Annotated in this window: 51 protein-coding genes (2 of these 51 only partly in view); 25 read left to right on the forward strand and 26 right to left on the reverse strand. The window is 54.8% G+C overall.

Annotation, left to right across the window (positions count from 1 at the left end; genetic code table 11):
* Nucleotides 1-180, forward strand: partial view of a GNAT family N-acetyltransferase gene (locus ACQG22_RS21055; RefSeq protein ID WP_023619941.1) — the final stretch only. It extends 324 nt beyond the left edge of the window; the window shows 180 of its 504 coding nt (coding positions 325-504); the start codon falls outside the window, past its left edge; the stop codon is at nucleotides 178-180.
* A gap of 83 nt (nucleotides 181-263) precedes the next feature.
* A complete protein-coding gene (gene ahr / locus ACQG22_RS21060; RefSeq protein ID WP_013098954.1) occupies nucleotides 264-1,283 on the forward strand; it encodes an NADPH-dependent aldehyde reductase Ahr in 1,020 nt (339 codons plus the stop codon).
* Between the two features lie 58 nt (nucleotides 1,284-1,341).
* Here the strand turns inward: ahr and ACQG22_RS21065 are convergent, their stop codons facing one another.
* Nucleotides 1,342-2,988, reverse strand: a complete 1,647-nt coding sequence (locus tag ACQG22_RS21065; RefSeq protein ID WP_246932434.1) for a dihydroxyacetone kinase subunit DhaK — start codon at nucleotides 2,986-2,988, stop codon at nucleotides 1,342-1,344.
* A gap of 137 nt (nucleotides 2,989-3,125) precedes the next feature.
* Between ACQG22_RS21065 and ACQG22_RS21070 the strand changes: the two genes are divergently transcribed.
* Entirely contained in the window at nucleotides 3,126-4,628 is a 1,503-nt protein-coding gene (locus ACQG22_RS21070) for a helicase HerA-like C-terminal domain-containing protein (RefSeq protein WP_013098956.1), read from the forward strand.
* On the opposite strand, the gene ACQG22_RS21075 is transcribed toward ACQG22_RS21070, so the two are convergent.
* Nucleotides 4,608-5,549, reverse strand: a complete 942-nt coding sequence (locus ACQG22_RS21075) for a TIGR01212 family radical SAM protein (RefSeq protein WP_095908469.1) — start codon at nucleotides 5,547-5,549, stop codon at nucleotides 4,608-4,610. The two genes, ACQG22_RS21070 and ACQG22_RS21075, sit on opposite strands and share 21 nt — an antisense overlap.
* A gap of 681 nt (nucleotides 5,550-6,230) precedes the next feature.
* Between ACQG22_RS21075 and gltB the strand changes: the two genes are divergently transcribed.
* Nucleotides 6,231-10,691, forward strand: a complete 4,461-nt coding sequence (gltB, locus tag ACQG22_RS21080; RefSeq protein WP_013098958.1) for a glutamate synthase large subunit — start codon at nucleotides 6,231-6,233, stop codon at nucleotides 10,689-10,691.
* Between the two features lie 9 nt (nucleotides 10,692-10,700).
* Complete coding sequence (gene gltD, locus ACQG22_RS21085; RefSeq protein ID WP_045293557.1) at nucleotides 10,701-12,119, forward strand: glutamate synthase subunit GltD; 1,419 nt, start codon at nucleotides 10,701-10,703, stop codon at nucleotides 12,117-12,119.
* A gap of 30 nt (nucleotides 12,120-12,149) precedes the next feature.
* Here the strand turns inward: gltD and ACQG22_RS21090 are convergent, their stop codons facing one another.
* From ACQG22_RS21090 to zapE, 9 genes are all read right to left on the reverse strand, one after another.
* A complete protein-coding gene (locus ACQG22_RS21090) occupies nucleotides 12,150-12,701 on the reverse strand; it encodes a membrane protein (RefSeq protein ID WP_013098960.1) in 552 nt (183 codons plus the stop codon).
* Complete coding sequence (locus tag ACQG22_RS21095; RefSeq protein WP_013098961.1) at nucleotides 12,698-15,124, reverse strand: fimbrial biogenesis outer membrane usher protein; 2,427 nt, start codon at nucleotides 15,122-15,124, stop codon at nucleotides 12,698-12,700. Before ACQG22_RS21095 ends, ACQG22_RS21090 begins: the two co-directional genes overlap by 4 nt.
* A 6-nt stretch (nucleotides 15,125-15,130) precedes the next feature.
* Nucleotides 15,131-15,838, reverse strand: a complete 708-nt coding sequence (locus ACQG22_RS21100) for a fimbria/pilus chaperone family protein (protein ID WP_013098962.1) — start codon at nucleotides 15,836-15,838, stop codon at nucleotides 15,131-15,133.
* A 110-nt stretch (nucleotides 15,839-15,948) separates the two neighbouring features.
* Complete coding sequence (locus ACQG22_RS21105; RefSeq protein ID WP_045293553.1) at nucleotides 15,949-16,620, reverse strand: DUF1120 domain-containing protein; 672 nt, start codon at nucleotides 16,618-16,620, stop codon at nucleotides 15,949-15,951.
* A 420-nt stretch (nucleotides 16,621-17,040) separates the two neighbouring features.
* Nucleotides 17,041-17,538: a ClpXP protease specificity-enhancing factor gene (gene sspB / locus ACQG22_RS21110; RefSeq protein ID WP_013098964.1), complete on the reverse strand. Its 498-nt coding sequence runs from the start codon at nucleotides 17,536-17,538 to the stop codon at nucleotides 17,041-17,043.
* Nucleotides 17,539-17,543: 5 nt separating this feature from the next.
* Entirely contained in the window at nucleotides 17,544-18,182 is a 639-nt protein-coding gene (gene sspA / locus ACQG22_RS21115; protein WP_013098965.1) for a stringent starvation protein SspA, read from the reverse strand.
* Between the two features lie 308 nt (nucleotides 18,183-18,490).
* Nucleotides 18,491-18,883 (reverse strand): 30S ribosomal protein S9, encoded by a 393-nt coding sequence (rpsI, locus tag ACQG22_RS21120; protein ID WP_000829818.1) that lies wholly within the window; start codon nucleotides 18,881-18,883, stop codon nucleotides 18,491-18,493.
* A gap of 15 nt (nucleotides 18,884-18,898) precedes the next feature.
* Nucleotides 18,899-19,327 carry a 50S ribosomal protein L13 gene (rplM, locus tag ACQG22_RS21125; protein WP_013098967.1) on the reverse strand — a complete coding sequence of 143 codons (429 nt, stop codon included), beginning with the start codon at nucleotides 19,325-19,327 and terminating at the stop codon, nucleotides 18,899-18,901.
* A gap of 289 nt (nucleotides 19,328-19,616) precedes the next feature.
* Entirely contained in the window at nucleotides 19,617-20,741 is a 1,125-nt protein-coding gene (gene zapE / locus ACQG22_RS21130; RefSeq protein ID WP_047351794.1) for a cell division protein ZapE, read from the reverse strand.
* Between the two features lie 189 nt (nucleotides 20,742-20,930).
* On the opposite strand from zapE, the gene zapG reads away from it, so the two are divergent.
* The 3 genes from zapG to degS all read left to right on the forward strand — a co-directional run bounded on the left by zapG (nucleotide 20,931) and on the right by degS (nucleotide 24,030).
* Nucleotides 20,931-21,329, forward strand: a complete 399-nt coding sequence (gene zapG / locus ACQG22_RS21135) for a Z-ring associated protein ZapG (RefSeq protein WP_008502832.1) — start codon at nucleotides 20,931-20,933, stop codon at nucleotides 21,327-21,329.
* A gap of 172 nt (nucleotides 21,330-21,501) precedes the next feature.
* Nucleotides 21,502-22,869 carry a serine endoprotease DegQ gene (gene degQ, locus ACQG22_RS21140; protein ID WP_013098969.1) on the forward strand — a complete coding sequence of 456 codons (1,368 nt, stop codon included), beginning with the start codon at nucleotides 21,502-21,504 and terminating at the stop codon, nucleotides 22,867-22,869.
* Between the two features lie 93 nt (nucleotides 22,870-22,962).
* Nucleotides 22,963-24,030, forward strand: a complete 1,068-nt coding sequence (degS, locus tag ACQG22_RS21145; protein ID WP_013098970.1) for an outer membrane-stress sensor serine endopeptidase DegS — start codon at nucleotides 22,963-22,965, stop codon at nucleotides 24,028-24,030.
* Between the two features lie 51 nt (nucleotides 24,031-24,081).
* Here the strand turns inward: degS and mdh are convergent, their stop codons facing one another.
* Entirely contained in the window at nucleotides 24,082-25,020 is a 939-nt protein-coding gene (mdh, locus tag ACQG22_RS21150) for a malate dehydrogenase (protein WP_020687375.1), read from the reverse strand.
* A gap of 397 nt (nucleotides 25,021-25,417) precedes the next feature.
* On the opposite strand from mdh, the gene argR reads away from it, so the two are divergent.
* The 3 genes from argR (at nucleotide 25,418) to yhcN (ACQG22_RS21165) (ending at nucleotide 26,903) form a co-directional block, all read left to right on the forward strand.
* A complete protein-coding gene (argR, locus tag ACQG22_RS21155) occupies nucleotides 25,418-25,888 on the forward strand; it encodes a transcriptional regulator ArgR (RefSeq protein WP_013098972.1) in 471 nt (156 codons plus the stop codon).
* 375 nt (nucleotides 25,889-26,263) lie between these two features.
* Nucleotides 26,264-26,527, forward strand: coding sequence for a peroxide/acid stress response protein YhcN (yhcN, locus tag ACQG22_RS21160; protein WP_013098973.1), 264 nt, complete (start codon nucleotides 26,264-26,266; stop codon nucleotides 26,525-26,527).
* A 109-nt stretch (nucleotides 26,528-26,636) separates the two neighbouring features.
* Complete coding sequence (gene yhcN / locus ACQG22_RS21165; protein WP_013098974.1) at nucleotides 26,637-26,903, forward strand: peroxide/acid stress response protein YhcN; 267 nt, start codon at nucleotides 26,637-26,639, stop codon at nucleotides 26,901-26,903.
* Nucleotides 26,904-26,969: 66 nt separating this feature from the next.
* Here yhcN (ACQG22_RS21165) and ACQG22_RS21170 read toward each other — a convergent pair whose 3' ends face one another.
* The 5 genes from ACQG22_RS21170 to aaeX all read right to left on the reverse strand — a co-directional run bounded on the left by ACQG22_RS21170 (nucleotide 26,970) and on the right by aaeX (nucleotide 31,946).
* Entirely contained in the window at nucleotides 26,970-27,242 is a 273-nt protein-coding gene (locus ACQG22_RS21170; protein WP_013098975.1) for a barstar family protein, read from the reverse strand.
* A 44-nt stretch (nucleotides 27,243-27,286) separates the two neighbouring features.
* Nucleotides 27,287-28,741 (reverse strand): NAD-dependent succinate-semialdehyde dehydrogenase, encoded by a 1,455-nt coding sequence (locus tag ACQG22_RS21175; protein WP_013098976.1) that lies wholly within the window; start codon nucleotides 28,739-28,741, stop codon nucleotides 27,287-27,289.
* 88 nt (nucleotides 28,742-28,829) lie between these two features.
* Nucleotides 28,830-30,797: a p-hydroxybenzoic acid efflux pump subunit AaeB gene (gene aaeB / locus ACQG22_RS21180; RefSeq protein WP_047023148.1), complete on the reverse strand. Its 1,968-nt coding sequence runs from the start codon at nucleotides 30,795-30,797 to the stop codon at nucleotides 28,830-28,832.
* A gap of 5 nt (nucleotides 30,798-30,802) precedes the next feature.
* On the reverse strand, nucleotides 30,803-31,735 hold the full coding sequence (aaeA, locus tag ACQG22_RS21185; RefSeq protein ID WP_013098978.1) for a p-hydroxybenzoic acid efflux pump subunit AaeA: 933 nt from the start codon (nucleotides 31,733-31,735) through the stop codon (nucleotides 30,803-30,805).
* A 7-nt stretch (nucleotides 31,736-31,742) separates the two neighbouring features.
* A complete protein-coding gene (gene aaeX, locus ACQG22_RS21190) occupies nucleotides 31,743-31,946 on the reverse strand; it encodes a p-hydroxybenzoic acid efflux pump operon protein AaeX (RefSeq protein WP_003860416.1) in 204 nt (67 codons plus the stop codon).
* A gap of 178 nt (nucleotides 31,947-32,124) precedes the next feature.
* Here aaeX and aaeR point away from each other — a divergent pair, with 178 nt between their 5' ends.
* A complete protein-coding gene (gene aaeR / locus ACQG22_RS21195) occupies nucleotides 32,125-33,051 on the forward strand; it encodes an HTH-type transcriptional activator AaeR (RefSeq protein ID WP_013098979.1) in 927 nt (308 codons plus the stop codon).
* A 49-nt stretch (nucleotides 33,052-33,100) separates the two neighbouring features.
* Here the strand turns inward: aaeR and tldD are convergent, their stop codons facing one another.
* From tldD to csrD, 8 genes are all read right to left on the reverse strand, one after another.
* Nucleotides 33,101-34,546: a metalloprotease TldD gene (tldD, locus tag ACQG22_RS21200; RefSeq protein ID WP_013098980.1), complete on the reverse strand. Its 1,446-nt coding sequence runs from the start codon at nucleotides 34,544-34,546 to the stop codon at nucleotides 33,101-33,103.
* A gap of 84 nt (nucleotides 34,547-34,630) precedes the next feature.
* Entirely contained in the window at nucleotides 34,631-38,431 is a 3,801-nt protein-coding gene (gene yhdP, locus ACQG22_RS21205; protein WP_252000390.1) for an AsmA2 domain-containing protein YhdP, read from the reverse strand.
* A gap of 41 nt (nucleotides 38,432-38,472) precedes the next feature.
* Nucleotides 38,473-39,942, reverse strand: a complete 1,470-nt coding sequence (gene rng, locus ACQG22_RS21210) for a ribonuclease G (protein ID WP_014833490.1) — start codon at nucleotides 39,940-39,942, stop codon at nucleotides 38,473-38,475.
* On the reverse strand, nucleotides 39,932-40,525 hold the full coding sequence (locus ACQG22_RS21215; protein ID WP_038420713.1) for a Maf family protein: 594 nt from the start codon (nucleotides 40,523-40,525) through the stop codon (nucleotides 39,932-39,934). The genes rng and ACQG22_RS21215 overlap by 11 nt, the downstream gene beginning before the upstream one ends.
* 9 nt (nucleotides 40,526-40,534) lie before the next feature.
* The gene (mreD, locus tag ACQG22_RS21220; protein WP_013098985.1) at nucleotides 40,535-41,023 is read right to left on the reverse strand and encodes a rod shape-determining protein MreD; all 489 of its coding nucleotides are present in this window, start codon (nucleotides 41,021-41,023) and stop codon (nucleotides 40,535-40,537) included.
* Nucleotides 41,023-42,027: a rod shape-determining protein MreC gene (mreC, locus tag ACQG22_RS21225; RefSeq protein ID WP_013098986.1), complete on the reverse strand. Its 1,005-nt coding sequence runs from the start codon at nucleotides 42,025-42,027 to the stop codon at nucleotides 41,023-41,025. Before mreC ends, mreD begins: the two co-directional genes overlap by 1 nt.
* Before the next feature lie 61 nt (nucleotides 42,028-42,088).
* Nucleotides 42,089-43,132 carry a rod shape-determining protein MreB gene (mreB, locus tag ACQG22_RS21230; RefSeq protein ID WP_000913396.1) on the reverse strand — a complete coding sequence of 348 codons (1,044 nt, stop codon included), beginning with the start codon at nucleotides 43,130-43,132 and terminating at the stop codon, nucleotides 42,089-42,091.
* 282 nt (nucleotides 43,133-43,414) lie between these two features.
* Nucleotides 43,415-45,355: an RNase E specificity factor CsrD gene (gene csrD / locus ACQG22_RS21235; RefSeq protein WP_013098987.1), complete on the reverse strand. Its 1,941-nt coding sequence runs from the start codon at nucleotides 45,353-45,355 to the stop codon at nucleotides 43,415-43,417.
* Nucleotides 45,356-45,536: 181 nt separating this feature from the next.
* Between csrD and ACQG22_RS21240 the strand changes: the two genes are divergently transcribed.
* From ACQG22_RS21240 to ACQG22_RS21300, 13 genes are all read left to right on the forward strand, one after another.
* Nucleotides 45,537-46,511: an MDR family oxidoreductase gene (locus ACQG22_RS21240; RefSeq protein WP_023620881.1), complete on the forward strand. Its 975-nt coding sequence runs from the start codon at nucleotides 45,537-45,539 to the stop codon at nucleotides 46,509-46,511.
* 77 nt (nucleotides 46,512-46,588) lie between these two features.
* Nucleotides 46,589-47,590 carry a protein-methionine-sulfoxide reductase catalytic subunit MsrP gene (gene msrP / locus ACQG22_RS21245; RefSeq protein WP_013098989.1) on the forward strand — a complete coding sequence of 334 codons (1,002 nt, stop codon included), beginning with the start codon at nucleotides 46,589-46,591 and terminating at the stop codon, nucleotides 47,588-47,590.
* Nucleotides 47,591-48,190: a protein-methionine-sulfoxide reductase heme-binding subunit MsrQ gene (msrQ, locus tag ACQG22_RS21250; protein WP_013098990.1), complete on the forward strand. Its 600-nt coding sequence runs from the start codon at nucleotides 47,591-47,593 to the stop codon at nucleotides 48,188-48,190.
* A gap of 233 nt (nucleotides 48,191-48,423) precedes the next feature.
* Nucleotides 48,424-48,876 carry a type II 3-dehydroquinate dehydratase gene (gene aroQ, locus ACQG22_RS21255; RefSeq protein WP_013098991.1) on the forward strand — a complete coding sequence of 151 codons (453 nt, stop codon included), beginning with the start codon at nucleotides 48,424-48,426 and terminating at the stop codon, nucleotides 48,874-48,876.
* A 21-nt stretch (nucleotides 48,877-48,897) separates the two neighbouring features.
* The gene (gene accB, locus ACQG22_RS21260) at nucleotides 48,898-49,362 is read left to right on the forward strand and encodes an acetyl-CoA carboxylase biotin carboxyl carrier protein (RefSeq protein ID WP_013098992.1); all 465 of its coding nucleotides are present in this window, start codon (nucleotides 48,898-48,900) and stop codon (nucleotides 49,360-49,362) included.
* Nucleotides 49,363-49,372: 10 nt separating this feature from the next.
* Nucleotides 49,373-50,722 (forward strand): acetyl-CoA carboxylase biotin carboxylase subunit, encoded by a 1,350-nt coding sequence (gene accC, locus ACQG22_RS21265; protein ID WP_003860388.1) that lies wholly within the window; start codon nucleotides 49,373-49,375, stop codon nucleotides 50,720-50,722.
* A 108-nt stretch (nucleotides 50,723-50,830) separates the two neighbouring features.
* On the forward strand, nucleotides 50,831-51,073 hold the full coding sequence (locus tag ACQG22_RS21270; RefSeq protein WP_013098993.1) for a YhdT family protein: 243 nt from the start codon (nucleotides 50,831-50,833) through the stop codon (nucleotides 51,071-51,073).
* Complete coding sequence (panF, locus tag ACQG22_RS21275; protein WP_013098994.1) at nucleotides 51,063-52,514, forward strand: sodium/pantothenate symporter; 1,452 nt, start codon at nucleotides 51,063-51,065, stop codon at nucleotides 52,512-52,514. The genes ACQG22_RS21270 and panF overlap by 11 nt, the downstream gene beginning before the upstream one ends.
* 11 nt (nucleotides 52,515-52,525) lie before the next feature.
* The gene (prmA, locus tag ACQG22_RS21280; RefSeq protein ID WP_013098995.1) at nucleotides 52,526-53,407 is read left to right on the forward strand and encodes a 50S ribosomal protein L11 methyltransferase; all 882 of its coding nucleotides are present in this window, start codon (nucleotides 52,526-52,528) and stop codon (nucleotides 53,405-53,407) included.
* 329 nt (nucleotides 53,408-53,736) lie between these two features.
* Nucleotides 53,737-54,702 (forward strand): tRNA dihydrouridine synthase DusB, encoded by a 966-nt coding sequence (dusB, locus tag ACQG22_RS21285; RefSeq protein ID WP_013098996.1) that lies wholly within the window; start codon nucleotides 53,737-53,739, stop codon nucleotides 54,700-54,702.
* 23 nt (nucleotides 54,703-54,725) lie between these two features.
* Nucleotides 54,726-55,022 carry a DNA-binding transcriptional regulator Fis gene (gene fis, locus ACQG22_RS21290; RefSeq protein ID WP_000462905.1) on the forward strand — a complete coding sequence of 99 codons (297 nt, stop codon included), beginning with the start codon at nucleotides 54,726-54,728 and terminating at the stop codon, nucleotides 55,020-55,022.
* A gap of 180 nt (nucleotides 55,023-55,202) precedes the next feature.
* Nucleotides 55,203-55,367, forward strand: a complete 165-nt coding sequence (locus ACQG22_RS21295) for a DUF2556 family protein (RefSeq protein ID WP_013098997.1) — start codon at nucleotides 55,203-55,205, stop codon at nucleotides 55,365-55,367.
* 139 nt (nucleotides 55,368-55,506) lie between these two features.
* Nucleotides 55,507-57,588 carry a putative bifunctional diguanylate cyclase/phosphodiesterase gene (locus ACQG22_RS21300; RefSeq protein WP_100168374.1) on the forward strand — a complete coding sequence of 694 codons (2,082 nt, stop codon included), beginning with the start codon at nucleotides 55,507-55,509 and terminating at the stop codon, nucleotides 57,586-57,588.
* Here the strand turns inward: ACQG22_RS21300 and envR are convergent.
* Nucleotides 57,504-57,671, reverse strand: the end of a protein-coding gene (envR, locus tag ACQG22_RS21305) for an acrEF/envCD operon transcriptional regulator (RefSeq protein WP_054442329.1). It continues 552 nt past the right edge of the window; 168 of the gene's 720 nt are visible here — the last part of the coding sequence; the start codon falls outside the window, past its right edge; the stop codon is at nucleotides 57,504-57,506. The two genes, ACQG22_RS21300 and envR, sit on opposite strands and share 85 nt — an antisense overlap.

The raw sequence follows: 57,671 nt of genomic DNA on the forward strand, positions 1-57,671 counted from the left end.
GCGCTGGTCGCACTCGACTATGCCCGCAATCAGGGTTTTACACGCTGTTACCTCGAAACAACCGCCTTCCTCAAAGAGGCCATCGGCCTGTATGAACATCTGGGCTTTGAGCATATTGATGCACCGCTGGGCTGCACCGGCCACGTCGATTGCGAAGTCAGGATGCTGAAAACGCTGTAAATACTTTTGCTGCCCTCTTCTGTTAAGCGGTGGTTAACTGAATGCTCTACACTCTCAGTTCACACCATAACGGGGGAAACACGATGTCGAAGATAAAAAGCTACGCCGCACCGCAGGCGGGTGCAGAACTTGAACTGTACGAGTACGATGCGGGCGAACTAAAAGCGGAAGACGTCGAAGTACAGGTTGATTACTGCGGGATCTGCCACTCGGATCTCTCCATGATCGACAACGAATGGGGCTTTTCAAGCTATCCACTGGTCGCCGGACACGAAGTGATTGGCCGCGTCGTGGCGCTCGGCAGCGCTGCGCAGGACAAAGGCCTGAAAGTGGGCCAGCGCGTGGGTATTGGCTGGACGGCACGCAGCTGCGGTCATTGCGACGCCTGTATCAGCGGCAACCAGATCAACTGCCTTGAAGGCGCCGTTCCAACCATCCTCAACAAGGGCGGTTTTGCCGATAAACTGCGCGCCGACTGGCAGTGGGTCATTCCGCTGCCGGACAGCATTGATATCGAATCCGCAGGCCCGCTGCTGTGCGGCGGCATTACCGTCTTTAAACCGCTGCTGATGCACCATATCACCGCCACCAGCCGTGTGGGTGTGATTGGTATCGGGGGGCTCGGTCATATTGCCATCAAACTGCTGCACGCGATGGGCTGCGAAGTGACGGCATTCAGTTCTAACCCGGCGAAAGAGCAAGAAGTGCTGGCTATGGGGGCGGATAAAGTGGTGAACAGCCGCGATCCAGACGCGCTGAAAGCACTGGCGGGTCAATTCGATCTGATCATTAACACCGTTAATGTCGATCTCGACTGGCAGCCGTACTTTGAAGCACTGGCCTACGGCGGTAACTTCCATACGGTGGGTGCCGTGCTGAAGCCGCTGCCGGTTCCGGCGTTTACCCTGATCGGCGGGGATCGCAGCGTGTCCGGCTCTGCAACCGGCACGCCGTTCGAGTTGCGCAAACTGATGAAGTTCGCCGGGCGCACGAAAGTATCGCCAACCACCGAACTCTATCCGATGTCGAAAATCAACGAAGCGATCCAGCACGTGCGTGACGGCAAAGCCCGTTACCGTGTGGTGTTGAAAGCAGATTTTTAATGTTACACCCCCCTCTCCCACAGGGAGAGGGCGCAAACACTAAAAACGGTAACGGTTGTTACCGTTTTGCTTCTACCATGGCCTTAAATACCTCGGCCACCGCAACCGCTCCCGGATCCATTACCCCATCCAGATTCTCTTTATTCACATACGACGAACGTCCCGCGCCCGCTTTGCCCATTCTGGCCGTTGCCTCTGCGCCCTGCTGTGCCGCCTGCGCCGCCGCCTGAAGATCGTTTTTCTGCAACGTCTCCAGCGCCGGCTGTAGCGCATCGATCAGCGTGCGATCGCCGAGATCGGCCCCGCCATACTGCTTCATCTGTGCCAGCCCGCTCAGCAATGCATACGCAAGCGATTGTCCGTCATGCAGCTTTTGTCCGGCTGCCGTGAAAAAGATCGACATTAATACGCCACTCGATCCGCCCATCACCGTTGCCAGCCGCTCGCCCACCAGCAGAAGTAATGTCGACACGTCGTTAAGAGGAAGGTTGTTCTCCTCCAGACGCTGCGCAATCTCCCGCGCCCCTTGCGCAAAGGTGGATCCGGTATCGCCATCCCCCACTTTCGCATCCAGCGCGTTCAGACGGTTTTCCAGCTGAATCAACGTCTTTGTCACCACAGAGACATATTCGCCCACCTGCGGATTTGCGGACGGGGTAAACTCCACGCGGTCATGGATCGCGCTATGCTCCTGGGTACGCAGCGGGGCAAACGCCACCGGCTTCTGCCAGCCCAGCGTCTCAACCTCTTCATGAAGGGCTTTTTCGAACAGATCGTTTAGCTTCAGCAGCGTCAGCGAAAAGCCCTTCATATCCAGGGCGCTCACCAGCGGTGCCGGGCCAATCAGGTACGCCAGGTTATCTTTCAGTGCCGAGTGGGCCAGCTCTTTGGTGAGCAGAGCCATCTCAAGCGCTGATACGCCCCCCAGGTTATTGATCAACACTGCGAAGCGCCCGTCACCCGCCTTCGCCTTGAGCGGCGTCACCAGCGTGTCGATAATCGCTTTACTGTTCTGCGTATCCACGACGGAAGCCCCCGGCTCACCATGAATGCCCAGACCCAGCTCGACATGACCTTGCTTAATGCGCCCTTCTTCCTCGTCGCTTCCCGGCAGGTTACACGTTTGCATCGCAACGCCCAGGCTCCAGAGGTTATCGCAGGCCTGTTGCGCAATATCACACACTTCACTCAGCGATTTTCCGTGCTCTGCGGCATAACCCGCGATCTTATGAACCAGCGCCGTACCGGCAATGCCGCGCGGCTGTTTGTTGTCCGGCAGCGCAATATCGTCTGCCACAATGACCATCTCCACCTTCAGGCCGTAGCGTTTCGCCTTTTCTGCCGCCAGACCAAAATTCAGGCGGTCACCGGTGTAGTTTTTAACGATCAGCAGGCAGCCACGGTCACCCGTCACCGCCACAATGGCATTCAGCACCGCATCCACGCTCGGCGAGGCGAACAGATCGCCGCACACTGCTGCCGTCAACATACCTTTGCCGACAAACCCGGCGTGTGCAGGCTCGTGGCCGGAACCGCCACCGGAGATCACCGCCACGCGGCTCTTGTCCCAGTCGCTGCGGGCCACAATGCGAATGGCAGGATCAACATCAAGCTTGACGAGGTTACCGTGCGGAGCAGAAATCAGAATGCCTTCAATAGCATCGTTGACCAGTTGTTTGCGATTATTAAAAAAGAATCTGGACATACATTCTCAACTTGTTGTGAACCGTATGCAAAAGCATAGTCCGCGCTGGGTAATACGCCGCAAAGTAAGGAATTTTTAACGCCATTTTACCGTCAGGTTGCCTATACTCCACCCAGGACTAAGAGAGGATGAGTATCATGAGTACACCATTGTTAATTGCCAGGACGCTGGAGAAAGAGCTGTTTTTACTGCCTGCGATGGCGAACCGTCACGGCCTGATCACCGGCGCCACCGGGACGGGGAAAACCGTTACCCTGCAGAAGCTGGCCGAATCGCTCTCTGAGATTGGCGTGCCGGTCTTTATGGCCGATGTAAAAGGCGATTTAACCGGTGTGGCTCAGGAGGGGGCACCCTCAGAAAAACTCCTTGAGCGTCTGAAAAATATCGGCGTCAATGACTGGACGCCGCACAACAACCCGGTAGTTGTCTGGGATATCTTTGGTGAGAAAGGTCATCCGGTACGTGCCACCGTCTCCGATCTTGGCCCGCTGCTGCTGGCCCGTCTTCTGAATCTCAACGATGTCCAGTCCGGGGTGTTGAACATCATCTTCCGTATTGCCGACGATCAGGGGCTGCTGCTGCTCGATTTCAAAGATCTGCGCGCCATTACCCAATACATCGGCGATAACGCTAAATCCTTCCAGAACCAGTACGGCAACATCAGCAGTGCCTCCGTGGGGGCCATTCAGCGCGGGTTACTGACGCTGGAGCAACAGGGTGCAGAGCATTTCTTCGGCGAGCCGATGCTCGATATCAAAGACTGGATGCGCACTGACAGCAACGGCAAAGGCATCATCAACATTCTGAGCTCAGAGAAGCTCTATCAGATGCCGAAACTCTACGCCGCCAGCCTGCTGTGGATGCTCTCTGAACTTTACGAACAGCTGCCGGAGGCGGGCGACCTTGAGAAGCCGAAGCTGGTGTTCTTCTTCGACGAAGCGCACCTGCTGTTCAACGATGCGCCGCAGGTGCTGCTCGACAAGATCGAGCAGGTTATCCGGCTGATCCGCTCCAAAGGCGTCGGCGTGTGGTTTGTTTCGCAAAACCCGTCGGATATCCCCGATAACGTGCTGGGGCAGCTCGGTAATCGCGTCCAGCACGCCCTGCGCGCCTTTACGCCAAAAGATCAGAAAGCCGTCAAAGCTGCCGCACAAACCATGCGCGCGAACCCGGCCTTTGATACCGAAGCGGCGATTCAGGCGCTGGGTACCGGTGAGGCGCTGATCTCCTTCCTGGATGCCAAAGGCAGCCCGTCCATTGTGGAACGCGCCATGGTGATTGCCCCTTGCTCGCGAATGGGGCCGGTAACGGACGATGAGCGCAACGGACTGATTAACCACTCCCCGGTTTACGGGAAATACGAAGATGAAGTGGATCGCGAATCTGCCTTCGAGATGCTGCAAAAAGGGGTACAGGCCACCACCGACTCGCAGGACGCCCCACCCGCCAGGGGGCAGTCAGTCGCGGTGGATGACGGCATTCTGGGTGGGCTGAAAGACATTTTGTTTGGCAGTACCGGGCCGCGCGGCGGCAAGCGCGATGGCGTTGTGCAGACAATGGCGAAAAGCGCCGCGCGGCAGGTCACGAATCAGATAGTGCGCGGCATGCTGGGGAGTCTGTTAGGCGGTCGCCGCCGGTAGCGGAGCGACCCACGGCCGTCCCAGCGCCGAGCCCTGCACACCGTGCTCATGCAGATAGCGGTCAATCTCCACCATCCCCGTCCAGCGGTTCTCACACCATAGCGGTGCCAGAAGCGTTGGACGGCGGGCGCTGGCGGAGATACGGTGATAGACAATTTCGGGCGGCGTATGACGGATCATCTCCCCTGCCGTTACCGTATACTCGTCGAGTGCGATGCCGTTTAACCGCCCGGCTTGCCAGGCTTTGGCCATAATGCTGCCCTGCACAATATGCAGCGGGTGCAGCTTGATCCCGTCCACGCCTGTCTCAACGACTTTTTCCAGCGTCTCCAGGCCATGCTGCTGCCCTTCTCCCGGCAGGCCGACAATCAGATGCGTGCAGACTTTCAGGCCACGTTCGCGGGCCAGGCGGGTGGTGCGCTGATAGCAGGCAAAATCATGGCCGCGATTAATACGGTGCAGGGTTTTGTCATGCGCGCTTTGCAGGCCTAGTTCCAGCCAGATCTCATAGCCCTGCTCTTTATACTCGCTGAGTAAATCCAGCACCGCGTCGGGCACGCAGTCCGGACGCGTACCGACACACAGTCCGACAATGTTCGCCTGAGCGACCGCCTGCTGATACATCGAACGCAGCACCTGCACTTCCGCCCATGTGCTGGTGTAGGCCTGGAAATAGGCCAGATACTGCTTTGCCCGGTTCACAAGACGGGCCTGATGCGCGAGCTGTTCCGCGATAGATTTATGCTGCTGCGCCTCGTCCGCAAAGGAGGCCACGTTACAGAAGGTGCAGCCGCCGCGCCCGAGCGTACCATCGCGATTCGGGCAGCTAAAACCGCCATGCAGCGTCAGCTTGTGAACCTTTTGCCCGTAGCGCTGCAAAAGATCCCCACCAAACATATTGACTAATTTCTGTAACTGCATAATCTGATAGACCGTCCCGAAGAAAGGGGACAAGCCTGCCATTTTTAGCCACCATCGGCGATGACCTGGATCAATCGCCCTGGCTGGCCTTTATCTATTTGAATAACTACTCAAGATTACTGCAATTTCATTCACACCAAATGTGATTACTTTTCCTTATGTTCTGATTGTTTTTTTTATTTATAACGCCAGCACTGAAAAACAGTGACTTTATGCGGGTTTAAACCGCACAGCAGTTTATTATCCTGTAAAAAAACCGGCATTCAGCACGCTGCATCAATAATACCGCTTTCATATAGTGAGTAAGATCACACTCCGCTGCGACTTCGCAGGGCGCTTAGTGGTTGAAAAAATAGTTAAATATCTTTTAAATACAATGCATTATCTTCTCTATAGCACATTTTTGTATAAATAAGATTGCCATTTGACCTGTGTACCAATTCCCGATAAGTTGGAAATCCGCTGGAAGCTTTCTGGATGAGCGGCCTGCTCATCATATTTATGCAGTAATTGAGATTCCCTCTGAAGCAAGTCCTCAAACTTGTTTACCTGCGCGAAAGGATGAAAAGAGGGCGAATGCGAGGTCCGCGTATGAAACGCAAACCCCGTCGCCATGCTCTTTCTGTGCCTGTGCGCCACGGTTCAGTGGGAAGCCCGACGAGCCTGGGGAGGTTCACTGATATGTTGTACGATAAATCCCTTGAGAAGGATAACTGTGGTTTCGGCCTGATCGCCCACATAGAAGGCGAACCTAGCCACAAGGTAGTGCGTACTGCTATTCACGCACTGGCCCGTATGCAGCACCGTGGTGCCATCCTTGCCGATGGTAAAACCGGCGACGGTTGCGGCCTGCTGCTGCAAAAACCGGATCGTTTCTTCCGTATCGTGGCGGAAGAGCGCGGCTGGCGTTTAGCCAAAAACTACGCTGTCGGTATGCTGTTCCTGAATCAGGATCCTGAAAAAGCTGCCGCCTCACGCCGCATCGTTGAAGAAGAACTTCAGCGTGAAACCCTTTCTATTGTCGGCTGGCGCGATGTGCCAACCAACGAAGGGGTGCTCGGTGAAATCGCCCTCTCCTCGCTGCCTCGTATTGAACAGATTTTTGTTAATGCGCCTGCGGGCTGGCGTCCACGTGATATGGAACGCCGTCTGTTTATTGCCCGCCGCCGCATTGAAAAACGTCTCCAGGACGACAAAGAGTTCTATGTCTGTAGCCTCTCGAACCTGGTGAACATCTATAAAGGTCTGTGTATGCCGGCTGACCTGCCGCGCTTCTACCTGGACCTGGCGGACCTGCGTCTGGAATCAGCCATTTGCCTGTTCCACCAGCGCTTCTCCACCAACACCGTTCCACGCTGGCCACTGGCACAGCCGTTCCGCTATCTGGCGCACAACGGCGAGATCAACACCATCACCGGTAACCGCCAGTGGGCGCGCGCCCGTACCTATAAGTTCCAGACCCCACTGATCCCGGACCTGCATGATGCTGCGCCGTTCGTTAACGAAACCGGTTCTGACTCCAGCTCCATGGATAACATGCTGGAGCTGCTGCTGGCAGGCGGCATGGATATCGTGCGTGCCATGCGTCTGCTCGTGCCACCGGCCTGGCAGAACAATCCGGATATGGATCCGGAGCTGCGTGCATTCTTTGACTTTAACTCCATGCACATGGAGCCATGGGATGGCCCGGCGGGCATCGTCATGTCCGACGGTCGTTTTGCCGCCTGTAACCTGGACCGTAACGGTCTGCGTCCGGCGCGCTACGTCATCACCAAAGACAAGCTCATCACCTGCGCCTCAGAAGTCGGTATCTGGGATTACCAGCCTGACGAAGTGGTTGAGAAAGGCCGTGTTGGGCCGGGCGAGCTGATGGTTATCGATACCCGCGGTGGGCGTATTCTGCACTCCGCTGAAACAGACAACGATCTGAAGAGCCGCCATCCCTATAAAGAGTGGATGGAGAAAAACGTGCGCCGTCTGGTGCCGTTCGAAGATCTGCCGGACGAAGAAGTGGGCAGCCGCGAGCTGGACGACGATACGCTGGCAAGCTTCCAGAAGCAGTTTAACTACAGTGCGGAAGAGCTGGATTCCGTCATCCGCGTGCTTGGTGAAAACGGCCAGGAGGCTGTCGGCTCCATGGGTGACGATACCCCGTTTGCCGTGCTCTCCAGTCAGCCACGTGTAATTTATGACTACTTCCGTCAACAGTTTGCACAGGTGACCAACCCGCCAATCGACCCGCTGCGTGAAGCCCACGTCATGTCATTGGCAACAAGCATTGGTCGCGAGATGAACGTCTTCTGCGAGGCAGAAGGCCAGGCTCACCGCCTGACCTTTAAATCTCCGATCCTGCTTTATTCCGATTTCAAACAGCTCACCACGCTGAAAGAGGATCACTACCGTGCAGACACGCTCGATATTACCTTCGACGTGACCGAAGCGACCCTCGAAGAGACGGTGAACGCGCTGTGTGATAAAGCGGAACAGATGGTGCGTAACGGCACCGTTCTGCTGGTGCTGTCTGACCGTAACATTGCGAAGAACCGCCTGCCGGTGCCTGCGCCAATGGCGGTGGGGGCTATCCAGACGCGTCTGGTCGATAAGAGCCTGCGCTGCGACGCCAACATCATTGTTGAAACCGCAAGCGCACGCGATCCGCACCACTTTGCCGTGCTGTTAGGCTTTGGTGCGACGGCGATCTATCCATACCTGGCCTACGAAACGCTGGCTCGTCTGGTGGACACCCGCGCGATCGACAAAGATTATCGTACCGTGATGCTGAACTACCGTAACGGCATCAACAAAGGTCTCTACAAAATCATGTCCAAAATGGGCATCTCGACCATCGCCTCTTACCGCTGCTCGAAGCTGTTTGAAGCGGTTGGCCTGCATAACGACGTGGCAAACCTCTGCTTCCAGGGCGTGGTCAGCCGCATCGGTGGAGCCGGTTTTGCCGACTTCCAGCAGGATCTGGTGAACCTGTCTAAGCGCGCCTGGCTGGCACGTAAGCCGCTGGAGCAAGGTGGTCTGCTGAAGTACGTTCACGGTGGCGAGTATCACGCCTACAACCCGGACGTGGTGCGCACGCTGCAGCAGGCCGTCCAGAGCGGCGAGTACAGCGATTATCAGCAGTATGCTGAGCTGGTGAACAACCGCCCGGCAGCCACGCTGCGCGATCTGCTGGCGCTGAACCCAGGTGATGAAGCGGTCAGCATCGACGACGTAGAGCCTGCGTCTGAGCTGTTCAAACGCTTTGACACCGCTGCGATGTCCATCGGCGCATTAAGCCCGGAAGCCCACGAGGCGCTGGCCGAAGCGATGAACAGCATCGGCGGTAACTCTAACTCCGGTGAAGGCGGTGAAGATCCTGCCCGCTACGGCACCAACAAAGTGTCCCGCATCAAGCAGGTGGCATCCGGTCGCTTTGGCGTCACGCCAGCGTACCTGGTCAACGCCGACGTCATTCAGATTAAAGTCGCTCAGGGGGCAAAACCGGGCGAAGGCGGTCAGTTACCGGGTGATAAAGTCACCCCGTACATCGCCAAACTGCGTTACTCGGTACCGGGCGTGACGCTGATCTCCCCGCCGCCGCACCACGATATCTACTCTATCGAGGATCTGGCGCAGCTGATTTTCGACCTGAAACAGGTCAACCCGAAAGCGATGATCTCCGTGAAGCTGGTTTCCGAACCGGGCGTCGGCACCATCGCGACCGGTGTGGCGAAAGCCTATGCGGATCTCATCACCATCGCCGGTTATGACGGTGGTACTGGTGCAAGCCCGCTCTCTTCCGTGAAATACGCGGGTTGTCCGTGGGAGCTGGGCCTGGTGGAAACCCAACAGGCGCTGGTGGCAAACGGTCTGCGTCATAAGATCCGTCTGCAGGTGGACGGCGGCCTGAAAACCGGCCTCGACATCATCAAAGCGGCGATTCTGGGTGCGGAAAGCTTCGGCTTTGGTACCGGCCCGATGGTTGCGCTGGGCTGTAAATACCTGCGTATTTGCCACCTGAACAACTGTGCGACCGGCGTTGCAACCCAGGACGAGAAGCTGCGTAAGAACCACTATCACGGCCTGCCGTTCAAAGTGACAAACTACTTTGACTTCATCGCCCGTGAAACCCGCGAGCTGATGGCGCAACTGGGTGTAAAACGTCTGGTGGATCTGATTGGCCGTACCGACCTGCTGAAAGAGCTGGACGGTTTCACTGCCAAACAGCAGAAACTGGATCTGGGCAAGCTGCTGGAAACGGCCGAGCCGCATCCAGGTAAGGCGGTCTACTGCACCGAGAACAACCCGCCGTTCGACAATGGCGTGCTGAACGCGCAGCTGCTGCAGCAGGCGAAGCCATATGTTGATGAGAAGCAGAGTAAAACGTTCTGGTTTGATATCCGCAACACCGACCGCTCTGTGGGTGCGTCGCTCTCTGGTTACATCGCGCAAACGCACGGCGATCAGGGGCTGGCAGCGGATCCGATCACCGCGCACTTCAGCGGTACGGCGGGTCAGAGCTTCGGCGTGTGGAATGCTGGCGGCGTTGAGTTGTACCTGACTGGCGATGCTAACGACTACGTCGGTAAAGGCATGGCGGGTGGTCTGCTGGCGGTGCGTCCTCCGGTGGGCTCTGCCTTCCGCAGTCACGAAGCCAGCATCATCGGTAACACCTGCCTTTACGGCGCGACCGGTGGCCGTCTGTTTGCCGCGGGCCGTGCGGGTGAGCGTTTTGCGGTGCGTAACTCCGGTGCTATCACCGTGGTGGAAGGCATTGGCGATAACGGCTGTGAATACATGACGGGCGGGATTGTTTGCGTGCTGGGTAAAACCGGCGTGAACTTTGGCGCAGGTATGACGGGCGGTTTTGCATACGTCCTGGATGAAGATGGTGAGTTCCGCAAACGCGTGAACCCAGAACTGGTGGAAGTGCTGGACGTTGATACGCTGGCGATCCACGAAGAACACCTGCGCGGTTTGATTACCGAACACGTGCAGCATACCGGTTCTTCGCGCGGCGAAGAGATCCTGGCGAACTGGCCGGCGTTCTCTGCGAAATTCGCGCTGGTTAAACCGAAGTCCAGCGATGTTAAAGCCCTGTTGGGTCACCGTAGTCGTAGCGCAGCAGAGCTGCGTGTGCAGGCGCAGTAAGGAATTCAGATGAGCCAGAACGTATACCAGTTTATCGACCTGCAGCGTGTTGATCCGCCAAAGAAACCGCTGAAGATCCGTAAAATTGAATTTGTAGAAATCTATGAGCCGTTTTCAGAAGGCCAGGCCAAAGCACAGGCAGACCGCTGCCTGTCCTGCGGTAACCCTTACTGTGAGTGGAAATGTCCGGTCCATAACTACATCCCTAACTGGCTGAAGCTGGCCAACGAAGGGCGTATTTTTGAAGCCGCCGAGCTTTCTCACCAGACCAACACCCTGCCAGAAGTGTGCGGCCGCGTGTGTCCGCAGGACCGTCTGTGTGAAGGCTCCTGTACGCTGAACGACGAGTTTGGCGCGGTGACCATCGGTAACATTGAGCGTTACATCAACGATAAAGCGTTTGAGATGGGCTGGCGTCCGGATATGACCGGCGTGAAGCAAACCGATAAGCGCGTGGCGATCATCGGCGCGGGTCCGGCGGGCCTGGCCTGTGCGGATGTCCTGACCCGTAACGGCGTGAAGGCGGTGGTCTTTGACCGTCATCCGGAGATCGGCGGCCTGCTGACCTTCGGTATCCCGGCCTTCAAGCTGGAGAAAGAGGTTATGACCCGTCGCCGTGAAATCTTCACCGGCATGGGCATTGAGTTCAAACTGAATGTAGAAGTGGGCCGCGACGTGCAGCTCGACGAGCTGCTGAAGGATTACGACGCCGTATTCCTGGGCGTGGGTACCTATCAGTCCATGCGTGGCGGGCTCGAGAACGAAGACGCGCCAGGCGTGTACGACGCGCTGCCGTTCCTGATTGCCAACACCAAACAGATCATGGGATATGGCGAAACGGCTGACGAGCCTTACGTCAGCATGGAAGGCAAACGCGTGGTGGTGCTGGGCGGTGGTGACACCGCGATGGACTGCGTGCGTACCTCCATTCGTCAGAACGCGGCGCACGTAATCTGTGCTTACCGTCGTGACGAAGAGAACATGCCGGGCTCAAAACGCGAAGTGAAAAACGCGCGTGAAGAGGGCGTGGAGTTCCAGTTCAACATCCAGCCTCTGGGTATTGAAGTGAATGCCAACGGTAAAGTGAGCGGCGTGAAGATGGCGCGCACCGAGATGGGTGCCCCGGATGCCAAAGGCCGTCGTCGCGCGGAGATCGTGGCTGGTTCTGAGCACGTGATCCCGGCTGACGCGGTCGTCATGGCGTTCGGTTTCCGTCCTCACAGCATGGAATGGCTGGCGAAGCACAGCGTTGAGCTGGATTCGCAGGGTCGTATTATCGCGCCAGAAGGCAGCGACAATGCGTTCCAGACCAGCAACCCGAAAATCTTCGCCGGTGGTGATATCGTTCGTGGTTCTGACCTGGTGGTGACGGCAATTGCCGAAGGCCGTAAGGCGGCAGACGGTATACTGAACTATCTGGAAGTGTAAAAAATGGCCCGGCGATTGCCGGGCCAACTTTTATTTTTTAAGCAGTTGCCAGGTTAAATCGGTCTCCAGCGCGGTTTGATCCGAAATATGGTTAAACGCGCTGTCATTGAGCACCGGGAAAATGGTGACGGTAAAGTTCATCTGCTGGCCGCTGGGTACCCTGCCGTTTTCAACCGCCACGACAGCCTCGTTATTGCGGATATAGAGCGATGACCCGTTATCAGTATCCGGCGTAAAATTCACCTGATCCGTTGTTTTCCCTACGTTGTAGCTTTTACCATCCAGCGTCAGGTTGCTGACCTTTATCGCCACACCGCCGTTCTGACCAAACTGAAAACGCCCTTTCTGACCAGAAGCCCCCTGTAACAGCGTCGCCATCTGCTGTTTTTCCGGGCAATAGACGCTGACATTTATGTCTTTTTCCGGCATTTTGTTCCAGCTCTGCTGGCTGGTGACAATGCTGTCACGCCGCATCTGGTGATAATCCACAACCGGCTGAGAGAGCGTTAGCTGACAATCGTCAGCATAAGAAAGGCACGGCAAAGCAAGCAGCAATAGCGCAGCCAGACGTTGAATGTTCATCGACATACTCCGTTAACTTCTTCGTAAAACGCGTCTTCGTCGTGCTTTTCAGGAAGCGTAAAATCAAGTTTGCACAGACGGTTATTGTCATCATCAACGGCATAAAGCGCGCTAATCTGATCGGCATCGTTCAGGAAGACATGTCCGTCATCAACCACCGTCACCACGTAGTTATTTTTATCATCCACCACCGACAGACCTTTCGTCAGCGGCTTCCCGTCGGCCTGCTTAATACGTAACATCACGCGGCGGCTGTTCAATACTTTAAAGCTCACTTCGCTTACCGAGCCATGTGCAGCAGCAATATATTTGGTCCCGTTCGCCAGGGTCATGCTCTGCGGTAGCTTGTTCGCATCCACTTCGATACGTGAGTTACGCCATTCAGTCAGGCCGGGAATGACAGCCTGGCCCCAGCGGTCGGTCCAGACGGTGCCCTGCGGCGTAGTGATCTCAACGCCCGCTTTCGGTTCGCTGAGTCTGGCGATGGCAAACGTGTCCTTGATGGAATACGGCGAGAAGGTCACACCGTCTTTGTGCATCGCAATGCCGCCAGACAGGGTCGCATTGTAGTTACGCTGATGATCGCCGCTGGTACCGCCCCCGACGCTAAGCTGGGTGTAGTGAAGATTAGTGTTGATGTTGCCGTTGAAGCTGTTTTCCTGTGATTCGTCATCACGATCGGCAGAAATATAGTAGTTGGTGTTCTCCCCCAGCGACCCGCTGTTCGCCAGACCATAGCTGGTGCTGTCGCCCTGCTTACGCATATACGAACTCAGGCTCTGCGAACCGCCTAACGGAATGCTGAGGTTGATATAGAGCAGATCGTCGTCCTGGTCGTCATCCGTGCTGCCCACTGCGCTTTGCCAGTTCACGTTGATTGAAGCGTATTTGAAGGTTTTCCCCCACGACAGAAGCAAGTAGCGGGAATCTTCGCCGTCTCCTGCGGCCTGGTTGTAGCTCAGGCCCGCACTAAATGCCCCGGCCAATTCTGTGGACCAACGTACGTTGGCCGAATAACTGTTGTCATAGCCCTGATAATCATCATCCATGGCATCTGCGAGTTCGCGATAATCACCGCTGTAATGCGCCACGCTGGCAGACAGGCCGACATTCTCAGTCAACGAGTAATCGCTCTGGAGTTCGTTTTTGATACCGTTATCACTGTCGCCAAATTGCGCATTGCTGGCGGCCATACTGGTTGAGACGTTCCAGCCATCGGTAACCATAAATTCTGTGCGCGCCCCCGCAGCCTGGTAATCTTCGGCCACCACGCCGGAGGCAAGCAGGTTCATCCAGGGGAAAATTCGCCAGCCATCGGATACGTTGAACACCAGCGGATCGCTGTAGTCACTGTCTATACCACGTACCTGGCCCGCCGAAACGGTCAGGCCGTTTGGTTTTGAAAGATTTCGGGCTTTTACGGATGCGGCGGGAACAATGTAGCGGTTGGTCGAACCGTCGGACTCCACAACGGTGACGTCAAGATCGACGTTGTTACGGACCATCGGGACGTCATCCAGCGTGAACGGGCCCGCCGGTACTAACGTGTTAAAAATGAGTCTTCCGTTTTGACGCACTTCAACGCGCGCCTGCGAGGTTCGGGCAATACCGGATACGCTCACCCCCGAACTGTCTTTCTGCAGACCACTGGTCGGCATTAACTGCACACCGGTAATCGGGACGCCGCTTAACACATCTGACATGGCGTTAATTTCCCCCACCTGCATGGTCAGGCGTTGAGGAACAAACACATGCTCTGCGTAGGTATAAATACTCTCTGCGTTTCGGTTGCCGTTGTCATCCGTCAGGATATAGCGGCTGCGTAGCGACCAGTCCATCGCGTTGAAGCCCGCCTCCAGGCTTGCCTGTGAGTAACGGTTACTGCTGCTGTCACTTCCGCTGTATTCGTTTTTGGTGCTGAAGAGCGAGTAGTTAAGCATGCCTGCCGTGCCGCCATGCTGGAAATTTTTGACATCAGCGCTCAGGCTGTTAAGTGCTTCCGCTGGCAGATAAAGCTCGACCGCTTCCTGGTTTGGCAAGGGATTGATCACCGCCTGAGCGTAATCGCTACGCAGATCATGGCAGGTCTCATTCGCCTTTATGGGCACCGGCATGAGACCTGCAAATTCCAGGAAGTCGTTATCAACGCACATCGTTCCGTCTTCACTGAAGCGTACGGCCGCTGTTCCGCGATCGTTACCGTTCACTTTGACAGAAACGGAATGCGTCCCCGGTAAAAAGCGCGGCGCTTGTGCAAAATAGCGGTTTAGATCGGCCCCAAGACCACGTGATTTCAGGATATCAGTATCAAATGTCACCTCCCTCGCGTGGAGGGAGGGAGCATCAAGCAACATCAGAGGTATTGCGCTATAAATCACAGCGCGCACAAAAAGTGCAAGTTGGCTTTTTTTACGCACCGCCATAATCCTTTATTTTTTATTGAGATCCGAGATAAAGCTGGGCACTTCGACCCCATAGCGGCTGGCCGGGAAAAACTTCACTTTCGTGTTTCCACTGACGGATTCGCCCATAGAAACCGTCATGGTTTCACCGGGTAAAATGTAGGTTTTGGCAAGCGATCCGCTGATGCCTGAAGGCTGCAGCACCACGTTCTGTGCCAGACGCACAACATATTTGCTTGGGTTTTTTACCGTGACGGACGTGCCTGACGCGGTCCAGTCGAGGAATTTCCACGCATCGGTTACCACGGCCAGCTTCGCAGGGCGAATCAGTACGGGCAGGTCCTGACGAATATTGATGCCAATTTTCACTTTATTGTCATCGCTCTTCGGCGGGATCCCTTCGAAGGTCACACGCTTGTAGTGCTCAACGTCCAGCGGTTTGCTGGTTTGCAGGATGAAGCGCAATTGCTGAGTCTGACCGGGCTCGAGACGTACCACGGGCTGAGTGGTGACAAGTTTCAGGCCTTTATCATCCGGCAGATCCACCACGTCGGTGTACAGTAGCGACGGATGGCTATCGGTATTTTTGACGTTGATGGTGCCACTGTGGGTCGCTTCATCAATCACCAGCAGACTGGTTTCTGGCACCATACCGGCTGCATGTACGCCAAACTGTGCAGAGAATAAAGCTGCGGCAGCGAGTGTTTTAAATAAAACCTTTTTAGAGCATGTCATATGTATATTCCTTGAAAGCACTACTTAACATTCCGTGTTGATGGCGCTTATTTTTGAGAGAAAGCGTATTCCCTCTGCATTAAATTTAACTCACTTTAAATTTGAAAGAATTACAGATACTTTAGGCTGATCGTCAACTGACCATCCAGCCGGGTATCATCGGTAATGGCAAGCGTTGTGGTATTCTGAATAGCCAGAGACGTTACCAGCGGAAATGTTGCTGTCTGGAAAGCAAGCGGGTCAATACTTCCCGCTAATGCGACGGTAATATTACGATTATTTTCACCCTGACTTGAACCATCAGTACTCTTAGCCCAGGTCGTCGAGCCATTCTGCTGATATATTGGATCGACAGATTTTCCGTCTGCAGTAACGCTATCCACCTTCATAAACATGGCATAAGAGCCAATATTTACCGTGCCTGCTTTGCCAACGCCATAGGTCTGGTTAGTCGCACTCTGTGCCCCACCCGTAAATGTACCGGCAGAAACGGTTAATCCTGCGTTAGAGTCGGCGCGATCGTCTATCATATTCCAGGCCACTTTTGTTGCTGCCGTGCAGGTAATGGTGAGATCGATATTCCGTTGCCCTAACTGGTTCACCGCCGTAGAGGACAATTCACCTAAGCGGATATTTCCATAGTCCACCACGCCGCCATTGCTAAATTCAGGAGTACAGGCCGAGGCTGTCAGCGTCCCTTTAATTTTCAATATCGCGGTTTCAGCGGCAAACGTAGAGTTTACGCAAAGGAATAATGCTGTAGCCAATAGAATTTTTTTCACGAGTTAATCCATAACTTATGATTTAAAGAAAATAAAATTCGACTGAATTCATCCTTGATAGTCGCTATTACCTCCGTTTGCAAAATGCATGGTGCGATAATATAGAAATCATAAATACATGCAACTTAGGTTTATTAACTTTTCTTTTTAGATTTACTCAAACAATAGGCAGGGTTTATAAAACAGAGGTTTCCAGTTCTTTTTAGACCATTTATATTCAGAATAATTATTGCTTGCGATGATTTATTTTCGCTGGCTTTGTATTCCAAAATTTCTGTCATATAGAATAAAGCATTGCACTGTCTTAATTTTGTACAAATCTATACATAGAAAAAATATTCGTTCAACAGGCGCTTAATCTTTACATCGACAAAAAAATCCAGCCGACTGAGGAGGGCTGGATTTTATAATGGATGACGCTTATTTTACCACTCTGAGAGCCGGACGCCCGCCGCGTGGTGGCGGATCGTCATCAGGATCGTTTTCATCCTGGCGGTCAGGTTTGTCGCCGTCAATAACCGACATCACCGTGTCGCTGTCTCGCTCCCCGGTTGCATCGTCTTCATTCAGGCTGGCAACGTCTTCATCGTAAGCCGCTTCCGGCTCGAACATCGTACCCGCGCCGTTTTCCCGCGCGTAGATAGCCAGCACCGCGGCCAGCGGCACGGAAACCTGACGTGGTACGCCGCCGAAACGCGCGTTAAAACGCACTTCGTCGTTCGCCAGTTCAAGATTACCCACCGCACGGGGGGCAATGTTCAAAACGATCTGTCCGTCACGCGCGTATTCCATCGGAACCAGCACGCCCGGCAACGTCACATCCACAACCAGGTGCGGCGTGAGCTGGTTATCCAGCAGCCATTCATAGAAGGCGCGCAGCAGATACGGACGGCGTGGTGAAAGTTGTGACATTTCCACAGTCATTAGCCTCGGCCGAGACGCATTTCACGTTCCGGTTCAGTTAAGGATGCCAGGAAGGAGTCGCGTTCAAAGACGCGGGTCATATAGCCTTTCAGCTCTTTTGCGCCCGGGCCGCTGAATTCAACGCCAAGTGTCGGCAGGCGCCACAGCAGCGGTGCCAGGTAGCAGTCCACCAGGCTGAACTCATCGCTCAGGAAGAACGGTTTCTGGCCGAACACAGGGGCAATCGCCAGCAGCTCTTCACGCAGTTGTTTACGTGCAGCGTCTGCTTCTGAAGCAGAGCCGTTTTCGATCACGTTCATCAGCGTGTACCAGTCTTTCTCGATACGCTGCATGTACAGGCGGCTTTCGCCACGCGCCACAGGGTAAACAGGCATCAGCGGTGGATGCGGGAAACGCTCATCCAGGTATTCCATAATGATACGGGATTCCCACAGGGTCAGCTCGCGATCCACCAGCGTTGGTACACTTTGGCTCGGGTTGAGATCGATCAGATCCTGAGGTGGGTTATCCTTTTCCACATGCTCGATCTCAAAACTGACACCCTTCTCGGCCAGCACGATACGAACCTGATGGCTATAAATGTCAGTAGGACCAGAAAACAGCGTCATTACCGAACGTTTGTTGGCAGCGACAGCCATGAAAACCTCCAGGTATATTCAGAATTTTTACTGCTACCGGCCCGGTGGGGCCAGCCAGATGATGTAGCGCCCATCCCAGAGAAGACACATTGTTCAAGAATCGAACAAAAATCGAGTATTCACCGATATTTGGGCAGAAAATTGGATGATAGTTTACCAGATTTTGATGGCTTTGTGGTGAGGGGATTCTGGAAATGCGGAAAAAGAGGAGATATATGCATTGATAATGTGGATAACCTGAGCATTACCCATAAAAAAACCCGCCGAAGCGGGTTTTTCGCCAATCGTTCTGCGTGAGCAGAAAATGATTAACGTTTGGAGAACTGTGGACGACGACGTGCTTTACGCAGACCCACTTTCTTACGTTCAACCTGACGAGCGTCACGAGTAACGAAGCCAGCTTTACGCAGTTCAGAACGCAGGGATTCGTCGTACTCCATCAGAGCGCGGGTGATACCGTGACGGATCGCACCTGCCTGACCGGAGATACCACCACCTTTAACGGTGATGTACAGATCCAGTTTTTCTACCATATCAACCAGTTCCAGCGGCTGGCGAACTACCATGCGGGCAGTTTCGCGACCGAAGTACTGTTCCAGAGAACGCTGGTTGATTACGATTTTACCGTTGCCCGGTTTGATGAACACGCGAGCTGCGGAACTTTTGCGGCGACCAGTGCCGTAGTATTGATTTTCAGCCATTGCCTATAATCCCGATTAGATGTCAAGAACTTGCGGTTGCTGTGCCGCGTGGTTGTGCTCGTTACCTGCGTAAACTTTCAGTTTACGGAACATAGCACGACCCAGCGGGCCTTTTGGCAGCATGCCTTTAACCGCGATTTCAATCACACGCTCAGGACGGCGAGCAATCATCTCTTCAAAGGTCGCTTCTTTGATACCACCGATGTGGCCAGTGTGGTGGTAGTACATTTTGTCTTCGCGCTTGTTGCCGGTTACAGCAACTTTTTCTGCGTTCAGAACGATGATGTAGTCACCAGTATCAACGTGCGGAGTGTATTCCGCTTTGTGCTTACCGCGCAGGCGACGAGCCAGTTCAGTAGCCAGACGGCCCAGAGTTTTACCGGTCGCGTCAACAACATACCAGTCGCGTTGTACGGTTTCTGGTTTAGCTGTAAAAGTTTTCATTAAAAGCTTACCCAAATAATAAGTTACACGTTGGTGAACACCCAAACGTTTAGTCAGTTGAGGTTCACACGACAAAGTCCGGCAAACCTACCCCTTCGAATAGCTCATGCCGACACATAGAAAGTTTCGGGAAAAAAACCTTCTCGTAACGTGGGGTCGCAAGATTATAGAGAAGTTGAGGTCAAAGATCGACCCTTAAATGTGATTTGGAATGGGTTTTTCGGGGGGCAAGTTTTTGCGGTCCGGTGCCCTCACCCCCAGCCCCTCTCCCACGGGGAGAGGGTAGCATTTAAGGCATATGCTCCAGCTTCAGATACTCCTCGCTCTGCATCTCCTGCAGGCGCGACAGGCAGCGCTGGAACTCAAACTTCAAACGTTCCCCCTGATACACCTCATATAAAGGCACCTCGGCGCTCACCACCAGCTTGACGTGGCGTTCGTAAAACTCGTCCACCAGCGCAATGAAGCGTCGCGCTTCGCTTTCCATCAGCCGTGTCATGACGGGTACATCCAGCAGCATCACCGTGTGGAACAGGCGCGAAAGGGCGATGTAGTCGTGCTGACTGCGGGCATCCACGCACAGCGTCGCAAAAGAGACCGCCAGCGTTTGGTTTTCAACACCGAGCGTAGGCAACGGACGATGGTTAATCTCCAGCGTCGGGGCGTTTTCGCGCTTTGCTCCCGCCAGCGCCAGCCACAGTTTATCCATCTGGCGGGTGGTCTCGGCATTCAGCGGTGAGAGCCACAGGTGCGCCTGAGTCAGCGTGCGCAAACGGTAATCCACGCCCGCATCAACATTCATAATGTCACAATGCTCTTTGATGGCATCAATGGCAGGCAGAAAACGCGCCCGCTGGAGGCCGTTACGATACAGCTCATCCGGCGGAATATTCGAGGTGGCGACCAGCGTGATGCCGCGGGCAAACAGCGCTTTCATCAGGCCGCCCAACAGCATGGCATCGGTGATATCCGAAACAAAAAACTCATCGAAACAGAGGACGTCCGTTTCGGCCTTAAACCTGTCAGCCACAATCTCCAGCGGATCGCTTTTGCCCTGCAGCGCCGTTAACTCTTCATGCACCCGCAGCATAAAGCGGTGGAAGTGCAGGCGTTGTTTACGCTCACCCGGCAGGCTCTGATAAAACAGATCCATCAACCAGGTTTTCCCGCGACCGACACCGCCCCACATATATAAACCGCGTGCCGGAGCGTTAGCCTGTGGCTCTTTTTTTCCGAGCAGTCGGCTCAATGCCGCCTTCAGCCCACCGCTCTGCCCTGCTTCCGCAGGTTTTGCCGTAAGCTCATGGAAAAGGGTATCCAGACGGTTAACCGCTTCACGTTGAACGTCATCCGGCTGATGTGAGCCCTCGTCCAGGGCCAGTTGATATCGCGATGCGGGGGACAGGTTTTGCATAATCTTGTTGTTATTCCTTCAATTAAACCTCATCAGCAGGCGTGACTGATGAAAAAAAGGCCGTTCTACACTACGCGATGATACGTCAGGATTCCACTTCTGCAGAAATAGCGGTTATAGTGGCAATATCAGGCACAGGCAGGAGCCGAGCCAACACCCTACGGAACAACAAGACAACGGGAGAAGTTCATGACCTGGGAATATGCGCTAATCGGTTTAGTCGTCGGCATCGTGATTGGTGCTGTGGCCATGCGTTTCGGTAATCGCAAATTGCGTCAGCAGCAGTCACTGCAATACGAACTGGAAAAGAACAAAGCCGAGCTGGAAGAGTACCGCGAAGAGCTGGTCAGCCACTTTGCCCGTAGCGCTGAGCTGCTGGACAATATGGCGACCGACTACCGCCAGCTGTATCAGCACATGGCAAAAAGCTCCAGCAGCCTGCTGCCGGAAATGACCGCGGAAACCAACCCGTTCCGCAACCGTCTGGCAGACTCTGAGGCCGGTAACGATCAGGCCCCTGTTCAGATGCCTCGCGACTATTCTGATGGCGCGTCCGGCCTGCTGCGCGGCGGTGTTAAGCGCGATTAATCACACAACCTGAAATTATTTTACGGGCGCAGCGATTGCGCCCGTCCTTTCTTCCTGACCCCAGCTATTATTTAGGTAAACACCTCATTGTTCAGCGGTTTAAAATTCAATAACATCAACGTGTTTTTGGGCCCGTTTTTTCCTTTACTCCAGGTTACGAGAGTCAGCATCGATGAAGAAAAAGAACCAGCTGTTGAGCGCGTTAGCGTTAAGTGTCGGGTTATCTCTCTCGGCGTCCTTCCCTGCCTTTGCCGCCCTTCCCTCGCAGGTGCCGGGCCAGACGGCGATTCCGAGCCTCGCACCCATGCTGGAAAAAGTGTTGCCTGCGGTAGTCAGCGTGCAGGTAGAAGGCACTGCCGTGCAAAGCCAGCGCGTACCTGAAGAACTGAAAAAATATTTTGGCGATGAGTCGCCCGACCAGCAGGCTCAGCCTTTTGAAGGGCTGGGCTCAGGCGTCATCATTGATGCGGCCAAAGGCTATATTCTGACCAACAACCACGTTATCAGCCAGGCCGATAAAATCAGCGTGCAGCTGAATGATGGTCGGGAATTTGATGCCAAATTGATCGGCGGCGATGACCAGAGCGACATCGCGCTGTTGCAGGTGCAAAACCCAAGTAATCTGACCCAGATTGCCATCGCCGACTCCGACAAACTGCGCGTCGGCGACTTTGCTGTTGCCGTGGGCAACCCCTTTGGTTTAGGACAAACGGCGACCTCCGGGATCATTTCCGCGCTGGGGCGCAGCGGCCTGAATCTTGAAGGCCTGGAAAACTTTATCCAGACCGATGCCTCAATTAACCGCGGGAACTCCGGCGGGGCGCTGCTGAACCTTAACGGCGAGCTGATTGGTATTAACACAGCAATCCTCGCGCCAGGTGGCGGCAGTATCGGGATCGGGTTTGCCATTCCCAGCAATATGGCCAAAACGCTGGCACAGCAGCTTATCCAGTTTGGTGAAGTCAAACGCGGCCTGTTGGGCATCAAAGGGATGGAGATGAGCGCCGATATCGCAAAAGCGTTCAACATCAACGTGCAGCGCGGTGCGTTCGTCAGTGAAGTGCTGCCCAATTCCGGCTCGGCAAAAGCGGGCATTAAATCAGGTGATGTGATCGTCAGCCTGAATGATAAGCCGCTGAGCAGCTTTGCAGAGCTGCGCTCACGTATCGCCACCACCGAACCGGGCGCCAAAGTGAAGCTGGGCCTGATTCGTGACGGCAAACCGCTGAATGTGGAAGTGACGCTGGACAAGAGCACTTCTTCCTCCGCCAGTGCGGAGCTTATCGCCCCGGCACTGCAGGGCGCGACCCTCAGCGACGGGCAGCTTAAAGACGGCACCAAAGGCATCAGCATCGATACCGTAGAGAAGAGCAGCCCTGCCGCGCAGGCGGGATTGCATCAGGATGATGTGATCATCGGCGTGAATCGCACCCGCGTGCAGTCTATCGCTGAGCTGCGCAAGGTGCTGGAAAGTAAACCAACGGTCATTGCCCTGCAAATTATGCGCGGCAACGAATCTATCTATATTCTGTTGCGCTAAGCATTTGCTATCCCGGGTATCACCGCCGCGTGTGATGTCCGGGATAACTCATGTTATGCTGCAAACCGTTCCTTTTTTAACGACACGCGCATCATGCTTTTAAAGCTCTTTCGTTCCATTGCCATCGGTTTGATTGTTGCGGGCCTGCTGTTAGCGGCCATGCCGTCTTTACGCCAGTTCAACAAGCTGTCGGCTCCCCAGTTTGACAGCGCGGATGAAACGCCTGCCACCTATAATCAGGCCGTTCGCCGTGCCGCACCCGCAGTGGTGAACGTCTACAACCGTGGTCTTAACAGTTCAGCCCATAACCAGCTGGAGATCCGTACCCTCGGCTCCGGCGTGATTATGGACGATCGCGGATACATCATTACCAACAAGCACGTGATCAACGATGCTGACCAGATCATCGTCGCACTTCAGGATGGCCGCGTGTTTGAGGCCTTACTTGTCGGCTCTGACAGCCTGACCGATCTGGCCGTGCTGAAAATCAACGCCACCGGCGGGCTGCCCGTGATTCCGATCAACCGAAAACGCACTCCGCACATTGGCGATGTGGTTCTGGCTATCGGTAACCCATACAACCTGGGGCAGACCATCACCCAGGGGATCATCAGCGCCACGGGTCGCATCGGTCTGAACCCATCGGGACGGCAGAACTTCCTGCAAACCGATGCCTCCATCAACCACGGGAACTCCGGCGGCGCGCTGGTCAACTCGCTGGGCGAGCTTATGGGTATCAACACCCTCTCCTTCGATAAAAGCAACGATGGCGAGACGCCGGAAGGGATCGGCTTTGCCATTCCGTTCCAGCTGGCAACCAAAATTATGGACAAGCTGATCCGGGACGGTCGCGTGATCCGCGGTTACATCGGGATTGGTGGTCGCGAAATTGCCCCTATGCATACGCAGGGTGGCGGGATCGATCAGATTCAGGGGATTGTGGTTAACGAAGTGGCGCCTGGCGGACCGGCTGCCAATGCGGGCATTCAGGTTAATGATGTCATTCTGTCGGTCAACGGCACACCGGCGGTCTCTGCGCTTGAGACGATGGACCAGGTGGCAGAAATTCGCCCGGGTTCCATCATCCCGGTTGAAGTCATGCGCAACGATAAGAAACTGACGCTGCATGTGACCATTCAGGAATACCCGGCCACCAACTGACGGGCATAAAAAAACGGAGCGTAGCGCTCCGTTTTTTTTACCGGGACAAGATCACTTGTTAACGAACTCTTCGCCCAGCGTGATATCTTTCTTCAGCGTGTCCAGCATGCCTTCCATCGCGTTTTGTTCAAACGCGCTCAGCGTGCCAATTGGCTTACGCTCTTCGATACCATTTTTACCGAGCAGCAGCGGCTGGGAGAAGAAGCGCGCGTGTTCGCCATCGCCTTCAACATAAGCGCATTCAACCACGCCCTTCTCGCCCTGCAGCGCGCGAACCAGTGACAGACCGAAACGTGCAGCCGCCTGGCCCATAGACAGCGTTGCAGAACCGCCACCCGCCTTCGCTTCCACCACTTCGGTGCCTGCGTTCTGGATACGTTTGGTCAGGTCAGCCACTTCCTGCTCGGTGAAGCTCACGCCAGGGATCTGCGAGAGCAGAGGCAGAATTGTCACACCAGAGTGACCACCGATGACCGGCACTTCAACTTCCGTAGGCTGCTTGCCTTTCAGCTCAGCCACGAAGGTGTTAGAACGGATGATATCCAGCGTGGTCACGCCGAACAGTTTGTTCTTGTCGTAAACGCCTGCTTTCTTCAGCACTTCTGCTGCAATAGCGACCGTGGTGTTCACCGGGTTAGTAATGATACCGATGCACGCTTTCGGACACACTTCAGCGATCTGCTGCACCAGGTTTTTCACGATGCCTGCGTTGACGTTGAACAGGTCGGAACGATCCATACCTGGCTTACGCGCCACACCAGCGGAGATCAGCACAACGTCAGCACCCTGCAGCGCAGGACGTGCGTCTTCGCCGGAGAAGCCTTTGATGTTAACAGCGGTCGGGATGTGGCTCAGGTCAACCGCCACACCTGGGGTTACCGGAGCAATGTCGTACAGGGAGAGTTCTGAGCCTGAAGGCAGTTGGGTTTTCAGTAGTAGGGCAAGCGCCTGGCCGATACCACCAGCAGCGCCGAGGACTGCGACTTTCATCCTAAACTCCTTATTATGGTTAACTTAAGTATCTGTAAATCCGTTGCGGCGACCTTAATTCAGCAGGTAATTAATTACAATTTTCGTAGCTAAAGAATTTGAGGTCACGCGACTTTCTCTCTTCCCAGAAGACTCTCTGACAACAGACGGCAACGAATTAAGAGGTGGTTACAATACACCCTGCCACGCCACCAAAACAACATCATTTTGATAACATTTAATTTACTTTTAAGCTTATTTGCGTGGCGTGACCCAGGCATGTTTTCCGATAACGAAATCTGATAATATCACTCCCTTTCATAACATTATTTCAGGCTACTGCCTGGTAGATAATTTGCATAAAAATTCATCCACATGCATAATAATGTTGTTTCTATCGTCATATTCCGGGTGACTTATGCGAAGCTCGTCTAAGCAAGAAGAATTAGTAAAGGCGTTTAAAGCGCTACTCAAAGAAGAGAAATTCAGTTCTCAGGGAGAAATTGTTCAGGCGCTGCAGGAACAAGGCTTCGACAATATCAACCAGTCGAAAGTCTCCCGTATGTTGACCAAATTTGGCGCGGTGCGTACCCGTAACGCCAAAATGGAGATGGTCTATTGCCTGCCAGCTGAACTTGGCGTGCCGACAACCTCCAGCCCGCTGAAGAATCTGGTTCTGGATATCGACCACAACGATGCCGTTGTGGTGATCCACACAAGCCCTGGTGCCGCACAGCTGATTGCCCGCATGCTGGACTCTCTGGGTAAAACGGAAGGGATTCTCGGTACCATCGCCGGTGATGACACCATCTTTACCACGCCAGCCAACGGCTTCTCGGTGAAAGATCTCCACGAGGCGATCCTGGTTCTGTTCGAACAGGAGCTGTAATCCTCTCTCCCCGTAGCGTCGCTACGGGGTTCATTCTGCCCCCGCTGCGTTTTCCCCTGTTTTCTCCTGTCCTCAATTTAACAAATAGTGCTTTTTACCACTCATTAACATTCAGCCAGTGAATGATAAATCAAAGAATCGCACAAAATATCAAAATCATTTATTCATATGATTTACTTAGATATAACACGCCAACGTGTACAGAAAATAACCAACATTATGCCATTAGGTTATAAAAATTGCGCTGTTTAACACGTAATTACCCATGAAACAATTAGCCTGGTATTAATTTTTACCGTTATTAGTGTATACTTGATTTTGTGATGAGGGTCACGAAACAAAGACCCCACTAAAAAATTCGACGAGGTAAAAATCATGAAAATCAAAACAACTGTAGCGGCGCTGAGCGTCCTGTCTGTCCTGTCATTCGGTGCTTTCGCAGCAGATTCCATTAATGCCGATCAGGCGCAATCCCGTGAGGCTATCGGTACGGTTTCTGTCGGCGCAATCGGCACGTCTCCAATGGACATGCATGAGATGCTGAACAAAAAAGCGGAAGAACAAGGTGCATCATCCTATCGCATCATTGAAGCGCGTTCCGGTGACCACTGGCACGCTACCGCTGAGCTGTATAAATAAGTTTTAGTAATAACAGAAGACGACTATCTCCACTCAACGGCACCAGGCATAAAAATAGCAGTTCAACCCTTCTCGCCGTTGAGCAAAAACCTCTTCAGGAGCAAAGACTATGAAAACCAAATTAATCATCGCAACCCTCGGTCTGGCATCGGTTCTCTCTTTCGGCGCAAGCGCAGCCGTCCAGCAGGTGAATACCGAGCAGGCGCAAAATCTGCAGTCTATGGGTAGTGTTTCCGTAACGTCCGTCACTGGCTCTCCGATGGATATCCGTCAGGAGCTGGCCGCAAAAGCTGAAAAAGCAGGCGCCAGCAGCTACCGCGTCACCGAACTGAATCAGGGCGACCACTGGCACGCTACGGCAGAACTGTATAAATAAACCCTCGTCGTATCTCATCATACGACTTGCCCCTTGCCTCGCTGGTCAGGGGCTTTTTTTGCGTAATCAATGGCGCGCGTTGAAACGCAACTGCCCTTCCAGCTCTTCTTCTGCTTCATCAAACAATAAAATCAGCGCCCCAAATCGCCTGCGCAGCTTATCGGGCAGATGAATAAACTCTATTTCCAGCGGTAACGGCAGCTGACTGCCGGTCACCACATCCCACAGCATATCCAGATTCGTGACGCTTTCCCGTTCCAGATCAAACGCTCGGATAAATTCACGATAGAAGTCTTCCTGACTGTCGATCTCGTCAAAATCAAAGGTATAGGTTTTCATTGCCAGCCACCCAGTCCAGGCGAGCGGCGATGCCGCCCTGTCTATTATAATCCCCCGATATGCAGGGTTTTGACTTCCAGATACTCTTCCAGCCCCAGCACGGACCCTTCTCGACCCAGGCCAGACTCTTTTACCCCACCAAAAGGTCCAAGCTCCGTGGAAACGGCGCACTCATTAATCCCAATCATCCCGCTTTCGATTGCCTGCGAGACGCGGAAAACGCGCGACAGATTCTGAGTATAGAAGTAAGCCGCCAGACCATAAGGCGTGTTGTTGGCGCGCTGGATGACTTCATCTTCAGAAGTGAAACGGAAGCAGGCGGCAACGGGACCAAACGTCTCTTCTTCCGCCAGTTTCATGCCTTCATGACAGTCGCCCAGCACGGTGGGCATCCAGAAATTGCCACCAAGCGGATGTGGTTTACCGCCCGCCAGGACCGTCGCCCCCCGGGCAACAGCGTCTTCCACATGCTCGCGCACTTTGTTCACCGCGGAGGGTTCAATCAGCGGGCCTACGACCACACCGTCTTCCAGACCATTTCCCACCTTCAGCGCGTTCACCGCATCGGCCAGTTTGTTCACAAACTTGTCGTAGACGGTTTCCTGAATATAGAAGCGGTTAACGCTGACGCAGACCTGTCCGGCATTACGGAATTTGTTGGCGATCGCCCCTTTGACGGCAGCATCGATGTCCGCATCTTCAAACACGATATACGGGGCATTCCCCCCCAGCTCCATCGAAACTTTTTTCATGGTGTCCGCGGCGTTACGCACCAGCGTTTTGCCGACGGAAGTGGAGCCGGTAAACGAGATTTTCCGCACCTCGTGACTCGCCATAATCGCGTCGCTGATCTCATGCGTATTACCGGCCACGGCGTTGAGGACGCCATCCGGCACACCGGCCTGTTTCGCCAGCGTGAGCAGCGCAAACGCGCTGAGCGGGGTGTTGTTTGCCGGTTTGATGACCCCGGTACACCCCGCGGCCAGCGCCGGACCAAGCTTACGGGTGAGCATCGCCATCGGGAAGTTCCACGGCGTAATTGCCGCCACCACCCCCACAGGCTCACGGGTAGCCAGAATGCGGGAGCCCGGTTTGATCGGTGGAATAATTTCACCGTTAGCGCGCTTGGCCTCTTCGGCAAACCACTGAATAAAACTGGCGGCGTACTCCACCTCGCCTTCAGCTTCTTTCAGGGGTTTGCCCTGTTCGGTGGTCATTAACCGACCAAGCCAGCTTTTATTCTCGATAATCAGTTCATACCAGCGATAGAGAATGGTCGAGCGCTCTTTCGCGGTTTTGGCCCGCCAGGCCGGGAAGGCTTTCGCGGCGGCGGCAATCGCCTCTTCGGTTTCTGCTTTACCGGCTTTCGCCACTTTGGCGATAACATCACCGGTGGCCGGGTTCAACACATCAAACGTTGTGTCCAGCGGTTTCCATATGCCGTTAACCAGATAACCGGTCTGAAAAAGAATGTGGTCCTGAAGCGCCTGGGTAGTCATGTGTCCTTCCTTTCTGAATGTAAGAGCCTGCAGAAATAAGTATAGCCACAAAAAAACCGACGCTTTTGGCGTCGGTTTTTTACTTCAGTCAGTTATCCGTCAGGACATTCTGGTAGCGGTGCAGCATAAACACCAGCCGCGCTACCGGCTCTGTCACCTGAGGAGGTGCTTCCCAGACCCTGAGCTTCTCCTGGTAGACATCCAGCTCTTCCAGCAACTGCTTAAAGTAACGGCGTCGTTTGTCATCACTGGAGGCGGAAAGCACATGGTCCGCGGTACGGCGCAACTGGCGGTGGAATGCCGACAGATCGTCGTTGATGGGCACCGGTGCGTTACGCAGACGCTGATGCGCAATGATCATGGTTAACGCCAGACGAAAGCGGGCAATGTCGCCAGGGAACTTATTCAACAGTAAAAACAGCTGCTGATAGAGCGCAGGCAGATGGTTCTCTTTACGGCGCGCAGTGTTGGTGGTCATGGAGGAGACCGCCGCCGAAACGAACTGGTTCAACAGCACGCGACCTGTTCGCGCCTGGGAATTGTCGCGCACCAGCAAAATCACCATCATCGCCAGGAAACAGCCCACCAGCTGACCCAGGGCGCTGTCGAGGAACTGGCTGAAATGGAACGTCATGGGGTTATCCAGCACCAGAATGTTAATAGTACTGGCGAGGGCACCGAGCGATCCCAGACGGCGCTTCTGCACTTCTATCCCGATAAAGAATGCCATCACCGCAAGACTGATACAGAGCAGCAACATGCTCTGCTGCGTGGACGGGAGGATCACCAGGAAATAGAGCGCGCCAAGCGGTAACGCGGCAATCGTGCCGTACAGGAAATCGATAGCGACCATACGCGGGTTGGGCAGACGCATTGCCAGCGCCGTGACGACGGCAATCATGACCATCGCGCCGCTGCCGGAGGTCCAGCCAGTCCACAGCCAGAACAGCGTGCCGAGCATACAGGCAAGCGTCGTACGCCAGAAGTTGACCATCGCGTGGTGGCGCTCAGCCGATTCCGCCTTGATCACCACTTCACCCTGCAGGACATCCTCTTCCGCCGCGCTGATTTTCGTATTGCCGATCACGCCCCGTTTCAGCAGCAGGTAGCGCGTCGCGGCGCCAACCCACGTATAAATGGTCACCGGTGTGTCGCGCTCTCCGGTCCAGGCAATGACCCGCCGCATGCGTTTGAGCTGCTTATGTACGTCCTGCACCGTTTCCACCGGCTCGGCAAATAGTTCGCGGAAGGTATCGGTAACCGATTCCGGGCGGGTGTTCTGAATAAGGTAGGTTTCGCACGCCTGGGTAATCAGCGTTAAGGAGACGGTATTGATCGCTTTAAGACGACGGTTGGCGCGCGCCCAGCGCGAGGACTCCATGTTAAGGTTACTGCGCATCCCTTCCAGCGCCTGCGTGCGGCGAACCAGTCCACTCCAGGCTTTGTCCACCTCTTCGCTGTCACCGTGCTTGATGCAGAGCTGCATCAGCTGATACTGGGAGACGATCAGCGCATCCAGTTCGCGATCCACCTCCTGTTTGATGGATCGAGGGGAGAAAAGCAGGTCAGCAACAATTGCGCAGACGATACCAATCACGATCTCACTGCAGCGTTCCACGGCAAACTGCGGCGCGAGCAGCGGTTCGGTTTGAATGGTGATGACAATAATCAGTGCGGTATAACCCGCCAGCCCCCAGGCGTAAGAGTTTTCGACCTTCACCAGAGAGGAGAGCCAGGTGCAGAAGCCCGCCCAGATACAGCACACCAATACCATCAACAGTGGCGTGCGGATCATCAAAATGATAATGGTGAGCGCGGCGATACAGCCGATAAACGTCCCGATGATACGCAGCATCCCGCGATAGCGGATCGCCCCGGAGTAAGGCTCCCCACCTGCCGCGAATGCCGGGCCAGCCGCGACAATCGCCGCCGTTAACACCGCCCAGCGGGGGGTTTCCAGCTGGAAGTGAAAGCCGACAAACAGCGCCAGCACAATGGCACTCGCCAGCTTCACGGCGAAGCGAATGTGCTGGCTGGCGATAGTAAAGATCCCCATAGCGATTAACCAAACTCGCGCAGACGATGGGCGATTTTACGGAAAATAGAGTCCTGGCTGGCGTCCCGGTCTTTCTCACCGGTGATTACCACCGTCGCGGTTGTGCCCGCAGGCCACAGGTTGCCCTGCTGTTCGTCCAGATGAATACGTACCGGCACACGCTGGGCCAGGCGCACCCATTCCAGGTTGGAATCAACCGTCGCCATCCCTTTCGCATCATTGGAGCTGCTGGAGTTGGTGACGCCAGCCGCAACGCTATCTACGGTACCTTTAAAGACGCGGTTGCTGCCAAGCGGCGTGATCTCTGCGCGGTAGCCCGGACGAACGCCTTCCAGTTTGGTCTCTTCCATATAGGCAAGCACATAGAATGAGTTTTGTTTCACCAGCGCCACGGCGGTTGAACCGCGGGTGATAAACTCCCCGGCATAGACATTCAGGTTGGTGACCCAGCCATCGGCAGGTGCGCGGATCACGGTACGCTCCAGATCGAGCTTCGCCAGGTCGCGCGTCGCCTGCGCCTTTGCCAGCTGATGCAGCACGGTTTGCAGCACGTTGTTAGACTGATCGATCTCTTCCCGGGACATCGCCTGAACCCCCAGCTGGTTACGGCGGCCCGCCTCGCGGCGTTTCTCCGCAGCCAGCGCCTGGTAATAGGCGACATCCGCTTCCGCTTCTTCCAGTGCTTTCTGGTAACGCGGCTGGTCAATGGTGAACAGCACCTGGTCTTTCTTCACCAGCTGGTTATCGTGGACGTTAACCGCCGTGATAAGACCGGCCACGTCGGGGGCGATCGCCACGACATCGGCGCTAAAACGCGCGTCACGCGTCCACGGTGATTCGGTGTAATAGACCCAGGCGCGAAAAATAGCGATGAACGCGAGGATAACCAGCGCCATGGTGATGGCGGTGCGGGAGATTTTTCTTGTTAGCGTTTTCACATCAACCTCAGACAAACATGCGCGATATCAGGTAGAACAGGCAGCAATACAGCGCGGTATTGAACAATGCAGGGTGCCAGACGAAATCGTAGATCCCGGTAGGAACCAGCACCTTGCGCACCAGCCAGAAGATCGCCAGTGATAAAAGAAGCTCGAAAAATATCGGTGGGAACGACAGACCGAACACCACGATAACGGGAAACAGACTCATGTTGACCTTGATAAGAGAGAGTGCAGGCTTCAGAATTTTTAGCGCACGCCACCGCGGGAGAGCAAGAAACGCCGGGCGAGAATGGCGCAGCCGTTATGTAATTAATAATATATTAACGTAACTGTTATGCTGTTATCTATAATATGTGATCTAAATCACTTTTAAGCCAGAGTGAACAATGGAACGTTTAAAACGCATGTCGGTCTTCGCCAAAGTGGTTGAACTTGGCTCATTTACTGCTGCTGCCCGGCAGTTGCAGATGAGCGTCTCCTCCATCAGTCAGACGGTGTCAAAACTGGAAGATGAACTGCAGGTGAAGCTGCTCAACCGCAGCACCCGCAGTATTGGTCTGACGGAGGCGGGTAAAATTTACTATCAGGGCTGTCGCCGCATGATGCATGAAGTGCAGGATGTTCACGAGCAGCTCTATGCCTTTAACAACACGCCCATCGGGACACTACGGATTGGCTGTTCTTCAACTATGGCACAAAATGTTCTCGCCGCCATGACCGCAGAGATGCTGAAAGAATATCCGGGATTAACCGTGAATCTGGTTACCGGTATTCCCGCCCCGGACCTGATCGCAGACGGGCTGGATGTGGTGATCCGCGTTGGCGCGCTGCAGGACTCCAGCCTCTTCTCCCGTCGACTCGGGAGTATGCCGATGGTGGTCTGTGCCTCGAAGAGCTATCTGGCGCAGTACGGCGTGCCGGAGAAACCAGCCGATCTCGCCAACCACTCCTGGCTGGAGTACAGCGTCCGCCCCGATAATGAATTTGAACTGATTGCCCCGGAAGGCATTTCTACCCGACTGCTGCCGGAAGGACGGTTTGTCACCAACGACCCGATGACCATCTCGCGCTGGCTGGTGGCGGGCGCCGGGATCGCTTACGTCCCGTTAATGTGGGTGATCAATGAGATCAACAGCGGAGTGCTGGAGATCCTGTTCCCTCGCTACCAGTCCGATCCGCGTCCGGTGTATGCCCTGTATACCGAAAAAGACAAACTGCCGCTTAAGGTGCAGGTGTGCATTAACTATCTGACCGAGTATTTTGTGGAGGTTGCGGAACTGTTTCAGGGCATGCGGGGAAGAAGGAAAGAGTAGGTATTTCCCCTCTCCCCGTTGGGGAGAGGGTTAGGGTGAGGGGAGAAAATTACGCCGTGCCGCCCACCGTGAGGTTATCGACCTTCAGTGTCGGCTGGCCCACGCCCACTGGCAGGCTCTGGCCCTCTTTACCGCAGACGCCCACGCCGTTGTCCAGCTTGAGATCGTTACCGACCATGGAGATCTGCTGCATGGCTTCGATACCGGAACCAATCAGCGTCGCGCCTTTCACCGCTTTGGTCACTTTGCCTTTTTCGATCAGATACGCTTCTGACGTAGAGAAGACGAATTTACCGGAGGTGATGTCCACCTGACCACCGCCAAAGTTTGGCGCGAAGATCCCGTAATCAACAGACTCAATGATCTCCTGCGGCGTGGACTGGCCTGGCAGCATGTAGGTGTTGGTCATACGCGGCATCGGCAGATGTGCATAAGATTCACGACGGCCGTTACCCGTTGGCGCCACGCCCATCAGGCGCGCGTTCAGTTTGTCCTGCATATAGCCTTTCAGCACACCGTTTTCGATCAGCACGTTGTACTGACCCGGCGTACCTTCATCATCGATGGAGATAGAGCCACGGCGATCAACCATGGTACCGTCATCCACCACCGTGCACAGTTCAGAGGAGACAAGCTGCCCTATCTGACCGCTAAATACGGAGGTGCCGCGGCGGTTAAAGTCCCCTTCCAGACCATGCCCCACGGCTTCATGCAGCAGCACGCCCGGCCAGCCAGCGCCCAGTACCACCGGGAATGTCCCCGCAGGTGCCGCCACGGCAGAAAGATTGACCATCGCCATACGCACGGCTTCTTTTGCCCACGCGTCGGCACGGGCTTCACCGTCGACGTCACCCAGGAACCAGTCATAACCAAAACGACCACCGCCGCCGCTTGAGCCACGCTCGCGCTTGCCGTCCTCTTCTACCTGCACGCTGATGGAGAGACGCACCAGCGGACGGACATCCGCCGCCAGGGTGCCGTCCGTCGCCGCGACCAGAATCAGTTCATAGACACCGCTCAGGCTGGCAGACACTTCCTGCACGCGTTTATCGGCAGCTCGCGCCACTTTGTCCACGCGGCGCAGGATATCCAGCTTCTCTTCACGGCTCATGCTCTGCAGCGGGTCGATGCTGGTATAGAGCGCAGCATGCTGCACCTCACCCAGCGTTTTGACACGGCCATCGCCTGCGTCACGCACGATGGTACGTGCCGCCTGCGCGCTCTGCTCCAGCGCAGCCAGGCTTATCTGGTCCGCATAGGCAAAACCGGTTTTCTCACCGCTGATGGCGCGCACGCCAACGCCCTGGTCAATGTTGTAAGAACCATCTTTGATGATGCTGTCTTCTAAAACCCAGGATTCGTGATAGCTCGACTGGAAATAGAGATCGCCGTAGTCGAGACGGCGTTCGGTCAGTTGACCAAGAATGGAGAACAGGTCCTGATGGCTCAGGCCGTTCGCTGCGAGCAAATGTTCACTTACCAGGTTCAGACTCATCGTATTGCTACTCGTTCGTTGCCGCCTGTGGCGGTATAAAGATCGTATTTATTGAGAGTGAGGCAATTACCTGCCCACGTCAAATCATTGCTGTGCATCTTTGCGCGGCTGGCGCAGCACTTCATTAATCTGCGGTTTATCCACCGGACCGGTGATGCGGTAGCGCAGAATAGAGACCTTGCTCCACAGCGGCCCCAGCACTTTACTGGCGGCAAACACCGCAGCACCAACAATCGGGTTCACCACAAAGGCGGCTGCCACCCCCACGCTCGCGGAGATTTCTGGCGCCACCACGGCTTCCATATCCAGCTCGCGACGTACAAGGTTAACCGAGCCCTTCATGGCGATATCCGCTTCCAGACCGTCCACCAGCGTGTCGTCCGTATGCATAACGCCGTCCTTGATCCACGCCGTACTGCGGATGGAATCGTAGTAGAACCCTTCGCTGAAGGTATCGCTGAAATCAAAACGCAGCTTACGCAGCAGCGCATCAAAGCTCAGAAGACGCAGGATCTGCCCGGCGCGTCCCGTGCTCACATCGGCAATTTCACCTTTTCCGAAGCGGGTTTTCAGTATGCCGTTAAGCGAGGCCTCATCCGGCTTCCACGGCGCGTCACGCCAGTGAAGATCGTAATCGACGTCAAATGACGAGCCGCGCAGCGGCGTGCTGATACCAAAGAAATTGGCTGCTGCATCCAGTTTGTTACCCTTAATGTCGCCTTTCAGCGAGGTGCGCTGTTCGCCTGGGTTATTCACCCACTCGCCCGCGGCCGTCAGACGACCAAAGCCGGTATCGACCAGTCCACCCGTGAGGCTCAGCGTGTTGCCCTGAATCGCGAAGTCACCGTCAATGCGGCCATATTTTTGTCCCCACAGCCAGCACTCAGCACAGCGCAGTTGCAGATCCGGCCAGCCGCTGAAGTCCACGCGGGAAGTGTTACTCAACGGCGATGCCGGAGTCGATTGATCTTTCCCGCCCGCCGTTGCCGGGTTGTAGTAGAGATAGCGGATTGCCGCCTGCCACGGGGCGTTATCGCGCATGGTCAGGGTGGCGTTGATCTCCCTGCCCTGAGCCTCTACTTTCGAGCCGTTAGCCGTGGGCTGAGAGACGATACTCAGGTTGTTCCACTGTTGCCCACCCAGCGTGAGCGACGGTGTGCGCACGGTGACGGTTTGCGGGAACTGCGCCGCCTCATCCACGTTTTGCCCGACGCCTTTCTGGAACAGCGCCAGCCACTGCGCGCCATCCATCGGCGGGAGATTCAGCTCAATGCCCTGATGATCCGGAAGCGGAGGCGTGGTTCGGCTGTCCGTCGTCCAGATGGCTTTGTCCAGCGTCAGCTTACGGTTGAGCAGCCAGCGGCTGTTGAAATGATTCGTGCCACCCGCGCTGCCGGTTAACTCGAAGCTGTTCAGGTTGCCCACGACGTTAAGCGTCACGGGCAGCGCCTGTCCGGCCTGTTTATCCAGCGGTGCAGGCAACTGGCTGCTGAGATTTTTCAGATCGCCAGTAAGATCGACCTTATACTTCGTACCGGCGTGGTAGGGCAGTTCAATATCCACCTTCCCCTTCCAGGCGGCTGCACCATCAACCGACTCCTGAATGGGTTTCGGCAGTACATCCATCCGCGAGGGTTGCCAGTTACCGTCCAGATTGACAGCCACCTGGTAGGCCTTCTCCCCCTCGGTGGTCGAGAAGTCGATGTTGACGGGCTGATTGAACCAGTTGGCTGTGAGCGGCTCACTCTTCAGGTTGCCGTTCACAAAGCTGAACTGCCCGCTGAGGTTCTTCAGCGTACTTTCCAGCGGTTTAATATACAGGCTGTTGTTGTTCAGGCGGACGTCACCTTTGGCGGTGGTCATTTCGCCGTCCAGCGGGATATCCAGATGTAAGCGAGCATTCACATCGCCATCAAGCTGGAGTTGCTCAAGCGTGGCAGCCAGCGAGGCTTTCAGCGGCGTCTCTTCAAAATAGGGACCGACCGCCTTGCCGGGCCCGTTGATATCGGCATCAATCAGCAGTTTCTCTTTTGAGTAATCGGGGATATTTGCCGTCAGGTTGGTGGCCGTCACGCCGCCCAGCGCGACGCTGTCTGACTTCATCCACAACCCGTCATTGAGAAAATTAAGCTCGATATCGAGGTTTTTCAGTGCAGGCCAGCCCGGCTGGAACGCAAAGGTAGCGTTGTGCAACGGCACCAGCACCTGGAACTGACCTTCGTTATGTTTGTATGGGAAAAGATGCGGATTGCCGCCATAGGCCAGGGTGGCGTTATCCGCCTGACCGCCCTGGATCGCCCCGCTCAGGTAGTCCACAAGCGCTTTGCCCATCAGGTTTTCCGGGAAGTAACGCCAGGCCTGAGAACCGTCGCTGGTGCTGATCCCCGCCAGAATACCCAGCCACGGCTCTTCACCTTCAGGCTTTAAATAGCGAAAATCCCCGCGGGCATGAACCGCTTTGGCTTTCACATCGATATGGCGGCCATCAAGCTGGAAGCCCTTATCGTTGCGCAGCCAGTTAAGCACCGCGTTGCCTTTTTCAATTTCCAGCGGTGCCCTGAAGACCGTTTCATAAGGCATTTTGGCGTCATGCATCTCAACGGTCAGCCTGCCGTTCTCAACGCTGCCCTCCAGCTTGCCGCTGAAGTTCTCAGCCCCCGGCAGCAGTTTCCACTGTTTCCAGGCCAGATCTTTCCACGTCGCCTGGAAGCGGGTTTTCTCGGTTGCCTGCAGCGGGACATCCAGCGCGAGGGCGTCAATTTCCCCACTTGGCTGCGTTGCCAGCCAAACGTCACCCAAATCCGGAGAGAGCTTCGCTGCCATGGAGCGCAGCCCTTCAATGGCCGCCAAATCGAGATGCGTGGCGCGGATACGCAGCTCATCGCTACGCTTATTATTCGTGCCGCCGACATCCTGCTCAGGCATCCATGCCAGCGTCAGCGCGCCGCGCGGCCAGGGTTTGCCGTCCATGGTGATGCGCGTATCCGGGATGGCAAACTGCCAGCCCCCTTTCTCTTTCGTCACATGTGCGGTGAGGTTATCTACAGAGAGTTGATGCTGCTTGCTTTCGCCCTGCCAGCTTGCACCGCCCTGCTTCAGCCAGATATCGCCGCTGGCGAACACGCCTTTCGTCAGGGTCATCCAGCCTTCCAGGCTAAAACGGGCCGTTTCCAGCTGCATATTTTGCTGCAGCCAGTCGCCGAGCCACGGCTTCACATCCACGTCGTCAGCCTGCAGCCACACCTTGCCGTTGTTGAGCAAGCCGTCGTCATCACGCAGATCCATACGGACCTGCATGACCCCGTGCTGGCCGTTCAGGCTGGAGAGGTTCACCTGCCCCTCGGCACGGTGACGCTCTTTGCCGTTAAGCCAGGTCAGTTGGGGGATCTTCAGTTCGGCGCGCTGGCCGGAAAGGGTAATAAAGCTCACTTCGCTGTCGCGAAGATCGAAATGATCGAACTGACGCAGGAAGAGATCGCTCAGGCGGTTGGCTTCAAGGCTCTGCGTGTTATCCCCGCCAGAGATCGGCGTGTTGGTCAAAAACTGAAGCTGATAAAAGGTGAGATCGCGGAACTGCCAGCGCATGTGCAGCAGGCTTTGCCAGACATCCAGTGCCAGGGTCACGCGTTTGATTTTCAGATAGCCGCCATCTTTCAGGCTGGCACTGATGTCCCGGGCATCCAGCGTCGGGCCAAAGTTTTGCCAACTGGCGCTGACCTGGCTTACGTCAACCGGCACACCGGTGGCGGATTCGATCTTCGCCAGCACCTGCGGACGCCAGCTGTCCAGATGCGGTAAAACGAGGCGCAGCCCGCTCACGAGCAGCGCGACAATCACGACAAGCGTTGCCCCTGTAAGCAGTAAAATCCCCGGCAATCGCCTCACGCATCTCTCCTTGTCAGCTTTTTCACGCAGCGAACTGCGTCTTACATCATGACGACGTCAAATTGCTCCTGGTTATAGAGCGGCTCAATTTGTACTTTTACCTGTTTGCCGACAAAGATTTCCACTTCCGCCAGCGCGTGCGACTCTTCACCTTTCAGCGCTTCAGCCACCGCAGGGGAAGCATAGACCAGAAAACGATCGGAGTCGTAGGCATGATGAACGCGGACAATTTCACGCATGATCTCATAGCAGACGGTCTCCACCGTCTTTACGGTGCCGCGTCCGTGGCAGGTTGGACACTCGTTACACAGCACATGTTCCACACTTTCACGGGTCCGTTTACGCGTCATTTCCACCAGCCCAAGCTGTGAGAAGCCGTTAATGCTGGTTTTCACGCGATCTTTACTCAGCGCCTGCTCAAGCGAGTGCAGTACACGGCGGCGATGGTCTTCATTATTCATATCGATAAAGTCGATGATGATAATGCCACCCAGGTTGCGCAGACGAAGCTGGCGCGCAATGGCCTGTGTCGCTTCAATGTTGGTATTGAAGATGGTGTCATCCAGGTTGCGATGGCCGACAAACGCACCGGTGTTGATGTCCACGGTGGTCATTGCTTCGGTCTGATCGATGATAAGATAGCCGCCGGACTTCAGTTCAACCTTGCGCTCCAGCGCACGCTGGATCTCATTTTCGACATCATAGAGATCGAAGATTGGCTGACGCCCGGTGTAATGTTCCAGCAGGCCAGGCATTTCCGGAATGTACTCAGCGGTAAATTCCAGCAGCGCTTCGTAGGTGAGGCGCGAGTCCACGCGGATTCGGTCGAGCTGAGCATCAGCAAAATCACGTAGGACGCGCTGGGCAAGTGCCAGCTCACCGTACAGCTGATAGCGGGTCTGGTTGCGTTTTTTACGCTCCATCACCTTGGTCCAGACGCGCTTCAGGTAAGCCGCATCGGATGCCAGATCCTCTTCGCTAACCCCTTCGGCGGCGGTTCGGATGATAAATCCGCCCTGTTCGTCGCAGTAGGCGCTGACCACTTTCTTAAGGCGCTCGCGCTCGCTTTCACTTTCAATACGCTGGGAAACCCCCACGTGCGACGCGCCGGGCATAAAGACCAGGTAACGGGAAGGTAACGTGATGTCGGTTGTCAGACGGGCGCCTTTGGTGCCAAGGGGGTCTTTCACCACCTGCACCATCAGATCTTGCCCCTGACGCACCAGCTCTGAAATGTCGCGTACGGCAAACTGCTTTTGCTCTTCGCCTGCGACACACTCGGTATGCGGCATGATATCGGAGGCATGTAAAAATGCCGCCTTATCCAGTCCAATATCTACAAAAGCCGCCTGCATACCCGGCAGTACGCGGCTGACACGACCTTTGTAGATATTGCCTACTATTCCGCGTCGCGCTTCACGCTCAATATGAATTTCCTGAAGAATGCCACCATCAATGTAGGCCACACGGGTTTCCGATGGCGTTACGTTTACCAACAATTCAGCCGTCATAATTATCCCTTCCCTCACGCAGTGAGTTAAAATTGCTCAGCAACTCATACGTTTCCACCAGCGGTAAGCCGACTACGGCGTGATAGCTGCCATTTATCTTCCTGACAAAACAGCCACCCAGCCCTTGAATACCGTATGCACCTGCTTTATCCATCGGTTCACCGCTGGCAATATACGCGGCGATCTCGTCGTTGGTCAGTACTCTGAAGGTCACGTCCGTCACCACCAGACAATCCAGCACGTGCTTGCTGTCCGCCAGCGCCACCGCGGTCATCACCTGATGCGTTTGCCCGGACATTTTGTGCAGCATATGTGCTGCATGCTCAGCGTCTCGCGGTTTCTCAAGCACTTCACCGTTAAGGATAACGATGGTATCCGCCCCCAATACCGGCAGGTCGCGTGGCACGCACGCAACGCCAGCCTGCGCTTTCTCACGCGCCAGGCGAGAAACATACTGCTGAGCACTTTCGCCCTCAGCACGTTTTTCTTCGATGCCGGTAACGATACGTTCAAAAGCGATGCCCAACTGCGTGAGCAACTCCTGACGACGTGGAGAACCGGAGGCAAGATAGATAGACGTCATAGAAACCTTTTACTGCACAGCAAACTGCTGGCGAACCTTACGCATCAGCAGGAACAGCCACGGCCAGAGCACACCGTTGACTACACTACTCCAGAATACTTCGGGTCGGAAAGAGACGTTGATCACTAAAAACTCTGCCCAGAAAACAACGATATCCGCGGCAAGCGACAACAACATCACGACCAGCGCCTGTTGCCAGAGCGCGAGGTTACGAAAGAGCTGGAATTTGAGTGCAACGAGATATGCAATGATGCTCATGGATAACGCACGAACACCCAGCGTTGAGCCACTAATGAGATCCAGTATGGCACCCATTACAAAGCCTGTGCCAACATTTACGCGGTGCGGCAGGGCAAGGATCCAGTAGAGCAAAATGAGCAATACCCAGTTTGGCCGGTAAACAAGAATGTCGTCCGGCCAGGGCATTATCTGCAGCAACAGCGCGATGAGAAACGAGAGCCAGATAACCCAGCGTCCCTGGCTACGATAACTGGCCACTACTGCCCTCCGGATGAGAGTTTAGGCGGTGGCGGCGCATCCGTTATCCCGGTGGCCGGCGCGGGTACTGGCGCAGGTGGCCCCATCGCATCCGGAGCAGGAAGAACCTGCGGCATCATCTGCATCAGGCGCTCATTGGCAACGCGATGCACCTCTTCAGGCGTCATTGGGTTGGCACCGTTACGATCGGCTCCCCACAGCAGCAGCAGGTAGCGAAGACGCTGTAAACCCGCCGTTGGACGCGCCTGAATCACGGTGTAGGCACGCTGCGTATCAAGCTTCACAGAAGAGACAACCGCAACCGGATACCCTTCAGGGAAACGTCCACCCAGACCGGAGGTGACCAGCACGTCGCCCACACGGATATCCGTGTTGGCTGGCAGGTGCTCCAGCTGCAGATCGTCCGTGCAGCCGTTACCCGCCGCAATGACGCGAATATCGTTACGCAGTACCTGAATAGGCAGCGCATGGGTGGCATCGCAGATCAGCAGTACACGGCTGGTCAGTTTGGCGACGGCGACCACCTGGCCCACCACACCTTTATCACTGATAACAGGCTGACCTTCATACACACCATTCACGCTACCTTTGTCGATCACCACCTGATCGCTGTAAGGATCGTTTACGGTGGAGATCACCTGCGTCACCATCTTCTGCTCATCCTGACGCAGCGGCGATCCAAGCAGCTCACGCAGACGCGCATTTTCCTGCTTGTATTGCCCTAACATCAGCAGTTCGCTGTTTTTCAACAGCAGTTCCTGGCGCAATGCCCGGTTTTCAAGTTCGAGTTGGTCACGTGAGGACAGCGTTTGAGAAACGGAGTCGAGCAGTTCACGGGGACCATTGGATATAAAGTAGAAAGGACTGACGGCGGTATCCATGTACGTTCTGATCTGGCTGAACGTACCGAGGCGGCTATCGGCAATAATGACACCAAGCGCAACCAGAACCGCCAGGATCAGGCGAAACTGTAGCGAGGGGCCACGGCTAAAAATTGGCTTCATAGGCTATGCGTATTCTCGTGTCAGAGAGAAAGGGTAGCGATTCGCTACCCTTTCACCATGACTACTCTTCGCTGAACAAGTCGCCGCCGTGCATGTCGATCATTTCCAGCGCCTTGCCACCACCACGGGCGACGCAAGTCAGTGGATCTTCTGCAACTACGACAGGAATACCTGTCTCTTCCATTAACAGGCGGTCGAGGTTACGCAGCAGCGCACCACCACCGGTCAGAACCATACCGCGCTCAGAGATATCGGACGCCAGTTCAGGTGGGCACTGTTCCAGCGCAACCATCACCGCGCTCACGATACCGGTCAGCGGCTCTTGCAGCGCTTCCAGAATTTCGTTGGAGTTCAGGGTAAAGCCGCGTGGCACACCTTCCGCCAGGTTACGGCCGCGCACTTCGATTTCGCGAACTTCATCACCCGGATAAGCAGAACCGATCTCGTGCTTGATGCGCTCAGCGGTCGCTTCACCGATCAGGGAGCCATAGTTACGGCGCACGTAGTTAATGATCGCTTCGTCGAAACGGTCACCACCGATACGCACGGAAGAGGAGTAAACCACGCCGTTCAGGGAGATAACGGCCACCTCAGTGGTACCACCACCGATATCAACCACCATCGAACCGGTAGCTTCAGAAACAGGCAGGCCTGCACCGATAGCCGCAGCCATTGGCTCTTCAATCAGGAACACTTCACGCGCGCCCGCACCCTGAGCAGATTCGCGAATTGCGCGACGTTCTACCTGGGTCGCACCGACCGGCACACAAACCAGCACACGTGGGCTTGGACGCATGAAGCTGTTGCTGTGAACCTGCTTGATGAAGTGCTGAAGCATTTTTTCAGTCACGAAGAAGTCAGCGATAACGCCGTCTTTCATTGGGCGGATCGCGGCGATGTTACCTGGGGTACGACCCAGCATCTGCTTCGCGTCATGACCCACTGCGGCTACGCTTTTCGGCGAGCCGGCACGATCCTGACGAATGGCCACAACAGAAGGCTCATTCAATACGATGCCTTGTCCTTTTACATAAATAAGGGTATTCGCGGTACCCAGGTCAATGGACAGGTCATTGGAAAACATGCCACGAAATTTTTTCAACATACTAAGGGATAATCCTGAAAGCTGGGGCGGAAAACAAAATCCGCTTACTTTACCAACCACACGCAGCAGCGACAAGGCGCAAAAATCACCTGCTGCGGTGAAAATTTGTGCAGTACGTTTCCTTCTGTTACAAATTCATCCCCTGACTCCCTCAGGGCTGAGTACACAGTAGCGTTCCTCACTTTCATTTGTAACCCGCTAAAGGTCGTTCACTGGCTTTTTGCTCGTCATACTCAAAGCTACAGGCGCGATATTCTACGTGAAAACAGCGTAAACGGCAGGTCAAACAGAGTATCTTTGCAAATATTTTTTCACATTGGTGTCAAGCGGCTGAGAGGCGGCAAAAAAATCCCCCTGACCACCCATCACACCACGCTCTGTCAACATCTGCCATTCGCCTCTGGAGCGCACGCCCGTGGCAAATACTTGTGTTCGCGTTCCCTTACACGCTTCCACCAGACTCTGCACCAGCAGCTGGTTTTCCGTGCGCTTTTCAATATTCCTGACCAGCCCCGGATGTAGCTTTAATAATTCCACATCCAGCTCCTTGATCCAGCTGGTACTAACCAGCGTCAGGCCCGCCTGTGTCACCGCCACACGCGCACCCAGCGCATTGATCAAACGTACCACCGGACGTAACCGGCTGATGTGTTGACCAACATCCGCCTCTGCAAGTTCAAAAATAATGTGTTTGCGTTGCGATTTTTCGCATTGCATTAATGTATCGCGCAGCCAGCGTTGAAAACGCGGGCGAATTAACGACTCGACGGTCACCTGTAATGCCAGACTTTCTTCAGGCCAAAAAGATAAAAACGGAATCAGTCGGCTAATTTGCTGACGGTCATACTCTTCGGAGAGTCCAAATTGCAGGACCATCGGCAGATATTCCGCTGAAATAACCTCTTCCGTGCCGTCAAAAATGCGACACATTAATTCACGGTGGTGAACATGGCCGTTTTTCATCACCGCTGGTTTTTGATAAAGGCGCGGGCCACCGCGGCTCAACATTTGTTCAATGAGGGTACGCCAGCGCACATTGCCACGCCCTTTCTCAGGCAGGGAATCGTCATATACCGCCCAACCGTTCGCCCCTTGCAGCACCGCGTTTCGGGTTGCCGCTTCCGCATGCTCCATCACCTGTTCAGTTGACTGCCCGCCGCGCCAGGCGCAGATCCCCATATGCACCATATCATCCCGGTCAAGCATTTTGCTCTGCGGCAGCGCATCCACCGCCTTCAGCAACTGGCTGGCGATGCTCTCCGACTCCTTAAGTGTGCGGTGGGGTAACAACACCGCAAAGTCGCTGCGGTGATAGCGCGCCAGCAGCGCGCCGGGATAGCGCATAATAAAAGTCGACAGCAAGTTGATGAGCGTAAAGAGGTTCTCTTCCGCCACGCGGCGTCCCCAGGTATCGCGCAGGAGATCGAAATCCGGCAGACGAACCATCATGACGACCCCGTGCGTTCCCACCTTTTCCGGGTCGTCCAGCAGCGTGGCCAGTTGATTATCAAAGAACAGGCGGTTATTCAGACCGGTTTTGTTATCCTGCGCGGCATAGGAACGGATCAGCGTATCCATGCGGCTGCGTTGATCGCTGGCGAACTGAATTTCGGAAAGCAGCGTGTCCAGCGCGCTGCTGGTGCTGGACGGCCACTCATAGACCGACCCCCGCACCTGCGGACCGCGCTCCCCGTTAAGTATTCGCACGGAGCGGTTTTCCAGCAGCTCCTGACCAGAGAGCTGACGGCGTAGCCAGCGAACCGCAAGAAAAATCAGCAGGACAATAAAGGCGACGGCAACGGTGAGTGGCGCGGTGGTCATCATCGAGCGGAAATAGCTGGCCATGGGATCGAGGTAGACCAGGCGTATCGTCATCCCCGGATTTTTAAGGGAATGTACATTCACTTCCCGATACTGGCTCACGACGCCCGCAGGCCGATAGCTGCCCTGACGCTGATGGCTTAACACCGGATGCTTTCCCTGGGTGATGTCGACCTGCACAATATCAACCGGTACCATCAATTCATCCAGCTCGCGGGAGAGTTCCGGTAGCGGAGTGGTAATCAGACGCGTATCAATAACTGACGCAACAGACTCAACCCGGTTGACCAGCTTATCCTGAATGGCGTTATAAAAGCTCAGGGAGCAGCCAAGGAGCGTGACAAAAATGGTTAACCCCGTCAGCAACGTGATAAAAGCTGAGAACTTCGTCGTTAATCGCATCCTTGAGATTACTCCGTGGGTTGATGGGTAGCGAGTAAGCGCTAACTTGCATTTCAAATGCGCCATACTACCAAACCTGGTGTATCTGGCAATTTATTGCGTTAAATCGGCATAGCGTTTCATTGAGCGAGTATAGTCTTCAGAACGCATTTTCCAATCATGAGAATAGTGAGGATCCTGTATGCAGGCTTTGATCTTAGAACAGCAGGACGGCAATACCGTTGCCTCGGTGCAAGCCCTTGATGAGAGCCGTCTGCCCGAAGGCGACGTCACCGTCGACATCGACTGGTCCAGTCTGAATTACAAGGATGCCCTGGCCATCACCGGCAAAGGTAAAATCATCCGAAATTTCCCGATGGTGCCAGGGATTGATTTTGCAGGCCACGTTCATTCCAGCGAAGATCCGCGGTTTCATGCCGGCCAGCAGGTGCTGCTCACCGGTTGGGGCGTCGGCGAAAATCACTGGGGCGGGCTGGCAACGCAGGCGCGGGTGAAAGGCGAGTGGCTGGTGCCCATGCCTGCTGGGCTGGATGGCCGCAAAGCGATGATTATCGGCACCGCAGGCTTTACCGCCATGCTGTGCGTCATGGCCCTTGAAGATGCCGGTATCCGACCTGAGTCAGGCGAGATAGTCGTGACCGGGGCCAGCGGTGGCGTTGGCAGCACGGCGGTGGCTTTACTGCACAAACTGGGGTATCAGGTCGTCGCGGTCTCAGGCCGTGAAAGCACCCATGACTACCTGCGTCAGCTTGGTGCCAGCCGCATTCTTGGCCGCGACGAATTTGCCGAAACCCGTCCGCTGGAAAAACAGCTCTGGGCCGGAGCGGTGGATACCGTCGGAAATAACGTGCTGGCAAAAGTGCTGGCGCAGATGAACTACGGCGGCTGCGTGGCGGCCTGCGGTCTGGCGGGCGGTTTTGCGCTGCCAACCACCGTTATGCCCTTTATCCTGCGTAACGTGCGCCTGCAGGGTGTGGATTCCGTCATGACTCCGGCGGCCCGTCGTGCAGAAGCCTGGGAGCGTCTGGTGCGCGACCTGCCTGAGTCCTTCTTCACGCAGAGTGCAACCGAAATCGCCCTCAGCCAGGCGCCGGAATATGCCGGTAAGATCATGGATAATCAGTTCCATGGCCGCGCGCTGGTGAAAATTGCCTAATCTTCAAATTTTCGTGACATATTCGCGCTAATCCTTCTCCTCCGTCATGCTTAGAAAAACGCATGACGGAGGATGCCATGAAAACCCGAAAACTGACGGAAGCCGACGTAACGTCCGAATCTGTCTTTATGTTACAGCGCCGCCAGATCCTGAAAATGCTTGGCATCAGTGCCACCGCGTTGTCGCTCACACCTGCGGCTCACGCTGATTTGCTCGACTGGTTTAAAGGCAACGATCGGCCAAAAGCCCCTTCCGGTGCCCCGCTCACCTTTACGAAACCTGCCGAGTGGCAAAACAAACTGACGCTCACGCCAGAAGATAAAGTCACCGGTTATAACAACTTCTACGAATTCGGGCTTGATAAAGCCGATCCTGCGGCCAATGCAGGCAGCATGAAAACCGATCCGTGGACGTTGAAAATTGACGGCGAAGTGGCAAAACCCTTAACGCTGGATCATCACGATCTCACCACCCGTTTCCCGTTAGAGGAACGCATCTATCGTATGCGCTGCGTGGAAGCCTGGTCGATGGTGGTACCGTGGGTAGGTTTTCCGCTGCATAAGCTGCTGGCAATGGTTGAACCCACCAGCAATGCGAAATATGTCGCATTCCAGACGCGTTACGCCCCGGACGAGATGCCAGGCCAGAAGGACCGGTTCATCGGCGGTGGGCTTGCATATCCTTATGTAGAAGGATTACGCCTTGACGAAGCCATGCATCCTCTTACCCTTCTGACCGTCGGCGTTTACGGTAAAGCGCTCCCGCCGCAGAACGGCGCCCCCATCCGGCTGACAGTACCGTGGAAATATGGCTTCAAGGGCATTAAATCGATCGTCAGTATTAAGCTCACCCGTGAGCGTCCGCCCACAACATGGAATCTCGCCGCGCCGGACGAATACGGTTTCTTCGCCAACGTGAACCCACATGTCGATCACCCACGCTGGTCGCAGGCGACGGAACGGTTTATCGGTTCCGGCGGGGCGCTGGATGTGAAGCGTCAGCCCACGCTGCTTTTTAACGGCTATGCGGATGAAGTGGCGTCGCTCTACCGTGGCCTCAATTTACGGGAGAACTTCTGAGTGCGTTTAACGGCAAAACAGGTAACCTGGCTGAAAGTGCTGCTGCATTTAGCCGGGTTGCTCCCGTTTATCTGGTTGTTCTGGGCCGCGAGCCAGGGGCTCTTTAGTGCCGATCCGGCTAAAGATATCCAGCACTTTACTGGTCGGATGGCTCTGAAATTTTTACTGGCGACCTTGCTGGTTTCGCCGCTGGCGCGCTACGCTAAACAGCCATTATTGATACGCACACGTCGGCTTTTAGGGCTATGGTGTTTTGCCTGGGCCACGTTGCACCTGACCAGCTACGCGCTGCTGGAACTGGGGATTAACAACCTGGCACTGCTGGGCCGCGAACTGGTCACGCGTCCTTATCTGACGCTGGGCATTGTCAGTTGGCTGGTGTTACTGGCATTAGCGCTGACATCCACGCAATATGCGCAGCGAAAACTGGGTAAGCGCTGGCAGTTGCTGCACAACTTCGTCTATCTTGTCGCGATCCTCGCACCCATCCATTATCTGTGGTCCGTGAAGATCCTCTCGCCTCAGCCCATCCTCTACGCGCTGCTGGCTTTGGCGCTTTTAGCATGGCGTTACAAGAAGTTCCGCCAGTGGTTGCGATAGTTCGCGAAACTGTGCGTTTTCCCGCAGATTACTTATCAACCGCCATTCTTTTTCGGATAGCGGTTGATAATCTTCCCTGATAAGACCAGTATTTAGCTGCCAAATGCTACGAAATCGTTATAATGTGCGACTTTGGTTTTCCTGAATGCATTTTAGGAAAGTCATCAGGTGACTTTCGCGTTTCAAAGGTATATTTTGGTTTTTACCCGAGATTCGCAGGAGATAGCGACACAATGGCAGAAAAATTCCGAATCTTAGTTTTAAACGGACCGAACCTGAACATGCTCGGCACCCGTGAGCCAGAGAAGTATGGCACGCTGACATTGAGTGAAATTGTTAACCGTTTGGGCACGGAAGCAGCGTCACTGAATGTGGATTTGGATCATTTTCAGTCAAACGCGGAGTACGCACTCATCGACCGTATTCATCAGGCTAAAGACACTGTGGACTATATCCTGATCAATCCGGCCGCGTTTACGCACACCAGTGTTGCTATCCGCGACGCACTGCTGGCGGTGAGTATCCCGTTTATCGAGATCCACCTCAGCAACGTGCACGCCCGAGAGCCGTTCCGCCACCATTCGTATCTGTCGGATATCGCCGCTGGCGTTATCTGCGGACTGGGCGCAGACGGTTATTCATACGCTTTACAGACAGCGGTAAAACGCCTGTCACAATCACACTAAACAAGAGTACGGAACCCACTCATGGATATTCGTAAGATTAAAAAACTGATCGAGCTGGTTGAAGAATCAGGCATCTCCGAACTGGAAATTTCTGAAGGCGAAGAGTCTGTACGTATCAGCCGTGCAGCCCCAGCCGCTAGCTTCCCGGTAATGCAGCAAGCTTATGCTGCGCCAGTGCAGCAGCCTGCGCTCTCTGCAGCCGTTGCACCAGCCGCAACTGAAGCCGCACCTGCCGCTGCAGCAGAAATCAGTGGTCACATCGTACGTTCCCCAATGGTTGGTACTTTCTACCGCACCCCGAGCCCGGACGCGAAGGCGTTCATCGAAGTGGGTCAGAAAGTCAACGTAGGCGATACCCTGTGTATCGTTGAAGCCATGAAAATGATGAACCAGATCGAAGCAGACAAATCAGGTACTGTGAAGGCGATTCTGGTCGAAAGTGGTCAGCCGGTAGAATTTGACGAGCCGCTGGTCGTCATCGAGTAACGAGGCGAACATGCTGGATAAAATTGTTATCGCCAACCGCGGCGAGATCGCACTGCGTATTCTTCGTGCCTGTAAAGAACTGGGCATCAAGACTGTCGCTGTGCACTCAAGCGCGGACCGCGATTTAAAACACGTATTGCTGGCGGATGAGACGGTCTGTATTGGCCCGGCTCCGTCCGTAAAAAGCTATCTGAACATCCCGGCAATCATCAGCGCCGCTGAAATCACTGGCGCGGTGGCAATTCACCCGGGTTATGGCTTCCTCTCCGAGAACGCCAACTTTGCTGAGCAGGTTGAACGCTCTGGCTTTATCTTCATCGGCCCGAAAGCTGACACCATCCGCCTGATGGGTGACAAAGTGTCTGCAATCACCGCGATGAAAAAAGCCGGTGTTCCAACCGTTCCAGGTTCTGACGGCCCGCTGACTGACGACATGGATGCAAACCGTGCACATGCTAAACGCATTGGCTACCCGGTGATCATCAAGGCGTCCGGCGGCGGCGGCGGTCGCGGTATGCGCGTAGTGCGCAGCGACGCTGAACTGGCACAGTCCATCTCCATGACCAAAGCGGAAGCGAAAGCAGCTTTCAGCAATGACATGGTGTACATGGAAAAATACCTGGAAAACCCACGCCACATCGAAATTCAGGTGCTGGCTGACGGTCAGGGTAACGCTATCTATCTGGCAGAACGTGACTGCTCAATGCAGCGTCGTCACCAGAAAGTGGTCGAAGAAGCACCAGCACCGGGCATTACCCCGGAACTGCGTCGCTACATCGGCGAGCGTTGTGCCAAAGCGTGTGTCGACATCGGCTATCGCGGGGCGGGTACCTTCGAATTCCTGTTCGAAAACGGTGAGTTCTACTTCATTGAGATGAACACCCGTATTCAGGTTGAACACCCGGTTACCGAAATGATCACCGGCGTTGACCTGATCAAAGAGCAGCTGCGTATCGCTGCCGGCCAGCCTCTGTCCATCAAACAGGAAGAAGTAGTGGTCAAAGGCCATGCGGTCGAGTGCCGTATCAACGCCGAAGACCCGAATACCTTCCTGCCAAGCCCGGGTAAAATCACGCGTTTCCACGCGCCGGGTGGCTTTGGCGTGCGTTGGGAGTCTCATATTTACGCCGGTTACACCGTACCGCCGTACTATGACTCAATGATCGGTAAGCTTATCTGCTACGGCGAAAACCGTGACGTGGCGATTGCCCGCATGAAGAACGCCCTGCAGGAGCTAATCATCGACGGTATCAAAACCAACGTTGATCTGCAGATGCGCATCATGAGCGACGAGCACTTCCAGAATGGTGGGACGAACATCCACTATCTGGAGAAAAAACTCGGTCTCAACGAGAAGTAAGAAAGCATCTATGCTAAAAGGCCGGTTTAACCGGCCTTTTTTATTTCTGGGGATCGTCAAGGCCCATCATGTACAATCCCCGCTTTCTTCATCCACAAGGGACAAAAAATGGACAAACGTTTTGTTCAGGCCCATAAAGAAGCGCGCTGGGCGCTGTGGCTGACCCTTCTCTATCTTGCCGCATGGTTGGTAACCGCTTACTTACCTGATTCTGCAATTGGCATCACCGGCCTGCCTCACTGGTTTGAAATGGCCTGTCTGCTGGTACCGCTGATTTTTATCCTGCTGTGCTGGGCAATGGTGAAATTCATTTATCGCGATATCCCGCTGGAGGACGACGATGCAGCTTGAAGTCATTCTGCCGCTTATCGCGTATTTGTTGGTCGTGTTTGGCGTGTCCGTGTATGCCATGCGCAAAAGGGCAACCGGCACCTTCCTGAACGAATATTTCCTCGGCAGCCGTTCAATGGGCGGCATTGTGTTAGCGATGACGCTCACCGCCACCTATATCAGCGCCAGCTCATTTATTGGCGGTCCCGGGGCAGCCTATAAATATGGGTTAGGCTGGGTGCTGCTGGCGATGATCCAGCTCCCGGCTATCTGGCTTTCGCTGGGTATACTCGGCAAGAAGTTCGCTATTCTGGCGCGTCGCTATAATGCCGTGACGCTGAACGACATGCTGTTTGCCCGCTACCGCAGCCGTTTACTGGTATGGCTGGCAAGTCTAAGCCTGCTGGTCGCCTTTGTGGGTGCGATGACGGTGCAGTTTATTGGCGGTGCACGTCTGCTTGAAACCGCAGCAGGGATCCCTTACGAGACTGGCCTGCTTATCTTTGGGATCAGTATCGCGCTTTATACGGCGTTTGGTGGATTCCGCGCCAGCGTACTGAACGACACCCTGCAGGGCATGGTGATGCTCATCGGAACCATTGTGCTGCTGGTGGGGATTGTCCATGCGGCAGGCGGCCTGAGCCATGCTGTTGAAACCCTGGAAGCGATTGACCCGAAACTGGTCGCTCCAGAGGGCGCAGATGACATTCTTTCACCCACCTTTATGACCTCCTTCTGGGTGCTGGTCTGCTTCGGCGTCATTGGACTGCCGCATACCGCTGTACGGTGTATCTCCTATAAGGACAGTAAAGCGGTTCATCGCGGCATTATTATCGGGACCATTGTGGTGGCGATACTGATGCTGGGAATGCATCTGGCGGGTGCATTAGGTCGTGCAGTGATCCCAGATCTTACCGTGCCCGACCTGGTGATCCCTACCCTGATGGTTAAAGTCCTGCCACCCTTTGCTGCCGGGATTTTCCTAGCCGCACCGATGGCCGCCATTATGTCGACGATCAACGCTCAGTTGCTGCAAAGTTCCGCTACGATTATCAAAGATCTCTATCTGAATTTGCGTCCCGAGCAGCTGAAAAACGAACGACGCTTAAAGCGGATGTCTGCAGTGATTACGCTGTTATTAGGGGCACTGCTGCTGCTGGCCGCCTGGCGTCCACCGGAGATGATCATCTGGCTGAACCTGCTTGCGTTTGGCGGCCTTGAAGCTGTTTTCCTGTGGCCGCTGGTGCTTGGCCTGTACTGGGAACGCGCGAATGCTGCGGGCGCGCTAAGCGGCATGATTGTTGGCGGTGTCGTGTACGCCGTGCTCGCCACCTTTAAGATCCAGTACCTGGGCTTCCATCCAATTGTGCCTTCGTTACTGTTAAGTTTACTGGCGTTTGTGGTGGGGAACCGTTTCGGTCAACCCGTCCCACAACCCGCTATGATGTCTACTGATAAATAAAGAGTTTTGCCATGCCGTGGATCCAACTAAAACTGAACACAACCGGTGCTCACGCCGAAGAGCTGAGCGATGCGCTGATGGAGGCCGGCTCGGTCTCTATCACCTTCCAGGACACGCATGACACGCCGGTCTTTGAGCCGCTGCCGGGCGAAACGCGCCTGTGGGGCGATACCGACGTGATTGGCCTGTTTGATGCCGAAACCGACATGAAAGAAGTGGTCGCGATTCTGGAACAGAATCCTCTGCTGGGCGCGGGTTTTGCACACAAGATCGAACAACTGGAAGACAAAGACTGGGAACGCGAGTGGATGGATAACTTCCACCCCATGCAGTTTGGCAAGCGTCTGTGGATCTGCCCAAGCTGGCGTGAGGTTCCCGATGAAAACGCGGTCAACGTGATGCTCGACCCGGGTCTGGCATTCGGTACCGGCACCCACCCGACCACCTCACTGTGCCTGCAGTGGCTGGATGGTCTGGATCTGGAAGGGAAAACCGTGATCGACTTCGGCTGTGGATCCGGGATCCTCGCCATTGCCGCACTGAAGCTGGGCGCCGCAAAAGCCATCGGGATCGATATCGATCCGCAGGCTATTCAGGCCAGTCGTGATAACGCCGAGCGTAACGGCGTTTCCGATCGCCTTGAGCTGTATCTGCCGGACGCGCAGCCAGAGGCCATGAAAGCCGATGTGGTGGTCGCTAACATCCTGGCAGGCCCATTACGCGAGCTTGCACCGTTAATCAGCGTGCTGCCCGTTGAGGGCGGTCTGCTGGGGCTTTCCGGTATCCTGGCAAGCCAGGCTGACAGCGTCTGCGAAGCCTACGCCGATCTCTTCACCCTCGATCCGGTGGTGGAAAAAGAAGAGTGGTGCCGCATTACGGGCCGTAAAAAATAAGAACATTTTTCGTACTGAGATGATGTTCTAAAATGCGACGCAGATCGCATAGAAGCGGGAGAATCTGCTGCTAAAAACAGCAGAATATCCCGCTCAACGGATTCATTTTTTGAGAAATGATGAGAAGTTACGGGAAATTGTAAGCGGTCATAAAATCGCCGTTAATACATAACATAATGATTTAAATAAAAAATAATTTTCATCATTGTGACTGGGTGGCGATTCCTTGATCTACAACAGTGGATTGTTCAAAGTTTGGCCTTTCATCTCGTGCAAAAAATGCGTAATATACGCCGCCTTGCAGTCACAGTATGGTCATTTCTTAACTCATGCGCATCGGACACCACCAGCTCAGAAATCGCCTGATCGCAGCCCCAATGGCAGGTATTACCGACCGGCCGTTCAGGACGCTGTGTTACGAGATGGGAGCCGGTTTAACCGTTTCCGAGATGATGTCGTCTAACCCGCAGGTCTGGGAAAGCGACAAATCCCGCCTTCGGATGGTGCACATTGATGAACCAGGTATTCGCACCGTGCAAATCGCCGGAAGTGTGCCTGAAGAGATGGCAGATGCCGCGCGGATTAACGTGGAAAGTGGCGCCCAGATTATTGATATCAACATGGGTTGCCCGGCCAAAAAAGTGAATCGCAAGCTTGCAGGTTCAGCCCTTCTGCAATACCCCGACCAGGTGAAGTCAATCCTGACGGCGGTTGTCAGCGCAGTGGACGTTCCTGTTACGTTGAAGATTCGCACGGGTTGGTCGCCGGAACACCGTAACTGTGTAGAGATTGCCCAACTGGCCGAAGACTGTGGCATTCAGGCCCTGACCATTCACGGACGCACTCGCGCCTGTTTGTTCAACGGTGAAGCTGAATACGACAGCATTCGGGCAGTTAAGCAGAAAGTTTCCATTCCGATTATCGCGAATGGCGACATTACTGACCCGCTTAAAGCCAGAGCTGTGCTCGACTATACGGGAGCTGATGCTCTGATGATAGGACGTGCAGCTCAGGGAAGACCCTGGATCTTTCGGGAAATCCAGCATTATCTGGACACTGGGGAGCTGCTTGCCCCGCTGCCACTGGCAGAGGTTAAGCGCTTGCTTTGTTCGCATGTTCGGGAACTGCATGACCACTACGGCCAGGCAAAAGGGTACCGAATTGCGCGTAAACACGTCTCCTGGTATCTCCAGGAGCACGCTCCAAATGACCAGTTTCGGCGCACATTCAACGCCATAGAGGATGCCAGCGAACAGCTGGAGGCGTTGGAGGCATACTTCGAAAATCTTGCGTAATGAAATAAAGAGCTGACAGAACTATGTTCGAACAACGCGTAAATTCTGACGTACTGACCGTTTCTACCGTTAACTCTCAGGATCAGGTAACTCAAAAACCCCTGCGTGACTCGGTTAAACAGGCACTGAAGAACTATTTTGCTCAACTGAATGGTCAGGATGTTAATGACCTGTATGAGCTGGTACTGGCTGAAGTTGAACAGCCACTGTTGGACATGGTGATGCAATACACCCGCGGTAACCAAACCCGCGCTGCGCTGATGATGGGTATCAACCGTGGTACTCTGCGTAAGAAACTGAAAAAATACGGCATGAACTAATTTCGGTTAGCGAAATGCTTGTTTAAAAAGGCGCTACCTGGCATGGGGATGCGCCTTTTTTATTGCTCCACATCTGCCACCGTCAACGCTTTGTAAACCTTCGCTTTCCCCACTTTTCAACCGCCGCTTTTCGTGTATATTTCCACCACCTTACTGGCTCTCTTCTTCCGGAATGTCATAATGATTCGTAAATACTGGTGGCTGGTTGTCTTTGCTGTCTCAGTTTTTCTCTTTGATGCGTTGCTGATGCAGTGGATTGAACTGATGAGCACCGAAACCGATAAGTGTCGCAATATGGATTCCGTGAACCCGCTTAAACTCGTCAATTGTTCAGAGCTGGACTGAGCCGCCAACGTCGTCAAAAACTCCGAAATCACTTAATAAAAACGGGGATTTAAATCCCTTTGAGTCATTACCTTACGATGATAATGTCTCGCCCTTCACCACCGCCCTTGCGTAACCTCACACTCGAGTTGAACCGATCATGCTGGTTAGCCAATACAACCATATCCTTGTCGTCCTCTCCTTTGTTGTCGCTATCCTTGCTGCCTATACCGCGCTGAATATGGCCGCGCGTGTGGCGGGAAGTCAGGGCGTGGCAGCGCGCATCTGGCTGGCCGGTGGCGGTGTTGCAATGGGTATTGGCGTATGGGCGATGCATTTTATCGGCATGCTGGCGATGGATCTCTCCATGCGCATGAGCTACAACGCCACCCTGACGGGGTTATCGATGGTTATCGCCGTGGGTTCATCCTTGTTTGCGCTGTGGCTTGTCAGCTGCGAGCAGCTGCGTTTGCGCCGTCTGCTGCCCGGTGCACTAGTCATGGGAACCGGTATTGTGGCCATGCATTACACCGGCATGGCGGCCCTGGAGGTTACGCCCGGTATTATCTGGGATAAAACATGGGTGGCGATATCAGTCGCTATTGCGCTTGCTGCGTCGCTCGCGGCACTGTGGCTGACGTTCCGCCTGCGTCATGAGGCCGCTCAGGTCGCGCTGATGCGCATGGGTGCCGCAATCACGATGGGGATTGCGATTGCCGGAATGCATTATGCGGGGATGAAAGCCGCACAGTTTCCAGTGTCGACCATGGCTCACCATGAGGGGATTAACGGCAGCTGGCTGGCCGTGCTGGTGAGCGTTGTCGCACTGGCCATCCTTGGTATCACCCTGCTGGTGTCGATGCTGGATGCGCGCCTGCAGGCACGTACCTCTCTCCTCGCCTCGTCTCTGGCGGAAGCAAACCGGGAGCTGGCCCAGCTGGCGCTACAGGATACGCTGACGCGCCTGCCCAATCGTATCCTGCTGGAAGATCGACTCGATCAGGCCATCAACAAAGCAGACCGTGAAGGCACGCATTTCGCATTGATGTTTATGGATCTCGACGGCTTTAAAACCGTCAATGACGCCTACGGGCATGATGTCGGCGATAAACTGCTGGTTGCCGTTACGCAACGCCTGCTGCTCCCCCTGAAAGGCCAGTACACCCTTGCACGTATTGGCGGTGATGAATTTGTTCTGCTGGCAGAAGTTGGGGGGCCGGACGATGCAGCCTCCCTTGCCAATGCCCTGGTGCGCACTATCGATAGTCCATTCAATGTGGATCCGTATGAACTGGTGGTGACCCTCAGTATTGGCATTGCGCTTTATCCTCACGATGGCAAAACCGATCGCGAGCTGATGTTTAACGCCGATGCGGCGATGTACCACACCAAGCATATGGGCCGTAACGGTTATCACTTTTTCCAGCCCTCCATGAACACGCTGGCGCAAACCCATTTGCAGCTGATGAACGATCTGTGGCTGGCCATCGATCGTAATGAGCTACAGCTGCATTATCAGCCCAAATTCCACGCGCCGGCAGGCCCCGTACTCGGGTTTGAGGCACTCCTGCGCTGGCAACACCCGAAGCTGGGATTGCTGACGCCAGACCTGTTCCTGCCGCTGGCGGAAAAAACGGGACAGATCATTCCCATTGGCAACTGGGTTATCAACGAAGCCTGCCGCCAGTTGCGGGAATGGCACCTTAAAGGGCATCAAAACTGGTCAATGGCGGTGAACCTGTCGACACTTCAGTTTGAACAACCTTCGCTGGTGAGTACGGTGCTTGATTGTCTGACACGTCACCAGGTGCCGCCGGAAATGCTGATCCTTGAAGTGACGGAAACCACTGCGATGAGTAACCCGGATGAGAGCGTGCGGGTGCTGACAGAGCTGACGAATGCGGGTGTGAAAGCCTCTATTGATGACTTTGGTACCGGCTACTCGAGCCTGCTGTATCTTAAACGCTTACCCGCCTGTGAATTGAAAATCGACAGGGCGTTTGTAAAAGAGCTCAGTGGAGAAAGCGAAGATGCGACCATTGTCTCCGCGATTGTCGCCCTGGCGAAAACGCTGAATCTGAAAGTAGTGGCTGAAGGGGTGGAAACCGAAGCACAGCAAGCCTTTTTGACGGAACTGGGCTGTAATACCCTTCAGGGCTATTTGTTAGGAAAGCCTGTCAGTGCGCAGACCATTGAAACGCTTTGCGAGCAGGGAGAGATCTTGCCCGACACCGAGTCGTAAGCTTCTTCACGTGGCGACACTCGCACCACCGGGAGTGTCGCCAGAATGTTATCGACCAGAGCAGGTGCCTGTTGATAGAGGTT

Source organism: Enterobacter cloacae complex sp. 309I3 (genome assembly GCF_050031595.1).
Classification (GTDB): Bacteria; Pseudomonadota; Gammaproteobacteria; order Enterobacterales; family Enterobacteriaceae; genus Enterobacter; species Enterobacter cloacae.

Excerpts from the sequence above, each read along its gene's own strand:
- ahr (WP_013098954.1), top strand. The coding sequence starts at position 264 with ATGTCGAAGATAAAAAGCTACGCCGCACCGCAGGCGGGTGCAGAACTT.
- ACQG22_RS21065 (WP_246932434.1), bottom strand. The coding sequence starts at position 2,988 with ATGTCCAGATTCTTTTTTAATAATCGCAAACAACTGGTCAACGATGCT.
- ACQG22_RS21070 (WP_013098956.1), top strand. The coding sequence starts at position 3,126 with ATGAGTACACCATTGTTAATTGCCAGGACGCTGGAGAAAGAGCTGTTT.
- ACQG22_RS21075 (WP_095908469.1), bottom strand. The coding sequence starts at position 5,549 with ATGCAGTTACAGAAATTAGTCAATATGTTTGGTGGGGATCTTTTGCAG.
- gltB (WP_013098958.1), top strand. The coding sequence starts at position 6,231 with ATGTTGTACGATAAATCCCTTGAGAAGGATAACTGTGGTTTCGGCCTG.
- gltD (WP_045293557.1), top strand. The coding sequence starts at position 10,701 with ATGAGCCAGAACGTATACCAGTTTATCGACCTGCAGCGTGTTGATCCG.
- ACQG22_RS21090 (WP_013098960.1), bottom strand. The coding sequence starts at position 12,701 with ATGAACATTCAACGTCTGGCTGCGCTATTGCTGCTTGCTTTGCCGTGC.
- ACQG22_RS21095 (WP_013098961.1), bottom strand. The coding sequence starts at position 15,124 with ATGGCGGTGCGTAAAAAAAGCCAACTTGCACTTTTTGTGCGCGCTGTG.
- ACQG22_RS21100 (WP_013098962.1), bottom strand. The coding sequence starts at position 15,838 with ATGACATGCTCTAAAAAGGTTTTATTTAAAACACTCGCTGCCGCAGCT.
- sspA (WP_013098965.1), bottom strand. The coding sequence starts at position 18,182 with ATGGCTGTCGCTGCCAACAAACGTTCGGTAATGACGCTGTTTTCTGGT.
- rpsI (WP_000829818.1), bottom strand. The coding sequence starts at position 18,883 with ATGGCTGAAAATCAATACTACGGCACTGGTCGCCGCAAAAGTTCCGCA.
- rplM (WP_013098967.1), bottom strand. The coding sequence starts at position 19,327 with ATGAAAACTTTTACAGCTAAACCAGAAACCGTACAACGCGACTGGTAT.
- zapE (WP_047351794.1), bottom strand. The coding sequence starts at position 20,741 with ATGCAAAACCTGTCCCCCGCATCGCGATATCAACTGGCCCTGGACGAG.
- zapG (WP_008502832.1), top strand. The coding sequence starts at position 20,931 with ATGACCTGGGAATATGCGCTAATCGGTTTAGTCGTCGGCATCGTGATT.
- degQ (WP_013098969.1), top strand. The coding sequence starts at position 21,502 with ATGAAGAAAAAGAACCAGCTGTTGAGCGCGTTAGCGTTAAGTGTCGGG.
- degS (WP_013098970.1), top strand. The coding sequence starts at position 22,963 with ATGCTTTTAAAGCTCTTTCGTTCCATTGCCATCGGTTTGATTGTTGCG.
- mdh (WP_020687375.1), bottom strand. The coding sequence starts at position 25,020 with ATGAAAGTCGCAGTCCTCGGCGCTGCTGGTGGTATCGGCCAGGCGCTT.
- argR (WP_013098972.1), top strand. The coding sequence starts at position 25,418 with ATGCGAAGCTCGTCTAAGCAAGAAGAATTAGTAAAGGCGTTTAAAGCG.
- yhcN (WP_013098973.1), top strand. The coding sequence starts at position 26,264 with ATGAAAATCAAAACAACTGTAGCGGCGCTGAGCGTCCTGTCTGTCCTG.
- yhcN (WP_013098974.1), top strand. The coding sequence starts at position 26,637 with ATGAAAACCAAATTAATCATCGCAACCCTCGGTCTGGCATCGGTTCTC.
- ACQG22_RS21170 (WP_013098975.1), bottom strand. The coding sequence starts at position 27,242 with ATGAAAACCTATACCTTTGATTTTGACGAGATCGACAGTCAGGAAGAC.
- ACQG22_RS21175 (WP_013098976.1), bottom strand. The coding sequence starts at position 28,741 with ATGACTACCCAGGCGCTTCAGGACCACATTCTTTTTCAGACCGGTTAT.
- aaeB (WP_047023148.1), bottom strand. The coding sequence starts at position 30,797 with ATGGGGATCTTTACTATCGCCAGCCAGCACATTCGCTTCGCCGTGAAG.
- aaeX (WP_003860416.1), bottom strand. The coding sequence starts at position 31,946 with ATGAGTCTGTTTCCCGTTATCGTGGTGTTCGGTCTGTCGTTCCCACCG.
- aaeR (WP_013098979.1), top strand. The coding sequence starts at position 32,125 with ATGGAACGTTTAAAACGCATGTCGGTCTTCGCCAAAGTGGTTGAACTT.
- tldD (WP_013098980.1), bottom strand. The coding sequence starts at position 34,546 with ATGAGTCTGAACCTGGTAAGTGAACATTTGCTCGCAGCGAACGGCCTG.
- rng (WP_014833490.1), bottom strand. The coding sequence starts at position 39,942 with ATGACGGCTGAATTGTTGGTAAACGTAACGCCATCGGAAACCCGTGTG.
- ACQG22_RS21215 (WP_038420713.1), bottom strand. The coding sequence starts at position 40,525 with ATGACGTCTATCTATCTTGCCTCCGGTTCTCCACGTCGTCAGGAGTTG.
- mreC (WP_013098986.1), bottom strand. The coding sequence starts at position 42,027 with ATGAAGCCAATTTTTAGCCGTGGCCCCTCGCTACAGTTTCGCCTGATC.
- mreB (WP_000913396.1), bottom strand. The coding sequence starts at position 43,132 with ATGTTGAAAAAATTTCGTGGCATGTTTTCCAATGACCTGTCCATTGAC.
- csrD (WP_013098987.1), bottom strand. The coding sequence starts at position 45,355 with ATGCGATTAACGACGAAGTTCTCAGCTTTTATCACGTTGCTGACGGGG.
- ACQG22_RS21240 (WP_023620881.1), top strand. The coding sequence starts at position 45,537 with ATGCAGGCTTTGATCTTAGAACAGCAGGACGGCAATACCGTTGCCTCG.
- msrP (WP_013098989.1), top strand. The coding sequence starts at position 46,589 with ATGAAAACCCGAAAACTGACGGAAGCCGACGTAACGTCCGAATCTGTC.
- aroQ (WP_013098991.1), top strand. The coding sequence starts at position 48,424 with ATGGCAGAAAAATTCCGAATCTTAGTTTTAAACGGACCGAACCTGAAC.
- accB (WP_013098992.1), top strand. The coding sequence starts at position 48,898 with ATGGATATTCGTAAGATTAAAAAACTGATCGAGCTGGTTGAAGAATCA.
- accC (WP_003860388.1), top strand. The coding sequence starts at position 49,373 with ATGCTGGATAAAATTGTTATCGCCAACCGCGGCGAGATCGCACTGCGT.
- ACQG22_RS21270 (WP_013098993.1), top strand. The coding sequence starts at position 50,831 with ATGGACAAACGTTTTGTTCAGGCCCATAAAGAAGCGCGCTGGGCGCTG.
- panF (WP_013098994.1), top strand. The coding sequence starts at position 51,063 with ATGCAGCTTGAAGTCATTCTGCCGCTTATCGCGTATTTGTTGGTCGTG.
- prmA (WP_013098995.1), top strand. The coding sequence starts at position 52,526 with ATGCCGTGGATCCAACTAAAACTGAACACAACCGGTGCTCACGCCGAA.
- dusB (WP_013098996.1), top strand. The coding sequence starts at position 53,737 with ATGCGCATCGGACACCACCAGCTCAGAAATCGCCTGATCGCAGCCCCA.
- fis (WP_000462905.1), top strand. The coding sequence starts at position 54,726 with ATGTTCGAACAACGCGTAAATTCTGACGTACTGACCGTTTCTACCGTT.
- ACQG22_RS21295 (WP_013098997.1), top strand. The coding sequence starts at position 55,203 with ATGATTCGTAAATACTGGTGGCTGGTTGTCTTTGCTGTCTCAGTTTTT.
- ACQG22_RS21300 (WP_100168374.1), top strand. The coding sequence starts at position 55,507 with ATGCTGGTTAGCCAATACAACCATATCCTTGTCGTCCTCTCCTTTGTT.